This is a genomic window from Prevotella sp. P6B1 (assembly GCF_000702825.1).
Taxonomy (GTDB): Bacteria; Bacteroidota; Bacteroidia; order Bacteroidales; family Bacteroidaceae; genus Prevotella.
Genome location: NZ_JNKF01000011.1, coordinates 1 through 57,671, shown reverse-complemented (window position 1 = coordinate 57,671; position 57,671 = coordinate 1). Strand labels below are relative to the sequence as shown.

General features: G+C 42.6%; 41 protein-coding genes (1 of these 41 running past the window's edge). 26 read left to right on the top strand and 15 right to left on the bottom strand.

Annotated features, from left to right (window positions below):
- On the top strand, positions 1–2,186 hold the 3' portion of the coding sequence (locus T495_RS0104210; RefSeq protein WP_033147748.1) for a putative porin. The gene continues 151 nt to the left of window position 1, outside the view; only the last 2,186 of its 2,337 coding nucleotides appear in the window; its start codon lies off the left edge, out of view; the stop codon is at positions 2,184–2,186.
- Here T495_RS0104210 and menA read toward each other — a convergent pair.
- Positions 2,183–3,097, bottom strand: coding sequence for a 1,4-dihydroxy-2-naphthoate octaprenyltransferase (gene menA, locus T495_RS0104205; RefSeq protein WP_028903873.1), 915 nt, complete (start codon positions 3,095–3,097; stop codon positions 2,183–2,185). The two genes, T495_RS0104210 and menA, sit on opposite strands and share 4 nt — an antisense overlap.
- A gap of 68 nt (positions 3,098–3,165) precedes the next feature.
- On the opposite strand from menA, the gene T495_RS0104200 reads away from it, so the two are divergent.
- On the top strand, positions 3,166–3,822 hold the full coding sequence (locus tag T495_RS0104200) for an HD domain-containing protein (protein ID WP_028903874.1): 657 nt from the start codon (positions 3,166–3,168) through the stop codon (positions 3,820–3,822).
- 130 nt (positions 3,823–3,952) lie between these two features.
- Here the strand turns inward: T495_RS0104200 and T495_RS0104195 are convergent, their stop codons facing one another.
- Together T495_RS0104195 and uxaC are read right to left on the bottom strand one after the other, a co-directional pair.
- A complete protein-coding gene (locus T495_RS0104195) occupies positions 3,953–4,849 on the bottom strand; it encodes an RluA family pseudouridine synthase (protein WP_028903875.1) in 897 nt (298 codons plus the stop codon).
- 71 nt (positions 4,850–4,920) lie between these two features.
- Positions 4,921–6,327: a glucuronate isomerase gene (gene uxaC / locus T495_RS0104190; protein WP_028903876.1), complete on the bottom strand. Its 1,407-nt coding sequence runs from the start codon at positions 6,325–6,327 to the stop codon at positions 4,921–4,923.
- Between the two features lie 98 nt (positions 6,328–6,425).
- Between uxaC and T495_RS0104185 the strand changes: the two genes are divergently transcribed.
- Positions 6,426–7,463: an asparaginase gene (locus T495_RS0104185; RefSeq protein WP_033147747.1), complete on the top strand. Its 1,038-nt coding sequence runs from the start codon at positions 6,426–6,428 to the stop codon at positions 7,461–7,463.
- 11 nt (positions 7,464–7,474) lie between these two features.
- Here T495_RS0104185 and nrdG read toward each other — a convergent pair whose 3' ends face one another.
- The gene (gene nrdG / locus T495_RS0104180) at positions 7,475–7,942 is read right to left on the bottom strand and encodes an anaerobic ribonucleoside-triphosphate reductase activating protein (RefSeq protein WP_028903878.1); all 468 of its coding nucleotides are present in this window, start codon (positions 7,940–7,942) and stop codon (positions 7,475–7,477) included.
- The gene (gene nrdD, locus T495_RS0104175; RefSeq protein WP_028903879.1) at positions 7,936–10,041 is read right to left on the bottom strand and encodes an anaerobic ribonucleoside-triphosphate reductase; all 2,106 of its coding nucleotides are present in this window, start codon (positions 10,039–10,041) and stop codon (positions 7,936–7,938) included. The genes nrdG and nrdD overlap by 7 nt, the downstream gene beginning before the upstream one ends.
- Positions 10,042–10,581: 540 nt before the next feature.
- On the opposite strand from nrdD, the gene rbr reads away from it, so the two are divergent.
- Positions 10,582–11,124 carry a rubrerythrin gene (rbr, locus tag T495_RS0104170; protein WP_033147746.1) on the top strand — a complete coding sequence of 181 codons (543 nt, stop codon included), beginning with the start codon at positions 10,582–10,584 and terminating at the stop codon, positions 11,122–11,124.
- Positions 11,125–11,206: 82 nt separating this feature from the next.
- On the opposite strand, the gene wecB is transcribed toward rbr, so the two are convergent.
- Positions 11,207–12,268: a non-hydrolyzing UDP-N-acetylglucosamine 2-epimerase gene (wecB, locus tag T495_RS0104165; protein WP_028903882.1), complete on the bottom strand. Its 1,062-nt coding sequence runs from the start codon at positions 12,266–12,268 to the stop codon at positions 11,207–11,209.
- 326 nt (positions 12,269–12,594) lie between these two features.
- Between wecB and T495_RS0104160 the strand changes: the two genes are divergently transcribed.
- Positions 12,595–13,194 carry a riboflavin synthase gene (locus T495_RS0104160; RefSeq protein ID WP_028903883.1) on the top strand — a complete coding sequence of 200 codons (600 nt, stop codon included), beginning with the start codon at positions 12,595–12,597 and terminating at the stop codon, positions 13,192–13,194.
- A gap of 9 nt (positions 13,195–13,203) precedes the next feature.
- On the opposite strand, the gene T495_RS0104155 is transcribed toward T495_RS0104160, so the two are convergent.
- Entirely contained in the window at positions 13,204–13,842 is a 639-nt protein-coding gene (locus T495_RS0104155) for an HAD family hydrolase (protein ID WP_033147745.1), read from the bottom strand.
- Positions 13,843–13,885: 43 nt separating this feature from the next.
- Positions 13,886–16,495: a 4-alpha-glucanotransferase gene (locus tag T495_RS0104150; RefSeq protein ID WP_033147744.1), complete on the bottom strand. Its 2,610-nt coding sequence runs from the start codon at positions 16,493–16,495 to the stop codon at positions 13,886–13,888.
- Between the two features lie 92 nt (positions 16,496–16,587).
- Here T495_RS0104150 and mltG point away from each other — a divergent pair, with 92 nt between their 5' ends.
- The 7 genes from mltG (at position 16,588) to T495_RS0104115 (ending at position 24,951) form a co-directional block, all read left to right on the top strand.
- A complete protein-coding gene (mltG, locus tag T495_RS0104145; protein WP_028903886.1) occupies positions 16,588–17,619 on the top strand; it encodes an endolytic transglycosylase MltG in 1,032 nt (343 codons plus the stop codon).
- 27 nt (positions 17,620–17,646) lie between these two features.
- Positions 17,647–19,476 (top strand): glutamine--tRNA ligase/YqeY domain fusion protein, encoded by a 1,830-nt coding sequence (locus T495_RS0104140; RefSeq protein WP_231495050.1) that lies wholly within the window; start codon positions 17,647–17,649, stop codon positions 19,474–19,476.
- Positions 19,477–19,487: 11 nt separating this feature from the next.
- On the top strand, positions 19,488–20,906 hold the full coding sequence (locus T495_RS0104135) for a lipopolysaccharide assembly protein LapB (RefSeq protein WP_033147743.1): 1,419 nt from the start codon (positions 19,488–19,490) through the stop codon (positions 20,904–20,906).
- Between the two features lies 1 nt (position 20,907).
- The gene (locus tag T495_RS0104130) at positions 20,908–21,531 is read left to right on the top strand and encodes a DedA family protein (RefSeq protein ID WP_028903889.1); all 624 of its coding nucleotides are present in this window, start codon (positions 20,908–20,910) and stop codon (positions 21,529–21,531) included.
- A gap of 95 nt (positions 21,532–21,626) precedes the next feature.
- Positions 21,627–22,694: a mannose-1-phosphate guanylyltransferase gene (locus T495_RS0104125; RefSeq protein ID WP_028903890.1), complete on the top strand. Its 1,068-nt coding sequence runs from the start codon at positions 21,627–21,629 to the stop codon at positions 22,692–22,694.
- Between the two features lie 6 nt (positions 22,695–22,700).
- Positions 22,701–23,792, top strand: coding sequence for a GDP-mannose 4,6-dehydratase (gene gmd, locus T495_RS0104120; RefSeq protein ID WP_028903891.1), 1,092 nt, complete (start codon positions 22,701–22,703; stop codon positions 23,790–23,792).
- The gene (locus tag T495_RS0104115; protein WP_033147742.1) at positions 23,782–24,951 is read left to right on the top strand and encodes a GDP-L-fucose synthase; all 1,170 of its coding nucleotides are present in this window, start codon (positions 23,782–23,784) and stop codon (positions 24,949–24,951) included. The genes gmd and T495_RS0104115 overlap by 11 nt, the downstream gene beginning before the upstream one ends.
- A 63-nt stretch (positions 24,952–25,014) precedes the next feature.
- Here the strand turns inward: T495_RS0104115 and T495_RS0104110 are convergent, their stop codons facing one another.
- Positions 25,015–26,505: a xylulokinase gene (locus T495_RS0104110; RefSeq protein ID WP_033148043.1), complete on the bottom strand. Its 1,491-nt coding sequence runs from the start codon at positions 26,503–26,505 to the stop codon at positions 25,015–25,017.
- Positions 26,506–26,694: 189 nt separating this feature from the next.
- On the opposite strand from T495_RS0104110, the gene T495_RS0104105 reads away from it, so the two are divergent.
- From T495_RS0104105 to T495_RS0104055, 11 genes are all read left to right on the top strand, one after another.
- The gene (locus T495_RS0104105; protein ID WP_013063705.1) at positions 26,695–27,060 is read left to right on the top strand and encodes a response regulator transcription factor; all 366 of its coding nucleotides are present in this window, start codon (positions 26,695–26,697) and stop codon (positions 27,058–27,060) included.
- Between the two features lie 10 nt (positions 27,061–27,070).
- Positions 27,071–28,276, top strand: coding sequence for a sugar transferase (locus T495_RS0104100; protein WP_033147741.1), 1,206 nt, complete (start codon positions 27,071–27,073; stop codon positions 28,274–28,276).
- A gap of 16 nt (positions 28,277–28,292) precedes the next feature.
- Positions 28,293–29,246 (top strand): TolC family protein, encoded by a 954-nt coding sequence (locus tag T495_RS0104095; RefSeq protein WP_028903895.1) that lies wholly within the window; start codon positions 28,293–28,295, stop codon positions 29,244–29,246.
- A 124-nt stretch (positions 29,247–29,370) separates the two neighbouring features.
- Entirely contained in the window at positions 29,371–31,443 is a 2,073-nt protein-coding gene (locus T495_RS0104090) for a hypothetical protein (RefSeq protein WP_231480240.1), read from the top strand.
- A complete protein-coding gene (locus tag T495_RS0104085; RefSeq protein WP_033147740.1) occupies positions 31,443–32,975 on the top strand; it encodes an O-antigen ligase in 1,533 nt (510 codons plus the stop codon). Before T495_RS0104090 ends, T495_RS0104085 begins: the two co-directional genes overlap by 1 nt.
- Positions 32,959–33,846 carry a glycosyltransferase family 2 protein gene (locus tag T495_RS0104080; RefSeq protein ID WP_033147739.1) on the top strand — a complete coding sequence of 296 codons (888 nt, stop codon included), beginning with the start codon at positions 32,959–32,961 and terminating at the stop codon, positions 33,844–33,846. Before T495_RS0104085 ends, T495_RS0104080 begins: the two co-directional genes overlap by 17 nt.
- A gap of 3 nt (positions 33,847–33,849) precedes the next feature.
- A complete protein-coding gene (locus T495_RS0104075) occupies positions 33,850–35,001 on the top strand; it encodes a glycosyltransferase family 2 protein (protein WP_028903899.1) in 1,152 nt (383 codons plus the stop codon).
- A 15-nt stretch (positions 35,002–35,016) separates the two neighbouring features.
- A complete protein-coding gene (locus tag T495_RS0104070; RefSeq protein ID WP_028903900.1) occupies positions 35,017–36,189 on the top strand; it encodes a glycosyltransferase family 2 protein in 1,173 nt (390 codons plus the stop codon).
- A gap of 85 nt (positions 36,190–36,274) precedes the next feature.
- A complete protein-coding gene (locus T495_RS0104065; protein WP_028903901.1) occupies positions 36,275–37,126 on the top strand; it encodes an ABC transporter permease in 852 nt (283 codons plus the stop codon).
- A gap of 12 nt (positions 37,127–37,138) precedes the next feature.
- A complete protein-coding gene (locus T495_RS0104060) occupies positions 37,139–38,419 on the top strand; it encodes an ABC transporter ATP-binding protein (protein ID WP_033147738.1) in 1,281 nt (426 codons plus the stop codon).
- A complete protein-coding gene (locus T495_RS0104055; RefSeq protein ID WP_155950113.1) occupies positions 38,416–39,144 on the top strand; it encodes a hypothetical protein in 729 nt (242 codons plus the stop codon). Before T495_RS0104060 ends, T495_RS0104055 begins: the two co-directional genes overlap by 4 nt.
- A gap of 17 nt (positions 39,145–39,161) precedes the next feature.
- Here the strand turns inward: T495_RS0104055 and T495_RS0104050 are convergent, their stop codons facing one another.
- Together T495_RS0104050 and T495_RS0104045 are read right to left on the bottom strand one after the other, a co-directional pair.
- Positions 39,162–40,067 carry a glycosyltransferase family A protein gene (locus tag T495_RS0104050; protein WP_051651845.1) on the bottom strand — a complete coding sequence of 302 codons (906 nt, stop codon included), beginning with the start codon at positions 40,065–40,067 and terminating at the stop codon, positions 39,162–39,164.
- 2 nt (positions 40,068–40,069) lie between these two features.
- Complete coding sequence (locus T495_RS0104045) at positions 40,070–41,149, bottom strand: acyltransferase family protein (protein ID WP_197020341.1); 1,080 nt, start codon at positions 41,147–41,149, stop codon at positions 40,070–40,072.
- Between the two features lie 297 nt (positions 41,150–41,446).
- Between T495_RS0104045 and T495_RS0104040 the strand changes: the two genes are divergently transcribed.
- Entirely contained in the window at positions 41,447–42,238 is a 792-nt protein-coding gene (locus T495_RS0104040) for a glycosyltransferase family 2 protein (protein WP_033147736.1), read from the top strand.
- Between the two features lie 5 nt (positions 42,239–42,243).
- Positions 42,244–43,224 carry a glycosyltransferase gene (locus tag T495_RS0104035; RefSeq protein WP_028903904.1) on the top strand — a complete coding sequence of 327 codons (981 nt, stop codon included), beginning with the start codon at positions 42,244–42,246 and terminating at the stop codon, positions 43,222–43,224.
- On the opposite strand, the gene T495_RS0104030 is transcribed toward T495_RS0104035, so the two are convergent.
- The 3 genes from T495_RS0104030 to T495_RS0104020 all read right to left on the bottom strand — a co-directional run bounded on the left by T495_RS0104030 (position 43,213) and on the right by T495_RS0104020 (position 47,570).
- Positions 43,213–44,277 carry a hypothetical protein gene (locus tag T495_RS0104030; RefSeq protein WP_033147735.1) on the bottom strand — a complete coding sequence of 355 codons (1,065 nt, stop codon included), beginning with the start codon at positions 44,275–44,277 and terminating at the stop codon, positions 43,213–43,215. The genes T495_RS0104035 and T495_RS0104030 overlap by 12 nt on opposite strands.
- Positions 44,274–45,515 carry a sialate O-acetylesterase gene (locus T495_RS0104025; RefSeq protein ID WP_081832013.1) on the bottom strand — a complete coding sequence of 414 codons (1,242 nt, stop codon included), beginning with the start codon at positions 45,513–45,515 and terminating at the stop codon, positions 44,274–44,276. Before T495_RS0104025 ends, T495_RS0104030 begins: the two co-directional genes overlap by 4 nt.
- 135 nt (positions 45,516–45,650) lie before the next feature.
- Positions 45,651–47,570, bottom strand: coding sequence for a DUF4842 domain-containing protein (locus T495_RS0104020; protein WP_155993434.1), 1,920 nt, complete (start codon positions 47,568–47,570; stop codon positions 45,651–45,653).
- Between the two features lie 375 nt (positions 47,571–47,945).
- Here T495_RS0104020 and T495_RS0104015 point away from each other — a divergent pair, with 375 nt between their 5' ends.
- Positions 47,946–49,925 carry a BACON domain-containing protein gene (locus tag T495_RS0104015; protein WP_033147732.1) on the top strand — a complete coding sequence of 660 codons (1,980 nt, stop codon included), beginning with the start codon at positions 47,946–47,948 and terminating at the stop codon, positions 49,923–49,925.
- 57 nt (positions 49,926–49,982) lie between these two features.
- Here the strand turns inward: T495_RS0104015 and T495_RS0104010 are convergent, their stop codons facing one another.
- Positions 49,983–57,629 (bottom strand): leucine-rich repeat domain-containing protein, encoded by a 7,647-nt coding sequence (locus T495_RS0104010; RefSeq protein WP_231495049.1) that lies wholly within the window; start codon positions 57,627–57,629, stop codon positions 49,983–49,985.
- Positions 57,630–57,671: the final 42 nt, after the last annotated feature.

The window sequence follows — 57,671 nt, the reverse complement described above, 5'->3', positions numbered from 1 at the left end:
CGACCCAGAATAAAGTAATCCCCAAGGGACTCTATTCATGGACTATCGATAGGAGATTCGGCGATGTAATTCCTACAGAGCCAGACACCCTGTCCCATCTGTTTATGAACACCACTTTCAACACCGGCATGTATGGCGACTACAACACCACGGGCAACAACTACAGTGCCCGCATGAGTCGTATATTCATTGACCGTCCATATGGCGAGTATCATATATTCACAGAGCCCTACAGTTTTGTCAAGAAGCAGCCCGATGCATTTCTTTTTATGAATACTCTATCGCCATATACCAATATACTCTATGACAATTGTGGCGACAAGACCAATGGCGAAGACCATATAGATGCAAAATTCGCCGTCAACGCCAATAAACGTCTGAATTTCGGCTTCGACCTTGATTATGCCTATGCTCGTGGTTACTACAGCAACCAGAGTATCGCGCATTTTAACGGAACCATCTTCTCCTCTTATCTGGGCGATCGTTATCAGATGCATTTCTTCTTCAACGCCGCTCACCAGAAGACTGCCGAAAACGGAGGTATCACTTCTGACGACTATGTGACCCATCCTGAATCATTCACCGACAACTACACAGAAAGCGAGATTCCTACCGTACTTTCTAAGAACTGGAACCGCAACGACCATCAACACATCTACCTATCCCATCGCTATAATCTGGGATTCTATCGCATGGTCAAGATGAGTGATGAAGAAATAAAGGCACGACAGTTTGCCAAGGAATCACAAAAAGAGCATGAAGCTGACATAGAAAAACAACATCAGGACATAAAAGAAAGCCGTAGGAACAAGGAGCAGCCCAAGCCTACAGGTCGCCCTGAAGGAGCAAAGGTGATGGGCAAAGAACCTCAGCAAGACCAACTCACCATAGCCGCAGATACCACACGTATCAAAGTTGACGGACAAGCCGCTATCGATAGTCTGAATCATCTTCAAGCCATCCAGGACTCTATCGATGCGACCATGAAGAGAGAGTATGTACCAGTGACAAGTTTCATTCACACACTCGACATCGACAACTACAACCACATCTATCAGGCATACAACACCCCTGCGGACTATTATAAGGACACCTATTATAATCAGGGTCTGAAATACGGCAATGACTCCATCTACGACCAGACCAAGCATTTCCGTATCAAGAACACCCTTGGACTGGCACTTCTTGAGGGATTCAATAAATATATGAAGGCAGGCTTAAAGGGATTTGTCACCTATGATTATTGCACCTATTCCATGCCTGATATCGAAAATGGCAACCTATTCTGGAATAATTGGAACGAATACGATCTGAGCATAGGCGCCCAACTCAGCAAGACTCAAGGCAAGACTCTGCACTTCAACGCGACTGTAGAGACATGGATAGCCGGAGCCGACAAAGGCGACTACACCATCGACTTCAGCACCGATCTGAATTTCCCATTGTTCGGCGATACCGTTCAACTGGCAGCATCAGCCTATTTATACCATTGCTACCCAGTGTTCTTCCAGTCAAAGTATCATTCAAAACACCTCTGGTGGGACTTGAATCTTGATCAGGAGACACGTAGTCGCATTGAGGGCACATTCAGTTACCAGAAAACCGATACGAAGTTACGTGTAGCTATCGATAACATCAAGAACTACACCTACTATGGCATGAGTTACGACTTGACAGCAGACGGAGGACGCAAGAATATGACGGCATCCGTACTTCAGGAGAGCAAAAGCCTGAATATACTCACAGCCCAGATTCATCAGAACTTCCGCATAGGCGCATTAAACTGGGAGAATATTCTCACATATCAGAATTCAAGCAATCAGGATGTACTGCCATTACCCGATTGGAACATCTTCTCAAACCTCTATCTGAAGTTTAAGATTGCCAAGGTTCTTGGAGTTGAATTGGGTGCTGATGCCACCTTCTTCTCAAAGTATTACGCCCCCGACTTCTGCGCGGCCATCAACCAGTTTGCTGTTCAGAAGAACGAGGAAAGTCGCATCAAGTTAGGTGGCTATCCGTTTGTAGACGTTTATGCCAACATGACGTTAAAGGGTGTCAGATTTTTCTTAGTGATGAGCAATGTAGTAAATGGTGGAGGCAATCACATGAAATTCCTCACGCCACACTACCCCGTCAATGGTTCAGTACTTCACTTCGGCGTTTCCTGGCCATTCTTCAACTAAAGAAGAATCACTCCTAAGCTAACGCAGACACCATAGATAAAGATATTACGCGCTGTTTCTCCTAAGCAGAGATTCAGCGCTTTTCCTTGGTATATACGCTTCATCTTCAAATAGGTATAGAAATGAAGCATCAGGTATATAAAAGGGAATAAGAATGCCAACACGTGTCCGTTCATTAGGAAAGTACCGCCCAAGATGACAGCCCCGACACCAACGCCAACATACAGCTGCAAACCAGCCTCAGCTCCCAAACGCACAATAATCGTTTGTTTACCCGCTTCACGGTCATTATCCCTATCACGGAAATTATTTACTATCAAGAGCGCATCAATGACCAAGCCACAGGCTATCGAAGCCAGAAAGACCTGCCAACTGACAGTATGCAACTGAACATAATATGTACAGCAAACCGGCACTATACCAAAGAATACCAGCACCAGGATATCACCCAATCCCTGATAAGAAAACCAAGTGGTATAAAGAAAGGCGAAAACCACGCACAACATACCGATAAGCACCATTTCCCAACCACCAAAGTAAACGAGCGGTAAGCCAATCACACACGCCAAACAGGTAGTCAGAGCAATAGCTTTCTTCATAGAATCAAGTTTCACCCATCCTTGTGCACAGGCTCTACGCGGCCCCAAACGCGTTTCGGCGTCATCGGTACCATTGACAAAATCATAGAAGTCATTGATGAAGTTCGCATCAATCTGCATTGCGAAAGCAAAAAGCAGACATAGTATGGCAGCTGTCCAACTGAAAATGCCTTCACCATACAAAGCCGAATCAGCATAGGCTAAAGCCACACCAATCATTACAGGAACAGCCGCTCCAGACAACGTTTTAGGACGAGCCGCCAGCAACCACGCTTGAGCCGAATCTATCACAATTTTCTTATCTTCTGCCATTATTTTCCAATTTTTCTTGCAAAAGTAACTACTTTTTTGTAAATTTGCAAAGAAAAATAAAACTTTTTATGACAAACAATACACCAAGTCTGGACCTTGTGGAGTTTATCGAAACACAGATTCTCCCTAAATATGCAGAATTTGACCGTGCACATAATCTGGAGCACGTAACAAGGGTTATACGTAATTCTCTCGAGCTGATCAGAGCAACAGGAGCAGACATCGACATGGTTTACACCATTGCAGCCTACCACGACTTGGGAATGTGCGGACATCGTGCCGACCACCATATCCGAGGTGGCAAGATATTAGCCTCAGATGCACGACTGAAGAAGTGGTTTTCCCCCGAACAGATCAAGATTATGAAGGAGGCCGTTGAAGATCATCGCGCCTCAGCCAGCCGAAGTCCCAGATCTATTTATGGAAAAATTGTAGCTGAAGCCGACAGGGATATCGATCCAGAAAGAATCATCCGCCGTTGCATCCAGTTCGGAATGGCCAACTATCCGGAAAAGACAGAAGAAGAACACTGGATTCGTTTTAAAGAACATATGGCCAACAAATACTCCAAGGAAGGATACATCAAACTATGGATTCCCAATTCACCGAATGCCAAACGTCTCAGCGAACTGCAGAATATCATCGAACAGCCTCAGCAATTACGCGAAGCCTTCGACCGGATTTTTGCCGAAGAGATTGCTACCCCAGATACAAATAGTAAATGATAGCCAGAGCAACTGCCACTGCTATCAGAACAGCAGACTTGATGAGACAAGAAGCCGCCTTCTTAATCACCAAGAAAGCAACTATGATAGCAACGAGTACAAATATGTAATAACCGATATTTCCCATATTCTACTTAAATAATTTCTTGAATGGTGTAGGCACAGGCGTTTCGAATTCCATGGGCTCACCTGTTATAGGATGATGGAAACATAGCAACCAAGCATGCAGACACAAACGGTGGATAGGATCATCACCATTACCATATTTGGTATCACCACAAACAGGATGTCCCATATCAGAAGAGTGTACACGAATCTGGTTCTTCCGTCCTGTTTCAAGTTTAAACTCCACCAACGTATGCTCGGTTGTGCGGTCGAGCACATGATAATGGGTTACGGCATATTTTCCACCATTATCAGTAGGTGAAGAATAAGTAACGTATGCCTTGTTATCTTTCAACCAGTTAGCAATTGTACCTTCATCGTTCTCCATCTCACCAGAGCATACTGCCACATAGCGACGATCATACACGATATCATGCCAGTTATGTTCCAGTATCTGCTCTGTCTCCATGTCTTTTGCATACACCATCAGGCCACTCGTATCGCGATCCAGACGATGAACCACATGAGCCGTACATTTCTGGCGTGACTTCTTGAAATAATCATCGAGTACAGTCTTCACATTCAACGTTGAATGACCAGCTGCCATTGAAAGGATACCCTCGGCCTTCTCAATGACTATCAGCCACTTATCCTCATAGACAATCTTAACGTAACGGCTCTTAAACGACTGCTGGTTACGTTTGGTCTTACTAATGGCCACCTTCATGCCGGGCTCCAACTGGAAGTCAAACTGGCTCACGGTCTTACCATTCACCTTGATACCTCTACCCTGCAGAGTCGCCTTAATCTTCGTACGACTTTGCTGAACATTGGCCAACAGCCATTCTAACAATGGCATCGACTCGTTGACTACGAAGTGCTCGTAGTCACCCTCACGATTATATCCTGCGTTATATCTCATATTGGCGGCAAAGATACAAAAAAAACCGCAGATATTCGAATCTGCGGCATTTTTTTTATTAATCGAATGGATTAATAGAACTTGAAGTATCTTCTGGCATTGTTGTAACTGATGTCCTCTACCATACGTCCGAGGATTTCCATATCACAAGGCAACAAGCCTTTCTCAACATCGTTTCCAAGGATATTACAGAGAATACGACGGAAGTACTCATGGCGTGGATAGCTCAAGAAAGAGCGACTATCAGTCAGCATTCCAACGAAGCGGCTCAGCAGTCCAAGTACAGAAAGCGCATTCATCTGACGTACCATTCCATCCATCTGGTCATTGAACCACCAACCAGAACCGAACTGGATTTTGCCTGGCTCACCACCCTGGAAGTTACCCAGCATTGTAGCAATCACCTCGTTAGCACAAGGATTCAATGTATATAATATGGTACGCGTGAGCTTATCCTTCATATTCAGTTTGTTGAGGAAGGTCGACATAGCCTTGGCTGTATTGAACTCTCCGATAGAATCGAAACCTGTATCAGGACCAAGCGCGTTATACATCTTAGTATTGTTATCACGGATAGCACCATAGTGGAACTGCTGTGTCCAGTCTGCATCAGCATCCATCTCTGCCATAACCGTCAGGAAACAGTTCTTAAACTGACGGATCTCCAAATTAGAAAGCTGCTGACCACGCATAGCCTTCTCGAAGATGGTCTCGATCTCAGAATCTGTATATTCCTCATCGTAGAACTCCTCGATACCATGATCCGAGAGTTTACAACCATTCTCAGCAAAGAAGTCGTGACGCTTCTGCAGGGCATCAACCATATCAGCAAACTTCACGATATTAACACCACTCACCTCGCTCAACTGCTCTACATACTTCGAGAACTCAGGCTTCTCAATGTTCATGGCCTTGTCAGGGCGCCATGCTGGAATCATCATAGGATCATCCTTTGCCTTTGTCTTGGCATACTCAATATGGTTATGCAGATCGTCGACGGGATCATCGGTTGTACAAACACACTCTACGTTATAGTGTTTCATCAGACCACGAGCAGAGAATTCTGGCTGCTGCAGTTTCTCGTTACATTCGTCAAAGATTTCGCGAGCTGTCTTGGGAGAAAGCTGCTTAGTGATACCGAAAGCGGTCTTCAACTCAAGATGAGTCCAATGATAAAGAGGATTACGGAAAGTGTATGGAACGGTCTCTGCCCACTTCTCAAACTTCTCCCAGTCGCTGGTATCCTTACCAGTACAGTACTTCTCATCGATACCATTAGTACGCATGGCACGCCACTTATAGTGGTCGCCACCCAGCCACAACTCGGTGATACTCTTGAACTTGTGGTCTTTAGCCACCATCTCAGGAATCAAATGACAATGATAGTCGATAATGGGCATCTTAGCCGCATGATTGTGATACAAGTCCTGCGCCACCTGGGTCTCCAGAACGAAGTTATCATCATTGAATTGCTTCATAAAACTGTATGTTTATAGGTTCTTCTTAAATTTTTCTGCAAAGTTAATTAAAATCTCGAATAAAAGCACTATCTTTGCAAAAAAATAAAACGTAAACGATGACGTACCGAAGCAAAGTTCTCCTGATATACACAGGAGGCACCATTGGCATGAACCGGAACCCACGAACAGGGGCACTGGAGCCATTTGATTTCGAGCACCTATTATATAATGTGCCCGAGTTGAAGCAGTTTGATATTGCAATTGAGACCTACCAGTTTGACCCTCCGATTGATTCGAGTGACATGTCTCCCCGTATGTGGACCGACATCTCGCATTGTATTGCAGATCATTATGACCAATACGACGGTTTTGTTGTGCTGCATGGCACAGACACCATGGCTTATACAGCCTCTGCCCTATCCTACATGCTCGAGAATCTGACAAAACCTGTCATTTTCACAGGTTCCCAACTTCCTATCGGGCAGTTGAGGACAGATGGCAAAGAGAACCTGATTACGGCCGTCGAGATTGCAGCCGCCAAAGACCGTGAAGGTCATGCGCTGGTACCCGAGGTAGGCATCTATTTTGGTGGGCATCTGCTTCGTGGCAACCGAACCACCAAACAGAGTGCAGAAGAATTCAATGCGTTCGAATCATTCAACTACCCACACCTGGTTGAGGCAGGCGTCAATATCACCTATCATCAGGACCGTATACTAAAACCAGATTGGGAAAAACCAATGGTTCCCCACTTCCGATTAGACAACAACGTGATTATATTCTCGCTCTTTCCCGGTATCCGCGAAGACTTGATCCGCCACATTATCCACACCCCAAATCTGAAGGCCATCGTCATGCGCACTTTCGGTAGTGGTAATGCGCCTCAACGTCCCTGGCTACTGAAAGCTCTTCGCGAAGGAACGCGCAATGGAAAAGTAATCGTCAACATCAGCCAGTGTATGCAGGGAGCCGTAGAGATGAGCCGCTACGATTGTGGATATCATCTGCAGGAAGCTGGAGTCATCAGTGGACGCGATTCTACCGTAGAAGCAGCTGTTACCAAACTGATGTTCCTACAGGCACATTATCCTGACGATCCGGAAACAGTTCGGAAGTATATGCAACAGAGTATAAGAGGAGAGATATCATATTAACGATATCTCTCCTACTTTTTCCAGAAACGGAATGTAATGTCCTCCATTCCTCCATCCGCTTTGATCCGATACAATCGCTGATTAGTCTTCGGATTTTTCAAGGGGCCTAAATGTTTGATAAAAGGACCGATCTTGATATAATCGAAATCACATTTATTGATGGCAGATGATATAACGGTTTTTCCACTATACCAGGCAATCTTAAACTCAGGGTGCGCCTCGCGAATATACAATGCCAGCTGATTGACCGACTTCGGATCGCCATCTCCACCCATAAACGAGATACAGGTTATATCAGTACCGAACTTACCAACAAGAGTGTCGATGGCCTCTGTATCAAGAGGCAATCCGATATCCTCCCAAAGATAATAGCTATGACACCCAGGACAGCGACACGGGCAATTACTGATGTTAATTGCCAGTGTCACTTCGTCCGGTATCTCCTGAAAAACTATGCCGGTATTAACGTATTTCAGCATAGTTTATTCTCCCCTGCATAGTAGCGACGAGCAGCCTCTTCCTGACGAGCCTGTGAGAAGTTGCTAACACGCTTCAAGTAGCCGATAATGCGGGTCATATAGTCTACATTCTTAGAATGGCAATGTGGACATTCTTTCAGATAGCGTTTGTCAATGTAACCACAATCGTTGCAGACTGTATTGGGAATATTGAATGTAAAATAGTTACAGCCTTCCTTAGCAGCCACCTTCAACAAATGCAGATATTGTTCCTTTGACAAATGCTCATCCAAATTCATATGCAAAGCCGAACCACCAGTCAGATGTTCAATATATGGAGCACCATGGAGTTTGAACTTGTCAATGATGGTGAGCGAGTCATCCTCAACTACATAGAAGTAGCTGTTGTAACAGTCACGTGGCACAAAATAGCCGTCCTCACGATCCCACTTAGCATGCTTCACACCAACATTCTCGGCAGGAATCATCTCGCAGTTGAACATAACATCCTTAGAGCGATACTGACGATTATATTTCTCTACCAAGCCAAGGATACCCTGTACAAAGTGCAGATACTCGTCATTCGGTGTAATCTTCAGCCCCATAAACTCAGCAGCCTCAACCAAACCGTTGATACCGATAGTCAGATACTGACGGGCAATGTTGATGTAGCCTGCATCGAACAATGGCAACATACCCTGCTGCTGAAGATCTTTCAGATTCTCATTGTAAGCCAACTGAACCTTATGACAGAGATCAATCACACCACTCAGATACTCCAGATAGTCAAGCTTATGATTCACTGCATACTGAATACAGCGGTTCAGATTGATGGTAAGCACACTTTTAGAACCTGTGCTGACACCACCCGCTCCAAGGGTATAGCTGAAACCATTGTCGGTAATCTCATTACGGAGACGGCAACAACTTGACAACGAATCAGCATTATCGCTCATATAAGTAAAGAACGAGTGACCTTCAGAATACATTTCGGCCGTAAACTCCCCCCACTCTTTATCCTTACATTCACCATTTTCATCAACCAACAAGGCCATGGTTTCTACAGGGAAAGTCAACAGAGTCTTGGTACGTTCCTGGTTAAACCACTTCATAAAACGCTTCTGGAGCCAAGAAAGACCATCCCAATCGGGCTTGGAACCATCGGGGAAGTAGAACTCGCCAAAGATGCTCTCGAAATAGTAACGATCGTAGTAAGCAATATTCCAGAATACAGCCTGATAGTTACGAGCACCTGTTGGCTGATTCAAGGTATAGACAATCTGCTCAAAGTAATCGGTAATGATCTTGTCGATGGTACGTTTCTTCAAACTGAGGTCAGCCTGATCATTAGCACGCTTGTAGTAATCCAATCCATACTCCTTTCCCATGAAATAGTTCATATACATGAGGAACTCCGGCGTAGCACATGCACCACTCAGCATAGAACTAACCATAAAGACCATATTCACAAAGCCTCCAGCGAACGATTTCATGTTGGTTGGTGCAGTTGAATTTCCACCAATAGCTATAGTACCACCAATCAACCAAGGATACATGGTGATAGAAGCACAGTAGTTGGCCAACGATGTTTCGTCGTTCTTATATATAAAATGGTGTGTCAGCTTGTCGATATACTCATCAGCCAACTGTTTACCATACATTTTCTTAATTCGGTCGGTCAGGAGTCGGCGATTCAAACGGATAAAGTTAGATTTAGGCAGTTCACCGATCAAAGTAGCAATATTCTTATGTTCAACATTGGCATTAGCATCGTACTTTGAACCTGTAGCAGCATTAACCGACTCACAATACTCTGAAAGGAAAACCATCTTTTCAAGGGTTTCACGATCCTCTGAGTGGAGCTGTCTATATAGAATGAACGACTTAGCCACCTTATAATATCCTTCGCGCATCAATGCTTCCTCCACTTGGTTCTGGATATCCTCTACAGTGATATTGTCGTGCATATCAAGGTGATTTAAGATTTTAGACACGATGGCCAGGTCAGCAGGTTCCTGTACACTTTCAAATGCCTTCACGATGGCATTCATGATTTTGTCGAGTGAGAACAAGTCTTTCGAACCGTCTCGCTTAGTGATGGTAAAGTTTTTAATTTCCATTTTGTTGCCAATACTTATTAAGTTTAAAATTTCAATTCTTTCTGTAAGTTTTCCTTTTTGGGAAACTTTTTTTGTTTTTAATTCGGAAAAGTTTTCCAAAAAGAAAAACCGAATTCGGATGCAAAGATATAAAATTATCACAAAAAAGCATTCTTGGCAGAAATAAAAGATGTATAAAAGAAAGTTAAAAAAGAAATACCACACTGCAATAATCACGCACAACACACTGAAAAACAAGCATATCTGAATCAAACAAAACAAACACAACGCGCCTGAAAGTGTTTATAAAAGTAAAATCAAGCCGAACATTCAGTCTCCACATTTTGACACGCCAAGAAGAAATAAGATTTTCTTTTTGGAAAACTTTTCCATTTTTGGAAATCAAAAAGTTTCCACTTTTCTACCAACATGAGTTATTATTCGCCCTCTCATTGTATACCTTAATAATATATAAAAGTAGCCCAAAATTTGGTTTACTTCGAATAATTATATTATCTTTGCAGAGAATACATTTTTTCACTCAACTAAACAAATACAATTATGAAAGAATTAAAAGGAACAAAAACTGAAAAGAATCTGCAGGAAGCATTCGCAGGTGAGTCAATGGCACGCAACAAATACAGTTATTGGGCATCAAAGGCCAAGAAGGATGGCTTTGTACAGATAGCCGCCATTTTTGAGGAGACCGCCAACAACGAGAAGGAGCATGCCAAGATGTGGTTCAAGCTTCTGGAAGGTGGAGCCATCAAGAGCACCCCAGAGAATCTTGAAGCAGCAGCAACCGGCGAGAACTACGAATGGACCGACATGTATGCCCGTATGGCCAAGGAGGCCCGCGAGGAAGGATTCAACGAGATTGCTGCCAAATTTGAGCTTGTAGCCAAAGTAGAGGCAGAGCACGAGGCTCGTTATCGCCAATTACTCGACAATGTCAAGAAGGAACGCGTATTTTCAAAGGACAACGACGTTATCTGGCAGTGCAGCAACTGTGGTCACATCGTCATCGGCAAGAAAGCCCCACAAGTATGTCCAGTATGCGATCATCCACAGGCTTACTTCCAAGTAAAAGCCGAGAATTATTAATAGAATATTTTTCTAAGTACTTTGCAATTGAAAAGTACTTAGATTACAATTGTTCTCTAAGTACTTTTCAAAATATGCCTATTTAAGATAAAATAATCTGCACTATGCGCTCTGCTGTTCTACCATCCCAACGGTCAGGCAGAGCGCATTTTTTCCACTCTCCACTCACCATTTTCTTTACCGTTTCTCTCAGTTTGTCAGCATCCTCACCTACCAACACATTAGAACCTACATTCACCGTTTCCTGATGTTCCGTATAATTGTTGAGAGTGATACAAGGCACGCTGTTAAAGGTTGCCTCTTCCGACACATTACCTGAATCCGTAATAATACCAAGCGCATGAGCCGTGAGCCAGCCGAACTCCAGATAGCTTAACGGCTCAACGATCTCGATTGCCAGTCCCATATTCTCTACGACCTTACGAGCATTACCTCGCAACGGTGCAATAATACGTATACCATTAGCCGATTCAACCAAAGCCCGCAGCATACGCTCCAGATTATCCACATCAGCAATAAGCGCCTTGCGGTTCAGGGTAAACACCAGATATTTCTGCTCCTCTAACGAGGGGATTGAGACCGGCTTCTTCAGTCTGTCGTAATTATAGCGGAGGGTATCCATCAAGATATTACCCACCATATAAGTCTGCGAATTCTCCGACTGTTCACGTGTGGCCACACCAGTACTCTTCACACCAGCAGTAAACAGATAGTCTGACAATGCATCGATCACAAGTCGGTTAATCTCCTTGGGCATGTTGATATTAAACGAGCGGGTTCCTGCTACCAGATGTGCCAAACGTATGCCACGCTTCTTGGTCACAATAGCTGCAGCCATGGTCGAAGCCAGATCATCTACCACGATTACCACATCAACAGGATGCTCATCAAGAAATGCATCGAAACGAGCCATCACCTGACTGGTAATCTCATTCAGACTCGTCGAATCCACACCTAAATAATATTGAGGGCGAGGCATCTGCAGGTCGTCAAACAGCGAAGGCTCCAATGTAGGATCATCTTCACGTCCGGCATAAACCAACAAACAAGTTGCCTCAGGATATCTATCGATAGCCCTTACCAAGGGCGATACTTTCACAAAATTCGGGCGTGCGCCCGCAATGATACAAACAGTCTTTGCCATACTCCTTCTTTTTTTTGAGTGCAAAGATAAAGAAAATCTTCATATTTACCAAGAAAAATGCCAAAAGGTTTGGATAACTCATAAAATAGTTGTATCTTTGCAGCAGAAACAGTGGGTCGTGCCTGATAGATCGGGATACTCTACATTAACAAAACAAAATCGGGATCGTTTCCCTTGCCAATGGCGGGCCACGATTATCCTCCACGAGGAGAGCAGCAATGCCGGTGGATTACAACAGCAGGGAGCCCCCACATCGTGTGAAACAGGAGTTTTCACCAAATCATCGGCACGTACCCTTTTCTTTTTATATTAAACATTATATTGATATGTTTTCCGGAATCATCGAAGAATTTGCTACCGTAACAGCTATCCGTAAGGATCGCGAAAATATTGATTTCACATTGAAGTGTTCATTTGTCGATGAATTGAAGATCGACCAGAGTGTCGCTCACAATGGCGTATGTCTGACCGTTGTTGCTATTGAGAATGGCACCTATACCGTCACAGCCATGAAAGAGACACTGGACCGCACCAACCTTGGATTACTTCAGGTTGGCGACAAAGTGAATGTAGAACGCTCAATGATGATGAATGGCCGTTTGGATGGCCATATTGTTCAGGGCCATGTAGACGAGACGGCACGATGCATTGCCATAGAAGACGCCAATGGTTCCACCTATTTCACCTTCGAATACCCCGAGAATAGAGAGATGGCATTAAAAGGCTACTTCACCGTGGACAAAGGCAGCGTTACCGTGAATGGTGTCAGCCTGACGGTTTGCAACCCCACAACCAATACTTTCCAGGTAGCTATCATCCCATACACTTTTGAGCACACAAACTTCTGCGACATTCGTGTCGGTTCTGTGGTCAATATCGAATTCGACATCCTTGGCAAGTATATTGCCAGATTACAACAACTTTAAATTGGTATCCTACAATAATTCTGATGGAGCGGAGACGAAAGTCTTCGCTCCATGTTGTATCAGGAACTCACGATCACGGAATCCCCACAACACAGAAATACAAGGCATACCAGCATTTGCTGCTGTCTGGATATCCACATCACTGTCACCTACATATACAGCACCGTCCTTTTCTACTCCAAGCTGTTTCAAGGCTGCGAATACCGTATCGGGAGCCGGTTTCTTCCGGATTCCCTCTGCTTCATGTTCACCTATAGCCACCTCTATGGTATCAGGAAAGAAATGGCGACAAAGTTCCACCGTCGCTGGCATCATTTTATTGCTCACTACAGCCAAACGACAGCCACGAGCTTTCAAAGTGGTCAACATCTCCGGTATACCAGAATAAGGACATGTTGTATCCTGTGAATGATGCATATAATGCTCACGAAACGTTGCAAAAGTAGCCTCAAAATCCGGATGACTCGCACCACCAGGAACAGCTCGTTCCATGAGCAATCTAACACCATTACCAACAAACCGACGTACATCCTCAATGGAATGCTCCGGCATACCATGCTGACGTAGAGCATAATTGCACGATGCCGCTAAATCTGTAAGAGTATCAAGTAAAGTTCCATCAAGATCAAATATATAAGTGTTGTACATCAAAGTTCAAGCCTTTATAAAATAAAACATCAAATAATAAACATTAGCGTTTTGAACGCTGAATCATGGTTTTCACCTTATTATTATATTTCTCCGCCTTCAAGAGGTCTTCGATAGGCAAATGCATGCGATATTTCCAGCGGTTAAACGAATCGCTGGGCACGTTGATACGTTCCTCGCGAGGATTCTTTCCGCGTAATTCACTATCCATCGACAGCCAATCCTGTAACGACAGCATACACAGCATCGAAGGACAATACAGATGACGAGCAATAATCTCCTCTGCCAGATGGGCTGGCAACTGTTCTGGTGCACGTCCCTGCTTCTGAAGCATTGATACAAAAAAACGTTGCGTACGTTCCGGACTCTCAGTCCACCAAAGCCGCAAAGGCGACATATCATGTGTCGAAATGGTAGCTACCGAACGATAGGGATTAGCATCCAGATGCGCAAATTCATAGCCGCTTTGCTTGGGCATAGACTGGATTTCAAGCGTCAGAATACGCAACTGATCGAGTACGGGAGCCACACAATCCGGCAGCATCCCCAAATCTTCTCCACAACAAAGCATACGGGTTTCACCGAACACGTCAGTCAACTTATGCAACGCCTCTGCCCCCCAGAAAAAATTATGACGCTGATAATAATAATGATGATAGAGGCGCATGAACGCATCCTTCTCTTCGGAAGAAAGCGCATCAAATACCGGCTCACCGATAACGCCCATACGCGGATGATACATCTCAGCCTGCTGAGGATCCTCCAAGAACAGGACATCACTAATCAATCGGTAAAGCCCATCACGAATCCAAAGGCTATTCTCATCGGTGCGTCCCTCGAAAGCACACTGTACCTTTTTCTGAGAATCATACTCTGTCTTCAAATCATAGAGACCATAGCTCTTGGCTACAAGGAAATGCTCCTTGACGTAAGGAACATGCATGCCAAAAAGACGCTCAAGCACTCTTTCATTAATAAAAGGACGAGTATAGAGCTCTTTACGGAAAGGCAATCCGAAATACTCGATTTCACCTATTGTCATAGGCAACGAAGGCGAGAAATGCCCCAATAACCCGTAGATAGCATCAGCCGGAATCTCCCAAATTCTAAAGAAGCCCAAGATATGGTCTATACGGATGGCATCGAAATACTGCTCCATCCATTGGAGTCGACGACGGAACCACTCTATCACCTCACCCTTCCAGTTGTAGGTAGGAAATCCCCAGTTCTGCCCCTGATGAGAGAATGCATCAGGAGGAGCGCCAGTCTGGGTATCAAGGTGAAAGTAATCCGGATGGATAGCTGTTTCCACACTTTTACCATTTACGCCGATAGGCACATCTCCTTTCAAGAAGACACCTTTTGAACGAGCATAGTCAGCCGCGGCTTTCAGCTGTAAGTGAAGATGGTATTGCGTAAAGTAAACCACACCCAATGGCGCATCCAACCACTTGGCGTAAGGCACCAACCAATCCTGGTTTTCGGCAAACCAAGCTTTGAATTCCTTGGACTCAAGCGTCTGTTGTCCTTTCTCATCAAAGAGTTCCTGAATATAAGCCCGCTTAACACGATCCACCGCCTCATAATCGCTATAACCAAGCGCATTAAGTTCCTGGCGCTGACGATGATACGTAGTCATCCTTGTTTTATTCTTCAGCACCCCAACAGCCTCTACATCCAGATAATGAGGATGCAGAGCAAAAGCCGAAACGATATTATACGGATACGAATCACTCCAGTTTTTTGAACATGTTGTATCGTTAACCGGCAACAATTGGATAGCCTTCATACCCGTAGCCACACACCAGTCAACGAATCGGTAGAGATCGCCGAAATCTCCCACACCATACGACTGCTTACTACGCAACGAGAATACTGGCACAACCACTCCAGCTGCACGCCATATATGCTCTTTCATTCGCAAGTTCTCACCATAAGCCACCAGTACAGTACCATCAGGCACCATAGTCTGGTCAGCAGGCAGCAAACCCGCAGTCGTACGATTATCGCCTTCTTCCCAAGCCACAAGTGCATGGGTTTCATTGTCAATCACTACGTATTTATATTCTATGGGTAGCAACACCGCATCGACATTCACAGAAAGCAGCCACTCGAAACGACCTATAGGTTCCATCTTCAGGTATCGGGCCACATTCCAACTACCGAGAGCCGGATGAGAGCCAATTACAGCCACCGACTGTCCCTTTTGAAGCTGAGGGGCAGAAACACGGAACACCACGGTCTTACGATAAAGTGGTACACGGAGAGGTTCTACCTGATCAGAATCAGCCAATCCAGTAGTCGTATGATAAGCTTTACTATACAGATGATACTGCAATGGCACATCGCGCCACAAATCAGCCATCACATAATCCTTCGACGAATCAAAATAATATACACGAGGAATGGCATCCCATTCACGACGCAACACATGTCCTTCAGCATCTTCCACCTGATAATGATATGAGAACGAGGCTATTGGGTGTTTTCGGGATTCCAGAACGGTTGTTTCAAGCAACCATTCCATGCCATCAGCAGTCGTCATCATCAGCCGTTCAGACTTTTCAGTCTGGTCGATACTCCGATAACAGATCACCACATATAGGTTTTGCCCCCATTGAGTGCCATATTGTATAGAAAACTTGAGTTTCATAAGCTATATTTTAGGGCAAAGATACAAAAAAATGAGAAATTAGCGATAAGAGTGAAGAGATTTTTGTAACTTTGCAGCGTTTTTTCAAGATTATGAAGATGAATTGGATAAAAAAATGGCGCTATCTGGTTCCTGTCATTATATGTGTACTAGGAATCATTGCCATCGGTTTTTACTATTTTGTGGGGAGTTTTTCAAAACTCGACACCACCGAATACGTGTATATTGACGACAACGACAATCTCGATTCGGTATGTGTAAAGCTTGAGCCGATAGCATCTGATCATGGTCTGATTGCTTTGAAGATGCTGGCACGCCACGGCGGTTATTGCGCTCATATCAGAAGTGGACGCTACGCTATTAAGCCTGGCGATAGCACTATCCGGTTATTCCGCAACCTGAAGAACGGGCATCAGGAGCCTGTGCGTCTGACCATTCCAGAAAGCAGAACGATGGACCGCCTTGCTGGCGTTCTATCCAAAAAACTGATGATGGACAGTGTTGCTGTGGCCATCTTGCTGAGCGACTCATCATTCTGTGCACAGCAAGGCTACGATACTGCAACTATTGCCTGCCTGTTCGTACCTAACACTTACGAAGTCTATTGGAATATCTCCATAGAGAATCTGATGAAGCGCATGAAAAAGGAACACGAGAATTTCTGGAATGTTCAGCGCACCATCAAAGCTGAGGCACTGGGTCTGAGTACAGAAGAGGTATGTACCCTGGCCAGCATCATTGACGAGGAGACGGCGAATAATGCTGAAAAGCCCATGATTGCCGGCATGTATCTTAATCGTCTGAAAGCAGACATGCCACTTCAGGCCGATCCCACCATCAAGTATGCCTTAAAAGATTTCGCAATCAAGCGCATCTACCACAACATGTTACAATTCGACAGTCCTTACAATACATACAAAAATACCGGCCTTCCTCCTGGTCCTATTAAGATTGCGTCCATCGCAGGTATCGATGCCGTATTGAATCGTACTGCCCACGACTATCTGTACATGTGCGCCAAAGAGGATTTCTCGGGCACCCATAACTTTGCCAAGACCTATCAGGAGCACTTAAAGAATGCAGCCAAGTATTCAAAAGCATTAAACGAAAGAGGAATTAAGTAAGTTGATTATTGATATTGAAAGTTATATATGGAAGAGATTATTAAAAACGAAAGCGAGGAGAAGAAGGCTGCGAGTAAGCGAGAGCAGCGTCAAACTTGTTTGAACGATGCCGAGCGTGAGCAGGCTCGACCAGAGGTCAAGTCAGTTAGCTTCATTGAACAGAAAGTAATCAATGATCTGGCAGAAGGTAAGAACGGCGGCAGAATGCAAACCCGTTTCCCACCTGAGCCCAATGGCTATTTGCACATCGGACACGCCAAAGCAATTGCCATCGATTTTGGACTGGCCAAGAAATATGGCGGTCAGTGCAATCTGCGCTTCGACGACACCAATCCAATCAAAGAGGACACAGAATATATTGAAAGTATTGAGAACGATATCAAGTGGCTTGGTTTCAAGTGGGCAAATGTCTACTATGCCAGCGACTATTTCCAGGAGCTTTGGGACTTTGCTGTTTGGCTTATCGAACAGGGACGTGCCTATGTCGACGAGCAGAGCGCCGAGGTGATTGCCCAGCAAAAGGGAACAACCACCAGCCCTGGTACCAACAGTCCCTTCCGCGACCGTCCTGTAGAAGAGAATCTCAAACTGTTTGAGTTCATGAATAGCGGCAAATGCGAGCCTGGCACATTGGTACTTCGTGCCAAGATCGACATGGCTCACCCCAACATGCTATTCCGCGATCCACTCATCTATCGTGTACTCAACATCCCCCACATCCGCACTGGCAACAAATGGAATGCTTACCCCATGTACGACTTCACCCATGGCCAGAGCGATTACCTGGAGGGCGTTACCCACTCATGGTGTACGCTCGAGTTTGTAGAGCATCGCCCCCTTTACGATCTGTTCGTAACATGGATGAAGGAGTGGAAGGGCGAGACCGACAACATCGAGGACAACCGTCCCCGCCAGACCGAATTCAATAAGCTGAACCTCAATTACACGCTGATGTCAAAGCGTAATCTGCTGGCATTGGTTCAGAATAACATGGTAAGCGGTTGGGACGACCCCCGCATGCCAACAATATGCGGATTCCGTCGCCGTGGTTATAGCCCTGAAAGCATTATCAAGTTCATCGATAAGATTGGCTACACCAAGATTGATGCGCTCAACGATATGGCACTGCTTGAGAGCGCCGTTCGCGACGACCTGAATAGTCGTGCCATCCGTGTAAGTGCTGTACTCGACCCTGTAAAGGTAGTGATCACCAACTATCCTGAGGATCAGATTGAACAGCTCACAGCCATCAATAACCCCGAGAACGAAGCCGATGGTACCCACACCGTTGAGTTCACTCGCGAGCTCTGGATTGAACGCGATGACTTTATGAAGGAAGCCGAGAAGAAATTTATGCGCTTGGCCCCTGGCAAGGAAGTCCGCCTGAAGAACGCCTACATTATTAAATGTAATGAGGAGCACCCCTGCGACGAGGACGAGAACGGCAACGTTACCACCATCTATTGCACATACGACCCAGAATCACGCAGTGGTCTGCCCGGTTCTAACCGCAAGATTAAGGGAAAGACCCTTCACTGGGTAAGTTGCAAGCACGCTGTCGAGGCTGAGGTTCGTCTTTACGACCGTTTGTGGAAAGTAGAGAACCCACGCGATGAGATGGCAGCCATCCGCGAAGAAAAGAATTGCGATGCAGTCACAGCGATGAAGGAGATTATCAATCCCGATTCCCTGCACATCATCAAGAAGTGCTATATTGAGCCATATGCTGCTGGCATGAAACCGCTGACCTATCTGCAGTTCCAGCGCATTGGTTACTTTACACCTGATTCTGAATCTACAGCCGAGAAGCCCATCTTCAACAAGACGGTGGGACTCAAGGATACCTGGAAAAAATAAATTAAGAAACAGTGACAGACAATCATGAATATTTCTCGAGCGAGGATTTCAAGGAGATCCTACGCCAATACGAGGAGTCAGTCAAGTCGGGCGAACGCATCTACATGGATGCCGACGACTTGGCTGACATCGCCGATTATTACCACTATAACAATCGACCAGCCGAAGCCGAGCAAGCTATTTCTCTCGCCATGGAGATTAATCCAGACGCCGTTGGTCCCATTCTATACAAAGCCCGTGAGGCTTTGAATGCCAAAGACTACGAGACTGCCGAGCAATATGCAGAAAAAGTCCAATCTTTAGATCCACTCGAAGCAGTTTATCTACAGGCAGAGATTCTGGTTTCGAAGGAAGACACAGACAGTGCTGACAAGTTGCTGACACAGTATTTCCAAGACGTTCCAGATGAGGACAGAAACGATTTCTGCAAAGGCGTTGTTAGCCTGTATCTCGACTACGAACAGTTCCATAACGCCTTCGAATGGCTAGCTCTAATCACCGATTTCAAATCGGTTGAGTTCAAAGAGACATTGGCTCGTACGCTTTTCGGGATAGGAAAATTTTCGGAAAGCGAGAAAATTTTTAATGAGTTACTCGATAATGACCCCTACTCTGCCACTTATTGGAATGCCTTGGCTGGCGTCCAGTATATAAATGAAGACTATGGAGCAGCTCTGACAAGTTGCGATTTTGCCATCGCTATTGACCCGAATGAGGTCGATGCCTTACATACGAAAGGTAACATTCTGTTCAGTCTAAAGAATTATGAAGAGGCTATCGAATGTCTTCAAAAATATATTGAAAAAAGACCTGATGACGCCACTGCTTACTTGCAGCTTGCAGCTTGTCAGAATAATAAGGGGCAGCTCAATGAAGCCTTACAAAATCTACAAAAAGCAGCCAGTATATGTGCTACAGACTCTTTCTTTCTACCAGAAATATATCAGGATATGGCATTAGTCTATAACACATTAGGCCAGATGGACCAGGCCCTCTGGTGCCTGGACATGACAGACAAGCTTGACTGCAATCACTTTCAGTTTGCCGTAATCAAGGGACATATTCTCTTAGCAAACAAGTTGGACGAAAAAGCCAGACAAGTATTCGACGACGTTTTGAAAGCATCAGACGATGATCCCAATATCCAACTCCGAATCATCATCTCTTATCAGGACAACAACAAATTGGAATATGCATACAAGGCATATAAAGAGCTTTTCAAGGCGATGGGCAACGACTATAAGGAAGGTTATTCCTATATGGCATTATGTTGCCGAGATTTAAACAAGAACGATGAGGCTCTCTATTATCTCAAGAAAGCTTGTGACTGCAATCCCGAAGAAGCTAAAGATGTATTAGGAAATCTCTTCCCCGAAGATCTGTCCCCCAAAGATTATTACGATTATACACTAGATCACCCACTGGATTGATATGAATTTCATCAACAACATTCTCAACACATTAGGTTGGTATCCAACCATTTTCATTCTGATGTTATTAGAAAGCACAGTTGTTCCCGTACCATCAGAGTTTGTTGTCACCCCTGCCGCATACCATGCAGCAAGCGGCTCACTGAACGTATTCCTGGTCATTCTATTTGCGACATTAGGTGCAGATGTAGGTGCAAGTATCAACTATTTTGTAGCATTATATGTGGGACGTCCTGTCATTTACAAGTTTGCCAACAGCAAATGGGGCAAGATGTGTCTTTTGAATCAGGAGAAAGTCGAAAAAAGTGAGAAATACTTTGACGACCACGGCATTGCAGCAACGTTAACAGGCCGTTTCGTTCCAGTTATCCGCCACTTGATCTCTATCCCAGCCGGACTGGCAAGAATGCACTACGGTAAATTTCTGTTATTCACCACAATTGGCGCTGGCGGCTGGCATAGTGTTTTAGCCTTAATGGGCTGGTACCTGCATGCTATTGTTCCCGAGGAGCAGTTGAACGACAAGATCAGCGAATACGCCGAATATATCAAGTTCGCCATCATAGGATTAATTATTGTGGCTGTCATTTATTTCGTCATCAAACGAAAACTTAAGCAGAAATAAGAAAAGAACATGTAAATAGCAAATATTTACTTAATTATTCTTTATTTTCCATTATTATTTGTATTTTTGCGCAAGATTATCAGCAAACAACGATTATGGCAAGAACAAATAACCATTTAGTCATCATGGCGGGCGGCGTAGGAAGCCGCTTCTGGCCAATGAGTACTACCGAGAACCCTAAGCAGTTTATTGATGTCCTCGGCGTTGGCAAGTCATTACTCCAATTAACAGTAGAAAGATTCGGCAATCTGGTTAAGCCAGAGAATATCTGGGTAGTTACCAACCAGAAATATCAGGATATCGTAAAAAAGCAATTGCCTGATATGCCAGCAGGAAACATCCTCTGCGAGCCATGTCGCAGGAACACAGCACCATGCATCGCCTATGTCAGCTGGCGCATCAAGTCAAAAGACCCCAAAGCCAACATTGTAGTCACACCAAGCGACCACATTGTAACCGACAAGACAGAATTTCAGCGTGTCATCAAAGAATGCATGCAATTCACCAGCGAGACTGATGCCATTGTGACATTAGGTATGAAGCCTAACCGCCCCGAGACTGGTTATGGCTACATACAAGCCGATCTCAGCACCAGCTCTCTCCGCAACAAAGAGATTTTCAGAGTCGATTCGTTCCGCGAGAAGCCCAATCTCGAGACAGCTCTTGGCTACATTAAGAAGAATAATTACTTCTGGAATGCTGGCATCTTTATCTGGAATGTCAATACGATTGTCAATGCATTCCGTATCTACCAGCCTTCGATGGCAAAACTATTCGAATCGTTACTCCCCATATACGGAACAGACAAAGAACAGGAAGAAATCAACCGTTTGTTCCCTGAATGCGAAAACATCTCTGTCGACTATGCCATCATGGAAAAGGCCGAAGAGATTTTTGTTTGTCCTTCAGACTTTGGTTGGAGCGATTTGGGAACCTGGGGCTCTCTTCACGAGCAAACCAAGAAAGACCTTTATGGCAACGCCTGCATTGGCGAGAATATCAATCTCATTGAGAGTCACAACTGTATTGTGCATACCGTACAGGAAAAGAAGGTGGTCATCCAAGGTCTTGATGGCTATATCGTAGCCGAGAACGACGACACCTTACTCATTTGCAAACTATCAGAGGAACAGCGCATCAAGCAATTCTCTGGAAATAATTAAAACTATATGGATAAAAAAGTTGCCCTTATTACAGGTATTACCGGTCAGGATGGATCATATCTGGCCGAGTTTTTGATTGAAAAAGGTTATGAAGTTCACGGACTGATGCGCCGTTCTTCATCATTCAATACTGGAAGAATTGAGCATCTCTATCTCGACGAGTGGGTTCGCGACATGAAGAAATCACGCCTCATCAATCTCCACTGGGCCGACATGACCGATTCATCATCACTGATTCGCGTCATTTCTAAAATCCGACCAACAGAGATTTACAATTTGGCAGCCCAGAGTCACGTCAAAGTATCATTCGACGTTCCAGAATATACAGCCGATACCGATGCTAATGGTGTACTCCGCTTGTTGGAGGCTGTTCGCATCGCTGGTCTGGCCGACACCTGTCGTATCTACCAGGCATCAACATCAGAGCTTTATGGTAAGGTACAGGAAGTTCCCCAGTCTGAGACGACCCCATTCTATCCTCGTTCACCATACGCTGTAGCCAAGCTCTATGGTTTCTGGATTATGAAGAACTATCGTGAGTCTTACAACATGTTCTGCTGTAATGGTATCCTCTTCAACCACGAGAGTGAGCGTCGTGGCGAAACTTTCGTCACCCGAAAGATTACACTGGCAGCAGCCCGTATCGCTCAAGGCTATCAGGATAAGCTATATTTAGGAAATCTGAATTCACTGCGTGACTGGGGATATGCCAAGGACTATATCGAGTGTATGTGGCTCATTCTCCAACAGCCCGAGCCCGACGACTTCGTGATTGCAACTGGCGAGTATCATACCGTTCGAGAGTTTGCCACTCTTGCCTTTAAGGAGGTAGGCATCGAACTCGAGTGGCGCGGTGACGGTGTCGATGAGAAGGGTTACGACAAGGCTACCGGCAAAGCCTTAGTCGAGGTCGATCCTAAATACTTCCGCCCTGCCGAAGTAGATCAGCTGCTGGGCAACCCCGCAAAGGCTAAAGCCAAGTTAGGCTGGAATCCCCAGAAGACCTCATTTGAGGAATTGGTCAAGATTATGGTTCAGCACGACATGAAGTTCGTTAAGAAATTGTTTTTAAAAGCCCAAATGGACGATGCTCAGTAAAGATAGTAAGATATACGTAGCGGGTCACCATGGACTTGTGGGTTCCGCTATTTGGAATAATTTGCTCCAGCGAGGCTATACCAACCTGGTGGGTCGCACACACAAAGAACTCGACCTCACAGATCAAGTAGCTGTTAAACAGTTCTTCGACGAAGAACGCCCTGACGCAGTCGTTTTGGCAGCAGCTTTTGTAGGTGGTATCATGGCCAACTCACTCTACCGCGCTGATTTCATCATGATGAACATGAAGATTCAGTGCAACGTCATTTCCGAAGCATACGCTCACGGTGTCAAGAAATTACTCTTCTTAGGTTCGACCTGCATCTACCCCAAGAATGCCCCCCAACCTATGAAGGAAGATTGCCTGTTGACCTCGCCCTTGGAGTATACCAACGAGGAATATGCCATTGCCAAGATTGCTGGCCTGAAGATGTGTGAATCATACAATCTGCAATACGGCACCAACTATATTGCCGTAATGCCGACCAACCTATATGGTCCCAACGACAATTTTCATTTAGAAAACAGCCACGTCATGCCGGCTATGATGCGCAAGATCTACCTTGCCAAGCTTATCCATGATGGCGCTTGGGATAAGATAGCCATCGACTTGAATAAACGCCCGGTCGAAGGTGTCAACGGCGAAGCTTCTCAGCAAGAAATCTTGATAGTCTTAGCAAAATATGGCATTGAGAACAATAAGGTTACATTGTGGGGTACTGGCACGCCTCTTCGCGAATTCTTATGGAGTGAAGATATGGCCGATGCATCCGTACACGTCCTGTTAAATGTCAACTTTAGTGACATTATCGGCATCGAGAAATATTCATCTGTTCACTATGGTGCATCTACAGATGGTGCTGTCGACCGCAACCACTCTGCAGGTCGTGGTGGAGCTATTCCTGCACTCGGCGAAATTCGCAATTGCCACATTAATGTAGGTACTGGAAAAGAACTTACAATTCGCGAACTTTCACAATTGGTTGTAAAAGCAGTTGGTTTTGAAGGAGAAGTAGAGTTCGACACTTCTAAACCCGATGGTACAATGCGTAAACTCATCGATGTTTCTAAGCTTCACTCTCTCGGCTGGACCCACAAAGTAGAGATTGAAGATGGCGTATGCAAGCTTTTCAATTGGTACAAGGATAGTTTAAATTAATTCTATCATTTATACCGCATACAAAAAAAACAAACCCTCGCCGTTAAGCGAGGGTTTATTTTATTACAAATTTTTCTTTAACGTAGCTTTCCAAGCTTCATAAGCCGCCTGATATTCTGCACGGTGTGCAACATCCGGCTCAATCACCTCCAGCTTATCCAAAGAGGCAAAAGCCTCAGCAGCATTCGCATAGATACCGGCACCCAAGCCAGCACCCTTGGCAGCACCTACAGAGCCGTCTGTATCATACAGTTCGATGGTAGCTCCACTTACGCCAGCCAGTGTATTGCGGAACAAGGGACTCAAGAACATATTGGCTTTACCTGCATGAATCTTCTTGATATCCATACCCATCTGCTGCATAATTTCCATACCATAGCAGAATGAGAAAACGATACCCTCCTGAGCAGCACGAACCAAATGAGCTTTATTGTGCTTATTGAAGTTGAGCCCATTGATAGAGCAACCTATCTCCTGATTCTCCAACACGCGCTCAGCACCGTTTCCGAAAGGAATAACAGTAACACCCTCACTACCAATAGGCACGCTGGCAGCCAGCTCATTCATCTCTGCATAACCGATTTCTGGAGTGATGTTACGATGAGTCCAAGCATTCAGGATACCAGTACCATTAATACACAGCAACACACCCAATCGAGTCTGATCTGCAGTATGATTCACATGAGCAAAAGTATTGACACGACTCTGCTGATCATAGTTTACATCACCAAGCACACCATATACCACACCTGAGGTTCCTGCAGTAGCAGCAATCTCGCCAGGATTCAACACATTCAACGACAGTGCATTGTTAGGTTGGTCACCACCTCTATAAGTGATTGGCGTACCGGCCTTCAAACCCATTTCAGCTGCAGCCTCCGCACTGACAACGCTCTGCTGCGCAAAAGTTGGAACAATGTCAGCTATCAACGAGTTATCGAATCCATAATAATCCATCAGGAAATCAGCCACACGGTTGTTCTTGAAATCCCAGAACATACCCTCTGACAATCCGCTAACTGTCGTATTAGCAACACCGCTCAATCGCATAGCGATATAATCACCAGGCAGCATGATCTTGTAAATCCTATTGTACAACTCTGGCTCATTCTCCTTCACCCAAGCCAACTTGGCTGCTGTGAAGTTACCAGGTGAATTGAGCAGATGGCTCAGACACTGGTCTGCACCCAGCTCTTTAAAAGCCTTTTCTCCATAAGGAACAGCACGTGAGTCGCACCAGATAATAGCGGGACGCAAGGCTTTGAGATCCTTATCCACGCAAACCAAGCCATGCATTTGGTATGAAATACCAATTGCCTTGATTTCATCAGCCGTGGCCCCTGAATCCTTCATAATCTTCTGCAGGCTCAACTTGGCATTATCCCACCACATCTGAGGATCTTGTTCTGCCCAGCCAGCCTTCACAGCCATAATAGGAGCTTCCTTTTCTGGATAGAAAGCAGTTGCAACACACTTGCCATTATCGGCGTTAACCAATGATGCCTTCACTGACGAGCTACCGACATCAAAACCTAATAGATATCTATTTGCCATAATACTATATGTTTGAATCACTTCTAATTATAATACGTTTCAACTGCAAATTTCCCTAAAAAATCTCAATCAAACAACTTTTTTCCATAAAAAAGTGATTTTTTTACGTAATTTTGAGCTGAATTTAATTTTTTTGTTTACCTTTGCACAATAGAATAACGTAATTACCAGAATTAATATAATTCATATATGAAGAAAAAAATACTAATACTTGACGACAAAGAGACTATCGCAAAGGTTCTCTCTATCTATTTGATGAGCGACTATGATGTACAATGGCTGCCCGATGGTTTACAGGGAGTAAAATGGTTGCAGGCGGGAAATACCCCCGATCTCATCATTTCTGATATTCGTATGCCTGGAATGCGTGGCGATGACTTTTTGGAGTGGATCAAGCAGAACGAGTTATTCAAGCAGATTCCTGTCATTATGCTATCCAGCGAAGACTCCACCAGTGAGCGTATCCGCTTGTTGGAGATTGGTGCAGAGGACTATATCGTCAAGCCCTTTAACCCCATGGAGTTAAAGATACGAGTAAAAAAGATTATTCCCTAAATAGAATAATATGATAGGTGTTGTATATCTTGGCAGCAATCCCAAAACCGAGGAGCGGTTAAAATACATCCCCGGCCGATTGGTGCAATACACAAGGAATTACAAAGATGCGGCCTCGGCGTGCTCTACGCATGTCCGTAATGAGCATTTTATCGTCTTTTATGAACAAGGCGAGCAAAGTGAAGACATTAATGCTATCACCTATTTAAAGAAAAAGAACAAGCACATCTATATTATTCTACTCACCAAGGAACTTACACCAGAAAACCGTTCAAAATATCAAAGAAGTGGTATCAACGACACTCTCGATACCAACGCGTCTATTACCGAGTTCAATAAGAAGATTCAGTTCATCTCAGACCGTGAAAACATGCTATTCGACGATCAGCAGCCCAAATATCGTATGCTGCGCTTTAAGATACCAATGTGGAAGAGAGTATTCGATGTCTTTTTTGCACTGACAGCGCTTATTCTCTTGTCTCCCATCTTTATCCTCACAGCGATTGCCATTCGTTTGGAGAGCAAAGGTCCTGTTATCTTCAAGTCTAAACGTGTAGGTGCCAATTACACCATCTTCAATTTTCTGAAGTTCCGCTCTATGTATCAAGATGCGGAGGAACGCCTCAAGGAAGTAGCCAAAGAGGCTGGTAATCAGTATGTTGAGACGACAAAGAAGGAAGAAAAACCCGTCAAGAAAATCAGCAAACTGGATTTGGAAGCCGATATGATGATGAGCATTGGCGACGACACCGATATGATGATCAGTGATGATGAAGTAATGCTGGTGGGTGACGATTTCGTTATTTCAGAAACCGACTATAGCCGAGAGAAGAAAGAAGAGATTGAGAATGCGTTTGTCAAGATTGAGAACGACCCACGCGTCACGAAAGTTGGAAGATTTATTCGTAAGTTCAGCATCGACGAGCTGCCTCAGCTCCTCAATATCCTCAAGGGCGACATGTCAGTCGTTGGAAACCGCCCTCTCCCACTCTACGAAGCTGAGAAGTTGACCATCGACACCAGTATCGACCGCTTTATGGCCCCTGCAGGTTTAACCGGTCTCTGGCAGGTTGAAGAGCGCGGCAAGGGCGGCATGATGTCAGCCGAGGAGCGTAAGCAACTCGATATCAAGTACGGTCAGACCTACAACTTCTGGTTGGATATGAAGATACTGTTCCGTACCTTCTTTGCCTTCGTACAGAAGGAAAATGTGTAACTAAATCCAGATTGCAATGAACAAATTCAGACGTCTGATATTTATTTTTGCTACAACCTTTGCAAGCACTACAGCCTTTGCTCAATTCAATGAGAGCGGCATTAGCGCCGGTTTCTTTGATTCCAGCAACGAAAAAGACATCAACTTTTCTGAATTTCACCTTCCTCCATTGGCAGTTTTGTTCGAGAACGCAAAGACGAATCCCCAGATATTAACATTAGAAAAGGCTCGTCAATTAGCAGAGATGGAGGTTGCTAAACAAAAACGACACATTTTTTCATACGTAACCGGGCATGCCAGTTATAGTTTTGGTATGGCAGACATGTATGGCAACAATTCTTCAGCCTACAGCCCTGTTATCTATCAATATCAAGGTTCTCAACAATCATATTGGAATATCGGTATTAATTTAGCGATACCTGTTGAAGACATTTTGGATTTAACTGCTGCCGTTAAAAGAAAGAGAATTGATGTTGAGCAAGCTGTTATCAAAAAAGATATTGCATATGATGAGCTTAAGCTACAGATTGCTACCCTATTTATAAAAATCACGAATAACTTAATAACATTGAAGACCATGGGAGAAGCTGCAGCAGCTTACCAAGGTGCAGGCGCACTTGATCGTGAAGATTTTGAGAATGGCAATATGGATATCTCATCTTACGCAGCAACTAAAAGATTTGAGAGTGGTGAAGTTGCTAATTATCAACAGTTGCAAACAACTATAACAACAGATATCATCACGCTTGAAATTTTGACACATACGCCCATTATAACGAATGCTACTACAGAGATAACGCTTGATAAGAGTATTCATAAAACGCCTAAAGAACTAGCCAAAGAAAATAAGGCGAACGAGAAACGAATCAAGGCTTTAGAGAAAGAAGAAAATGACAAAATTAAAAAATTAGAAAAGGCAGAGGCAAAAGCAGAAAAAGCAGCAGCCAAAGCAGCCAAAAGGCAAAAGTAACAATTAAAGATTTGAAACGATGGATCTATTTCGATATATTGTTAGATTTCTATTTAAGATTAGATGGTACCTCGTCATCCTGCCCATGATAGCATTGGTGGTGGCTTGGTTTTCTACCCGAAACATGGAACGTATTTTCAATACAAATACGACCATTTACACTGGTATGATTACAGCATACAATATCGAAGGTGGTTCTGGTACTGCTGGTGGAAATCCGCAAACCAACATGACCAACCTCATATTACTCATCACTACAGATGCAACCATCCATGAGGTATCCCTACGCCTATTTGCACGCTGTATGATGTATGGTAATCTGAATAAAGATAACAACTACATATCTGCAGAACATTTCCGCCAACTTTATAATAGTGTTCCTGCAGAAGTTAAAGCGCTCATTAACCATAATAGTGAAAATGCGACGTATGCAAACTTGAAGGCATACGAGCGCCCTTCTGCTGACAACTATATTTTTGGTTTAACCAATTATCATCCCTATTTTGGCATTAACAGTATTACTGGTAGATTAAAAGTTGTACAACTTTCCAGAAGTGATATTATCGACATCGGTTATTCTGCTAATGATGCAGGTATTGCCTATAACACCTTAGATATATTAAATGACGTCTTTGCACGTCAATATGCTTTACTTCGCTATGGAGAGACAAACAATGTTATCAAGTTCTTCGAACGTGAGGTAGCCCGCTTGTACCGCATTTTGACAAATGCAGAGGACGATCTGATCCGCTATAACGTAGAGAAGCGTATCATCAACTATGCTGAACAAACAAAATTATTGTCTGGAATGGATGCGACTCAAAAAACGACAGACAATAATTTGATGATCACCAAAACGACCACACGCGCACTGATGAACTATTTGGAGCGTCAGTTAGGTGATCGTGCAAAGGTTATTAAAGCCAATAAGGATTTCACTAATCAAGTGACTGATATTTCACGCATCCAGTCACGTATTTCAAATCTCCGTCTCATGAGCAGTGAGGGAGGAGGAAGTGAGGTTGAAACCCAGCAAGAACTTGCTAAAGCACAAAGAATGCTTCAAGAAGCCTCAAATAACGTAAGAGGGCTTGTAAAGGATATCGAAGCAGGAAACTACAACACAGAGACTGGTACCAAAGCGAGCGGCATGATTGACAAATGGCTTAACGAAGTATTAAAATTAGAAGAAGCGAAAGCCCATGAAAGCGCTCAAGATGTCATGCGTGAAAAGATAGACAAGGAATTTCTTTTCTATGCGCCTATTGGAGCTACGATTTCCCGTAAAGATCGCCACATAGCCTTTATTGAGGGGAACTATATGTCAATGCTCGGCGCATTAAATTCCGCTCGTTTGCGCCAGAAGAACTTACAAATGACGACAGCAACACTCCGTGTATTAAACCCACCCATGTTCCCCATGAACGCCCAACCAACCAACCGTATGATGGTTCTATTGGGTGCATTTATGGTTACGTTCATGTTGACAGCTATGTATTTCTTCATCATAGAACTGTTAGACAGAACACTTCGCGACCGTATGCGTACAGAGCGTATCACCAAGATACCAGTTATGGGTTGTTTCCCTAAGGAGAGTAATTTACGTTATCGCCGCTTCAATAAGACCATTGCCGACATGGCACTACGTCAGTTAAGCAAAGCGCTCTTGCCTCAATTCGAAGAAGGCAAACAAAATGTGCTTAACCTCATATCTACTGATGCCGCCAATGGTAAGAGTTATATTGCCCAAGAGCTCGAAAACTATTGGATATCAATAGGTTTGCAGGTACGTCGTATCACTTACGATGAGGACTTCTTGGCAGAAGACAGCCGTTTCATCATGGCAAAAGATATCAAAGATATATGCCCAGATATTTTGCCTAACGAAATTGCTATTGTCGAGTATCCCAATTTGGACGACAACTCTATTCCATCAGCTCTACTCAATATGGGCACCATCAATCTGATGGTAACGAGAGCCAACCGTACTTGGAAAGATGTAGACCAAAAGGCGCTCAAAGAATTGAATGAACGTTTAGTGAACAAGAATTCTCTCTTTATGTACTTGACAGAATGTCAACGCTATGCGGTTGAAGAATTTGTTGGACAGTTACCACCATACACATCGTTCAACAATTTCATCTATCGCATGTCACAAATGGGTCTGACTGCAGTTGAAAATAGTCATGCAAAATAATGGTAAACAAAGTTTATTCCAATAGAATATCCGAATACGCCCATGAAAACGGAGGAAGAGTCTTAATACTCTTTCTCCTGTTTTTGCTTAGTTTGTACTCATTTAAGAATTCTGGAGTAAACGGCATGGCTATGGTACTGGCAGTCCCAATATCCATAGTCGTAGTATATTTAGCATTCAGTTATAGGATGTTCTCATTTTGGGCGCTGTTTGTCATCAACTATTATGTCATGTTTCTTGGCAAAGAGGGTATGCTGCCTTTACCAGCCTCCTTACCAAATGAACTACTTGAATTAGTACTTATCGCTATTGCCATCATCGATTTGCGTGAAACAAATTTTGGGAACTGTGCCAATTTCATGACTCTTGCAGTTTTAGGTTGGTGTGCATTCTGTACGCTTGAAGTCCTCAATGACACATGTGGCTTAGGTATGAATGTAAACGCCTGGTTTACAGGAATCCGATTAATGGCATTTCAATTACTTTACGCAGTCATTGTGTTTGCCTTATATATTAATACCCCACAACGAATATATCAACTATACAAAGCATGGGCCTTTTGTGCATTATTTGCTATTTTTTGGTGTTGGAAACAAATAAATATCGGTTGGGACGCAGCAGAGATGAATTGGCTATTTGCACAAAATCATGCAAAACAACACATAGTTAATGGTATAGTCAGATATTTTGGAACTTTTACTGATGCAGCTAATTTCGGCATTCATATGGCATGCGCCTCCGTATCGTTCTTTGTTATTGCAATTACAAATAAAGTAAGAAAGCATAAAATTTTCTTTGGTGTAGTAGGACTCCTAACAACATGGGGTATGTTTCAATCTGGAACACGAACAGCCATTTTCTGTATGATGGCGGGATTTATGGTATTCCTCATACTATCAAAATCAGTAAAAATCATCGTTCCTGTTTCTATCATCTTCGGTTTGTTTATTGGCATGCTGATGTTCACAGACATTGGCCAAGGAAACAACCAAATTCGACGCATGAGATCTGCATTTAACCCAGAAGACGCTTCCGCAAATGTACGAGACGTCAACAAAGCCGCCATCTCAAAATACATGAAAGATGCGCCATGGGGCATCGGTATTGGTATTTTTGAGAGAGATATTCCCGCATGGAACAAATTCAAGATTGTATCTCAGATTCCGCCTGACTCTGAATATGTATTTATATGGGTAAGAACAGGATGGATTGGAGTTTCATGGTTTGCTATTTGCAATCTTATCATCTTAATAGCAGGAAGCTCTACCGTGTTCTTTAAAATCAAGAATCGTTCACTCATGGGCATAGGAGCAGCTTGGTGTGCATCATTCGCAGCGCTCCATCTTGGTGGCTACGCCAATCAGATCTTGATGCAGTTCCCCAATATTGTGATTTTCTATGGTGGTATGTCCACTGTATTCCTCTTACCCCAAATAGAGAAAGACTTTGAACTATTCGAAGCAAAAGAATTAGAAGAAGAAGCAGAAAAGAGACGATTAAAATTAGAGAAGAAGCGTGCAAAACGAGTATAGATTATCTATCATCACTATCAATTATAACGGGTTAAAAGACACCTGTGAACTAATTGATTCAATCCCCTTCAGCGACGATATGGAGGTGATTGTGGTAGATAATGCCTCCAAAGAAGACGAAGCGAGTGTCATTTCCTCACGCTATCCCCACGTAAAGGTCATTCGCAGCGAAAAGAATCTTGGCTTCGCTGGTGGCAACAATCTGGGCATCAAAGAGGCCAAAGGAAAATACATCTTACTTATCAACAACGACACCTTCTTTAAAGACTTCAATATAGAACCACTCATCAACAGATTGGAATCATCTGATAAGATTGGTGTAGTCTGTCCTAAGCTTCGTTTTTCATGGGGCACGAATCCTATTCAGTTTACAGGCTATACGCCATTATCACCAATCACAGTGAGGAACCAAGCCATTGGCTTCGGTGAAGAAGATCGTGGGCAATACGATACACCTCATAAAACACCTTATGCACATGGTGCCGCCATGTTAATTAAGCGCGAAGCCATCGCTAAGACCGGACTCATGCCAGAGTGTTTCTTCTTATACTACGAAGAACTTGACTGGTCGATGATGTTCACTCGCGCTGGCTACGAAATCTGGTACGATCCTGCCTGCACGGTTTATCACAAGGAAAGTCAGACAACAGGACAGAACAGTCCACTACGCACCTACTACATCACTCGTAACAGGCTGCTATTTGTAAAACGCAACTATCAAGGTATCAACAAATACCTATCTTATATATACTTGATTGGCCTCGTTGCCATTCGAGATATCATCAAATACCTCTCCCAAGGCAGATTTGATTTAGTCAAAGCCGTCTGCAAAGGACTAGTCACTTTTCACTCATCATTATTCACTAAATAATTTATGGATTTCTGGATTCTATTAAATATTATCGATTGGTTTCTATTTATTATTGTAGGTGGAACGGTACTCTACCTTGGCGTATTCTCTATTGCCTCTCTATTTACCAGAGATACGGTGAATACCAATATCAAAAATCAGAACCGCTTTGCTATCATCATTCCTTCACATAAACAAGACCATGTGATTGAACAGGCTGTAGTATCGATACTAAGTCAGGACTATCCACAACGCCTATTTGACGTCGTAGTGGTTTCCGACCACCAATCAGAGATCACCAACATGCGATTGGCTCAATACCCCATCACCCTGCTTACACCAGATTTTGCAGAAAGTTCGAAAGCAAAATCACTACAATATGCAATCATTAAGCTACCAGAATTCAAAATTTACGATATAGCATTAGTGTTAGATGCTGACAACATCGTTGAACAAGATTTCCTGACCAAGGTGAATGATGCCTTTGAGACAGCAGCCACTAAAGCCATACAAATGCACCGCATCTCTCGAAACAGAGATACGGCTGCCGCACGTATGGGGTCTATCTTCGAAGAAATCAACAATAACATCTTCCGTAAAGGTCATATCAATTTAGGCATTTCTGCCGCCTTGGCTGGTTCTGGAACAGCATATGATTTCAACTGGTTCAAGGCTAATGTCATGAAAACCAGAACATCAGGTGAAGATAAAGAGTTAGAGGCACTCTTACTGAAACAAGGTTATTTTATAGACTATTTTGATAACATCTTGCTTTATGGTGAAAAGAAAAGAACCACCAGCAAGATGAATGAACAGCATGGGCGTTGGACATTACAGCAGTTTCAAAACCTTCTTAAAAATATCAGATACCTTCCTGGAGCGATATTCAGGAAGCAATACGATTGGGCCGACAAACTGATTCAGTGGATGTTGATGCCACGTACAAGTATGATGGGAATCATCATGTTAATGAGCATAGTTCTTCCATTCATTTATCTGACATTAGTCATCAAATGGTGGATATTAGGCTCTTTGGCACTATTCTTCTTTGCACTGGCCACTCCTGATTATCTGGTAGATGAAATGTGGGATCGCACGTTCCTGCGCTCTCCATTTATAACACTTTGGGGCATCATCACCACCAAACTATTTAACAAGAAAAAAGAAACAAATTAAAGTACTGTATATATTATGATTTGGCAGATACTACACATTCTCGACATTACACTTTGGGTGATTATCTTAGGTTCTGTAGCCTATGTCGTCTTCTTCGCAATCATATCCCTCTTTTACGAGAAAGAGGACCGCATAGCCATTCATGCTGCAGCCCTCAGTAACAGAATGACAAAATTTCTCGTTCTCTACCCTGCATATAACGAGGACCGCGTCATCATCAATGCCGTAGAGCATTTTTTAGAACAGGATTATCCTGCCGACCTTTATACGGTTGCCGTAATCTCAGACCATATGCAACCTGAGACTAACGAATATTTGCGTACGCTCCCTATTACATTGCTTACACCGACTTTTGAAAAGAGTTCGAAAGCAAAGGCTATGCAGTATGCCATCAATGAGATACCAGAGACATTTGATAATGTCGTTGTACTCGATGCAGACAACGTAGTGCGTCCAGAATTTCTGTCACAACTGAATATCTTGTGTTCTGTATATGATGCTATCCAGTGTCATCGCTGCGCCAAGAATGCCAACAACGACGTAGCCGTACTTGATGGTGCCAGCGAAGAAATCAACAACACTTTATTCCGTAAGGCTCATAATCGCCTTGGGTTGTCTTCTGCCCTTATTGGTTCTGGCATGTGCTTCAATTACGAACTATTTAAAAAGAATGTTTTCCAGCTCTCAACAGCAGGCGAAGACCGTGAAATGGAAGCCCTCCTACTCCATCAGGAAGTTTTCATCAAATATGCACCAGATATTCATGTATTCGACGAGAAAGTCAGCAATCAGGATAATTTCCAGAAACAGCGTATGCGCTGGATGACCGCACAGGTTCAGAGTCTGATGAGTAACCTGCCTAAGATTCCTGGAGCTTTAGTTCATGGAAAGGTCAACTTTGTTGACAAAACCATTCAGCAAGCATTGATTCCAAGATCCATTTTGATTGTACTATTAACAGTCATTTCTATTTTTATGACAATTGCCATGCCATCATGGTGCGAGAAATGGTGGATTACGCTGGCCATCTTAGGACTATCATTATTCGTAGCAATTCCCAGTGAGATTCGTTTCCGTTCATTCTCAAAAGTCCTGACTATTCCAGGACTCGTCCTTCGCATGCTCAAAAACGTTCTTCACATGGACAGAAAGAATACCGACTTCATCCACACCGAGCATACGACATAAAGAAACAAATAAAATATGTAAATTCCTTTGTAATATCATATAATAATTGTATATTTGCAGATAACAATGAATAAATGACTAATGTATGAATAAAGACTGGGATATCATTATAACAAATAAAATTAATCTCCTGAGCATAGACTTAGGTGAAGTATGGCGCTATCGTGATCTGTTGGCGATGTATGTCAAACGCGACATCATTACATTCTACAAACAAACTATTCTGGGGCCACTCTGGTTTGTCATCCAGCCCCTCTTCACCACCATCATGTTTATGTTTGTATTTGGCGGTATTGCTGGTATTTCCACAGATGGTATTCCTCAGGCGGTCTTTTATTTAGCAGGCCTTGTATGCTGGAACTACTTTCAGGATTGTCTAAGTAAATGTTCCGATACATTCAATGCAAACCAAGCCATTTTCGGAAAGGTCTATTTCCCGAGATTGGTAGTGCCACTCTCTATTGTCATCTCCAATCTTATCAAGATGGCCATCCAATTCACATTGTTCCTGGCTGTTTATATCTATTATTTTGCGACTGGCATAGATTTTCATATCAATCTGGCTATCCTCCTTGTTCCTTTACTCGTTGTGATGCTTGGTGGCTTGGGCCTTGGATTTGGTATGATTATCTCTTCAATGACCACTAAATATCGCGATTTACGATTTATGATCACCTTCGGTGTTCAGTTGTGGATGTATGCAACACCTGTCATTTATCCTCTTTCTGTCATGAAGGAAACCTATCCGAAATATATCTGGGTATTGGTAGCCAACCCGTTAACAGCAATTTTAGAAACCTTCAAATATGCTTTTACGGGCGTCGGCGAATTTAATTGGTTCTATTTAAGCTATAGTATTGCGTTTACAGCAACAATACTTCTACTCGGAATAATCATTTTCAACCGAGTACAGCGTAACTTTATGGACGTAATCTAAAACCATCGATTTATGAGCAAGACTGTCATAGAATTCAACAACGTAGGCAAGCAATATATTCTCGGCACCATCGGTACCGGCACATTAAGTCAGGACCTCAACCGTTGGTGGGCAAATATTCGTGGAAAAGAAGATCCGTATCTGAAGATTGGAGAAACGAATGACCGTACCCAAAAAGGCGACAGCCGTTTTGTGTGGGCATTACGCGATATCAACTTCAAAGTAGAACAAGGTGATGTGGTTGGCATTGTTGGTAAGAATGGTGCCGGAAAATCTACACTCCTCAAGATCTTATCACGAGTCACCTCTCCTACCACTGGCGATATTAAGATCAAAGGACGTATAGCCTCGCTACTTGAAGTTGGAACCGGCTTCCATCCAGAGATGACTGGTCGTGAGAATATCTTCATGAACGGTTCCATCATGGGTATGACCAAAGCAGAGATCAAAAGGAAATTCGACGAGATTGTCGACTTTGCAGGTGTCGCCAAATACGTAGACACACCAGTAAAACGATATTCATCAGGTATGATGGTGCGTTTAGGCTTTGCCATCGCCGCACACTTGGAACCTGAGATATTAGTCGTTGACGAAGTTCTTGCTGTTGGTGATGCAGAATTCCAGAAGAAAGCCATCGGCAAGATGCAAGATGTCAGCAAAGGCGAAGGCCGCACAGTACTTTTCGTAAGCCACAATATGGCAGCAGTCCGCAGCCTCTGCACACGTGGTGTCATGCTTAAAAACGGTACTATAGATTATATAGGCAGTATACCCGATACACTTGATCATTATTTAAAGGATGATGACGGAGATCACGATGAGTTAATTGTCAATAATATAAAATGGAAAAAGAACACTATCAAGATCAACAATATTGAAATTAACAATAGTAAAGAATCATATTCGTTAATAAAGAATGGTCAGGAGTATCTTGACATCCTTATTGAAGGTTCATCTGAGGAAGACATGGTCTACGACATCATGATGGTCTTGAAGAGCAAAGAAGGCATTCCTTTTGCGACCTATGCTAAAGGTCATTATATGGGGGACATTCAACACGCCTCAAAAGGTCATTTTACTATTCACAAGCAAGTCAAATTACCCGAGATACTGACAAAAGGTATTATCAACGTAGATCTTTATATTCACCATCCTATGGTAGAATATTATTTCAAAGCACCAAATTGCTGCGTTCTCGAATGCGAAGGATTCCAAAAAGGATTTGGAAGGACGATGAATCAAGATAGTTGCGGTTTCATGGGATTAGAAGACTCAAATTCCGCACCATTATGATTTTACTATTAACAGGTTGTATTAATCCAAACGGAATGACAATGACCGCTCTTTCTAATCAAGAAGAGCGTAAAAAACAATATGTAGAAGCTATTCATTTCTATCTCTCAAATACAAGTTTTCCAATCGTATTTTCAGAAAACTCCGGGACCGACATAAGCCTGCATTTTAAGAAAGAAATCAAATCAGGCCGCTTAGAATATTTGTCCTTTCCTGGTAATCAAAACAAAGAAAAAGGTAAAGGCTACGGAGAATGCGAAATAATACAATACGCATTGAACAATTCAAAGATTATACATTTTGCAAAAGACAAACGCATTGCAAAAATAACAGGCAGACTCATTATTAGAAATATCAAAAGTATAGTGCGGCTTCATAGTCTCCTATTCCCCAAAAATACCGTTTTCTGTGCAATCAATTCCGATTTGTCTTTCCCTGACAGTCGATTTGTCATTGCACCAGAATGTTTCTATCATACATTTTTAAAATCAAAAGAAATCATTGACGACATACAAGGATATTATTTTGAGCATGCACTACGCGACACAATAAGAAAAGAGAAACAAATTCCCTATTCCCCATTCCTTCTGATGCCGCAAATTGAAGGGATGTCAGGTTCTAACGGTGAAATATATAAAAAAGAAAAACTATCTATTTCTTTCGCCATCAAATATTTAAAATACACATATGCACAACGCCGCTGCTTCAACAGACAATATCGTTGAGGTATTATACTCCATCATTATAACTTATAACCAACAGACTTCCATATATAATACATTATCTGTCCAAAGATGTAAAAGTGACTCAACCCAGCCTTCCGCATAATGCGATATTCTTCACAGAACAACTTAGTATCCTTCCACAAATGTCTAGTGAAATTATAGACACGATAATCATATTTGGGCAATTCAAAAGGAATATGATTGTCTAAAAAGAATTTCTTCCAACCTGCATACACCTTCAGTTCATCCATTGAAGCTTGATAACCGACGCCACGACTTACGGAATTCTGACGAGTGGTTACACAATACAATTGTCGATCATCTACAATAATTGTTTTTGCATAATGCCCAACCAGATATGAATACCTAACATCATTTCTAATAATCGTTTCATCAAACGTTATATGATAATGCTCTATAAGTTTCCTCTTAACCATCTTACACCATGGCTCGGTAAATAGATATCGCAAAAGCATTTCTCCTTTTTGGGGATCTTGATGATAATCTTCAAAAAAATCATGCAGATGGTCAACTCTCTTACTTGGTTCATACGTTTCCGAATCTACACTATTAGCATTAAAATATACGATATCCGCATCATTACTTTGATATTCATTAAGGAAATCATTAAAACCGGGGTAGAAGAAATCATCAGAGTCTGCAAATAATATCCATTCCCCTTTTGCCATTGGTAGAGCACAGTTTCTTGCATGTCCAGCCCCATGAGATTGCTCATTCATTACTATAGTAAGTCCCACTCTATCATTACAAGGGAAATGATTGAAATCAACAACATCAGTATCACTATGGTCATCCACCACAATTATCTCCAAATCATCACGTATTGGAATTGACTTAACAAGTCTTTCTAACAATTTCGGTGTATTCTTGTGAGGAATAATAACTGTAAAATTTGTTTTCATATTTATGACCTTTTGATTTTATTCATAATTACTTTCCAAGCCGCATTTAACAACAGCGGAAGAACAATTCCTATTGTGCAATACAGAATCCACCAGTATGCATGAGACATACTGACATCCTTAATAACCGGATGTTCTGCAACATGAGAAACATTTAATCCGTATAATAGTACAATGCAAAAACTAACAAGTCTGAACGAAAGGAAATGAAGAGCAAGAATGTCAAGTGTATGATTACCTATATAGTACAATATACGTCTTACAATTTGCAATCGTCTCTCAATAGCACTTGATATATATATCGTAAATAGTGTACCAGATAGAGCAGAAATTGAAAAAGTCACCACTTTATTATAGCCACATCCCATCGATATACCATCTCTGAAATATAAATATGACAAGAACAGTATAAAGCAACAAAGTATTGCTCCATATTTATTATGCCAATAACTTTTATAACGCATTAACAGATATCCCGATATATAGAAGAATGCTCCTAATGTCCCCATTGAAATATCTCTCCAAAACTCTATTTCCGGAGCAATCCTTCTAATAACAACCGTTAATAAAAGAGATAGCAGGCATAGCAATTCATATTTTTTTCTTGGCACCTTCTTCAACAATATTGAAAACATAGCCATTAATACAGAAGTAATAAATAATGCACGAATAAACCAAAAACCTCCTAATAGTTCTTCATAGTCGTGCATGGTAAACATTATTAAATAGAGTTTCTGAAATACATCTGATAAAGTATAAAAAGAAGAACCACCCTCATAACCATAATAAGGATTATAAACTCCCACTAACATCAATAAATTATGAAGAAGCAAGAAGAAGACTGACCATTTCACAAAAGGAACATACAATCCTTTTATCCTCTTTTTCAAGAATTGAATTACAGCTTCCGAACCCGTCATTTCTTTGTAAAAAATGCCAGAACAAAAGAAGAATAGTGGCATATGGAAAAGATAGATAAACTTAAAAAGAAATTGAGGGCATCCAGAATGACCTATTACCATAAGAATGATACCTATAGCTTTTGCTATAGTTATACCATTATTATGATCTTTCTTTGCCATATTGCTTATCATCACATACCTCGTAGCGCCATTTATTTTGCAAAAATATAAAAAAATAACGAAACTATTTAATTATTTTCAAAAAAAATATCTTTGCAAAAAGATATCAGCGAAATTACGCATACAATCTGCTGAGCTAACTCGATTTATCAAATGAGTTAATTCATTTGATCGATTGAATTAATTCACGGTTTTAAAGCATGCTGATAGTGATTTTACTGCATAAGCTCAAAATATATATAATAATGACCAATATTTTCAAAAAAATAACTATCTTTGCAAAAAAAATATAGTCAAATGAGATATTCTGTTATCACGATCAATTACAACGACAGACTGGGATTGAAACAGACGATAGAAAGTGTTACATGCCAGACAAATAAAGACCTTGAGTTCATCGTCATTGATGGCGGGTCAACTGATGGTAGTGTGGATGTCATCAAAGAACATACGAACAGTATCAACTATTGGGTTTCAGAAAAGGACAAAGGTGTTTATAATGCTATGAACAAAGGTGTAACTCAGGCTCATGGTGATTATCTCATTTTCATGAATTCCGGCGATTGTTTCCATTCCCCGGATGTTTTGGACTCTTTCAAAGAATACAAAGAGGATATCATCTGCGGAAAGGTACTGAAGGGGAACGCCCCAAAGCCAAGTGGTCCCAGAAAATCAACAATCACATTAGTCGATCTGATAAGAGGTAGCCTACCCCATCAGGCTATGTTCATTAAAAGGGAACTTTTGATAGCTCATCCATACGATGAGAACTATAAGATCATGTCTGACTGGAAGTTTTGTCTCGAAACCATCATCTTCGGTAATTGTACCTTTAGGGCTTGCGACATCATCGTGGCCGACTATGACACCAGTGGCATCAGCACCAATTCAAACGGTCTGCTTCCTAAAGAAAGAAACATGATTCTTCAAGAAATGTTTCCACCACGAGTTATTACCGATTACGAGCGATTAGCCCCCGTTGATGACGAGCTTCTTGACCAGTCATTACTCCTGACCCAGACTGTTGTAGCCAGGAAATGGGCAAAGAGATTTTTGAACCTTATTTTGCGATTCACTCAAAAGAAGTAAAGAATATGGATGTCAGCGTCATTATACCTGTATATAATACTGAGAAATATTTAGCGGCCTGCATTGAAAGTATTCTATGTCAAGTCCATGTATCGTTTGAAATCATTCTCGTTGATGACGGATCTACAGATTCTTCGGCAAGCATCTGTGACCGTTATGCGCAAGAGTACAATAACATTACGGTATTTCACATACAAAACTCTGGACCTGCAACAGCCAAGAACGTTGGTCTTAAGCGAGCCAAAGGCAACTATATTGCCCTTACTGACAGCGACGACAAGATGGAGCCATTCATGCTCCATAAGATGGTTAGTGCTGGTTACGAACATGATGCAGACATCATCTGTTGCAACTATAAACAGATTGATGAACAGGGCCGTATATCGCATTTGAATAGTACCAACCAACAATATGTTCTTAATCACGAAGAAGGACTCATCCATTTCTTTTCGAAAGATAAGATCTATTCTCAGTGTTGGACTAAGCTTTACAAGCGCCAGATGCTCACTGACAACCATATCGAGAATGATTCTGGTCTGCGTACTGACGAGGACTTTATTTTTAATATCCGCGCTTTTATTCATGCAAAGACAACGGTTATCGTGGATGAGCCTCTTTATGAATATACACACCGTAGCAGTTCACTTGCTCACGCTTACTACAAAAAGAACATCAGTCAGTATATCGATAACAGAATACAGAGGGTACAAGTTACACAAGATGCTGTACAGAACGAGACTGATACGGTCAGAGAATGGAGTATCGTACATATCATCATGTACTACAATGAGCTTCTTGGGAAAGTTTCACAATACCCCAAGTATTATTCCGACAAACGTATCCATGATATTCTCCGTTTTATCAAAAAGAACAAAAGTACTCTCAATCAGCACTATCATTTATGCGGATTCAGTAAGGCTGGCAAGTATCTGATTACTTACCTTCCCAACTATCTCTATATGAGATATAGGAAATTAAAGAACTGAAGACACCATTTGAAGATATGTGTCGTACAATTGTTCTGTTACAACAGCTGTTGAATATTCGTTCAGTTGCCGTTGCATATTTTGTCGGGCCACACCAGCCTTTTCCATTTGCAATGCTTCTTTGACACACGGCCCCACATCACTCAGGTCATCAACAGAAAAAGCAGGATAATCCCAATGACGCAACAAAGGACCAACGTTTCCACAATCAGGACCAACAACCATTTTTCCAAAAAGCATCGGCATCAAAGCATTACCTGAATTTAGGATTTTTACACGCTGGATAAGAACCACATCTGCAGCCCCATAATAATACGGCAAATCACAATCCTTAACAGCGCGCCAAGTTCTACCTGTACAATAAATGCGATAAAAATGTTCATAAAACCATTTTTTTAAGCGCTTGTGAGGCATACGGAATCTGCGCCACCATACATTCATGAAACTTGGCGCAAGTATAACAACTTTTTTGTCGGCCAGCTGCCGACTCAGATTGAGAATCAACTGTTGTTCCTCTTTTGCCCGGAATGTGCCAAAACACAAAACATAAGTACGGTTCTCAGGCAGGTTCAAGAACTTTAATGACTCTTCTCTTGATGGGAATTGGTGATAAACTGTATCATAGAGATGATGCGGTATTAGAATATGCATAGCATCAGGATATCGTTTCTCAAAGAGTGCTTTACTATATTCACCAAGGTGGATTATCACATCACAATGGGCATATACAATCTGCATAGAACCACCTTGATCAGCAAATTGGTTATAATGCGGTTCCAAATCATGACATGTTGCAACTATCTTCACACCAGCTGCCTTCATATGCTCAATATGATGCAAAAGATCTGTCTCCGTATGAGTATCATTCCCCATAAAAGTCTGAGGCCAATGAAAATGAACAATATCATAAGAACATATATTGTCCTGCCAGAAAGGTTCCCTTCCCCACCCGATCTCACAGTCAGGATGAGACTTTTGTATTCCTTCAATCAGTGTATATATATATGGATTCCCCGCATGCCAAGGATCCTCATGTACCATAAAAACCTTCATCGGCTCAAAAACTTTTCAAACATTAAACACCAATTAGATACATATTTCTCCGAATCCCGCAGGTTTCCTCTTGGACCGACGTTTCGTCCGCCTTTCAAGAATTCACCATTGATACCATAACGTAATTTAGCATTTTGGGGAGACTCTGCGCAATGGATGATAACCGAGTTCTGATCGATTGTGACATCAGAAACAATATCCACCCCATCACGACGGACGACATTAAAGCCATAGTTATCGACTTTCTTAACCTGAGTGGTATCAAAACATAATGGTGGACAAGGCACATTGAAATCAATGCGGATATCATTACCCTCCACCTCATACGTCATCGGAACCAAACCCTTATTACGTTTTTGATTCCGAATAATACCTAAGGCTGACTTTGCAGCAAGCCTACCTATATTTTGCTGACCAACAGCATCAATGTGGAGCGATTCATTCACAAAATCATAAGGATAGGTAGGACCACTCACCCATACCAGCGAATCATCACGTATCAATTCCATCTGGGCAGTAGGCGCCTTAGGTTCTGTGGCATCATAATTATTAGCTTTGTAGCGAAGACCTTTGGTAATGGTAGAAGCCTGATAGCAGATGATGCGTATATCCTCTTTCTGATGCGTCACCTGTTTGATATCAGTATTCAGATCGTTATACATACGATGGAAATACTCCTTATAGTCGTAATCAGGATATTCCACAATGTCCGATTCACCCTGCATCCAGCAAACTGCAGGAACGATAAACTCCCATCCCCTATCCTGCGCCTTGTCGTATGCAGTCGCAATCTCCCTGATAAACTTATTATATGGTTCTACAGGTTTCATCAACTGCTGGATTGTATTCATACCATGACCTCCAGGAAAGATACATATAACCGTGTCTTCACCCAGTTGCAGAGCCAGTTCTTCTGCCATACTATAAACAGAGAGTTCAAAAGCCTTCTTATCGTAATGAAGTACACGTTTCAACCATTGTTTAAACTGGCTGCTGTGATCGAAATAGCCAAAGGTATAGTCCAACTTCTCAGTTACGATTCTTCCATTATATTTTATTCTAAGTGAATCAAAATTAGTTATTCTAGTTGCTTCTTCTCCTAAAGCATAGCTCTGACCATACACAGGAATACAAACCACGACCTTATGGCCATAGTTTTTCGAGCATGCCTTATCAATGAAATAATAAGAAAGCCCTAAGACACCTATCAGATATACAATCCAAAATAATCTTTTCATTGAGATCAACTGTCACGATATGACTTCAAAACTTTGCAAATATAGTCATTTTTAATCATAAGTCCAAACAATTTACAAAAAAAATCGTGTGAGGCAATATTCCTCACACGATTCCTATTATCAATTTAGAAAATATTACTTTGTATAAACCTTCCCGTTTACAGGCTGGGTATACCAATTTGTTTCGACTACAGTTTTATCCAGATTTGGATTTTTATTATACCACTCATTAAATTTCTTATAGGCATCCTTGATACAAACCTTCTCAAGCGGATACTTAAAGTCGTATGGCAACATGATGCCGTGAGGATCCTCGCCTCTCTTCGACAACTTCACTTCCATACCAGTAGTCTTGTCGTAGAGATATGGCTGAGTAGCCTCATCCAGGAAACTGAATGATTCACTGACTTCCTTCGTCACTACGATGGGCTCTATATAATCAGCTGAACTCTCCGTATTAATAAACTGACTCGTACTCTTACCGAAGAGAGAGTGAATCTCTGTATTATCGTTGATAACACCTGCTTTGATATTCTTCACAAACAGTTTATCATTTGCACCGCATGCCACAATAGCATATTGTACATGAGTATTGTCCAGACGCTTTGCCTTAATAACGACATCATTCATATCGTAATCGCCTAACTGTCTGTCCTCGAAGCAATAGGTATAAGTATTATACTCAAACTCTATTACTGTCTCAGGATCGGTAACACTACCTTCAACCTCCATAAGGATATCATTGTAGTCACTATCAGTACCCGACTCCCAGCAGAGAAGGATTCTGTCTTCCATTTTGAACCATGTGGCACGAGGCTGACCTTCTTTAAGACCAGAACTTTCAAAATTATAATTCTTATCGCTATTAATCTTTGTATTCAAACGACCATCAAAATACAGTTCGCCCTGCTTTCTTGGCTTTTTCTCCTTTACACCATTCACAGTCTTTTCTTCAGCATAATCGGTCTTGGCACGCACCATAAATCCAATCTTATAACCAGCAGGGAACTGGAATGTACCCTGTTTTCCTACCTCAGGAGCACCATCGCCAAAATAGAGACATGCATAAGCAGAACGCTTTTCGAGCACGTCATCCTCTTCATCGCCGAAATGCTTGTTAAACGGAATCAGTTTATATTTTGGCAGATTCTGTAAGAAAGCTACTTTATTTGCAGCTGCATTCAAATCAGCCTCCTTAAAATAATAATAGTACAAATCTGAATTATACACCTCATTACCATAAACTTTGGCACGGTCACACTTGTAAATCGGGCAAACTACAATTGGCTTATTCTCACCCGTTGTCGTACGATAAGCATTGTCATCACTATAACCAGTAGCAAGTACCTTACTATAATTCTTATGACTTCTGCCATTGGGGAAGTAGGCGAAAATCAAATCTCGCAGTCTCTCTGCATAACCATCCGTATAAGCAGGAGCATCCATTTTCAAACCTGCATAATTATCGATAGAATACAATCTCTCATCGGTAACACCATCAACCAAATAGCCCTCACGCTGTGCAGCATAAGACGATTCATTTGAGGCAATCTTGAACTCACCTGTTGGGAATTGGAACACATCAACGGCACGAGTCTGCGCAGGCTGACTTAATGCAACCGAGTTTCCTTCTATCTTTTCATAATAACAACCTTTATCTGTATAGAAAGCAGCATACAAGCCTTCAATCTTACCAGGAGCATCATAATTGATACTCAATGAAGACTGACCGTTGGTTGCTGTTTCATTCAGAATGGTCATTGAGTTGAATGAATCACCATCTTCATCAGTCTGAGCAACCAAAGCCATAATAGCGACCTTCTTCACAGCAGAGTTTGCACTGACATTAACAGAGCCTTTTTTAGTTGTAATCCAATCCTGCTCAGTAGAATATGAAGCACCAAAAATCTTTTTAAAGTTTGCTTGGATATCTTCATCCGTTACTCCCTGTGTTGGTTTAGTCCCTGTATTGGGATCTTGCTCAGGAACATCAAAGCCCTTGGCGCAGCTGGATAATATAATACCCACGACTGCAATAGAAACAAATTTTTTCATACGCGTCAAAATTAAATCGATTCTTATTGTTTTGTGCTGCAAAGATACGCATTTTTTAGTCAAATACGAAAAAATCTCCTATTAATCTTCTACCTTTAACATTTATTACAATAGTCAGTTATTAAGATTATTCATGCTATTTCGACCTACAAACGCATCATGAGCAACATACAACTACAATAGTTCATAAGAAAAATATAGGTGATAAATATGAATTTCAGCGCTTTTTTGATGATATAATTTGGACTTAAGGAAAAAAATACCTAAATTTGCACGCACGAATAATAAAACCAGTAATAAATGAAGAAAGGCTATTTAATTAAGATTAGTATTGCATTTGCATTATGCAGCATGAGCCAAGTGTCTTGTATAAAAATGCCCGAAGGGAATATTAAATCAGAAGTCGAGATCCCTAAAGGTGCAGTTGATTACTTTAAGAATACCATGAACTTCGGTTTTGAAGCCAGTGAAATTGAGATGTCCTTCAGTGCCAACTTGAAGTGGTCGATGAATATTGCAAGTACCCAAAATGGAACACGGTGGCTCACCATCAGTCCAACCGAAGGTAGTTCTGGTAGTAAAAAGGTCAAGTTTACAGTCACTGACAACCCTACATACGAAGACCGTAGTGTGATTGTCCAGTTCGTTTGTGGCGATACCATCCGCAACATCAGAGTAACCCAAAAGCGCCTTGAAGCCATCACGTTAACCACCGACGTCTTTAAGGTAGCAAATGATGGCGCTATCATCAATGTAGAGGTAAACCACTCCAAGGATTACACTTATACAATCCCAGAAAACTATAAAGACTGGATACATCCGAGGGAAAATGGCACGCGTGGTTTATTAGACCAGTCTATCTTATCCTTTTCCATCGACCCCAGTGAAGAATACGATAAGCGCGAAGGTAAGATATACTTTCATGCCGGAAATGAGGAAGAAGTGGTGACTATCTACCAGGCTGGTGAAGGCAAGTTAGTATTGTCGGAAAATGAACTCAATCTCACTGGAGCTGAACAGGACTTTACTGTTGACATCAGCAGTAACTTTGATTTCAGCATACAGATGCCCGATGTAGAATGGCTGAAGGAAGATATAAGTGCAACACGTGGCATGTCGTCGCACCAACTGAAATTCAAGGTTACCCAAAATGATGATTACAATGAGCGCACAGCTAAGATTAAATTCTTCGACAACAACAGCACTGTGTATGATGAAGTTGTAGTTAACCAGCACTCATTAGGCCCCATCATCACCTTAAACACTTCTGAATATACCGTTGATAGCCAAAAGCAGGATCTTGATATTGAGGTGAAGAGTAATTTCGATTATAACATCGACTTCCAAGGCGCTTCATGGGTCAAGCAGCGTTCCAATAAATCACGTGGTGTAACAAGCAGACTACTCAGCCTGTCGATTGATGAGAATAAGACCTACGATGCCCGAACAGCCAATATCAAGTTATATGATAAAAATAGCAATGCATCCGAAATAGTGACGATTACTCAAGAAGCCAAGAAGGGAATCGAAATACCTACCAAGGAATTCAAGATCGACGAACTTGGCGGTACGATTACGCTTACCGTCAATGCAAACACAGACTACCAGTTGACCATTCCCGACGAGTATAAGGACTGGATCCAAGAGGTTGCCACAACCCGTGGACTTGCCTCTCATGAGCATCAGCTAACCATTGCACCACTTGGCGAGGGCACTGATAGAGAAGGTTCTGTCACCATCTCTAATGATAAGCTGGATTATAGTGCTTCTGTTACCATTAAGCAGAACAACACCTTCTACTTCGAGACCAACAACATTGAAGTACTGATTGGTAAAGAGAAGAAAGTGACCGTGAAGAACCTGACCAAACAGGATATTCAATGGAGTACGGACAAACCTGCCATTGCTACAGTCAACAACGGCACCGTAAAGGGTATCAGCAAAGGAAATGCAACGATTACTGTCAAGACAGCCGATGGCAAGCATGTCGCTAAGTGCAAGGTAAAGGTATGTGAGATAACAGACATGGTGAGCGTAAAAAGTGGAGGAACCGCCATCTTTGACGGCAATCTGGTCAAGCAGGGCAGCAGGCTTACATGGAAATTCACCAATAATAGTCCTGTAACAGTCAAGTTAAAGAGACTACAGCTTTTTGGCAGTGCCGACGGTGAGATTGGTAACGAGTCAACGATCAAAGAGGAGGAACAAGAGGTTACTGCTGGTAATTATCGTATTTTAGGAACGACATTAGAACCTGGATCAAGTTTTCACCTGCCAGTCAAATGTATTATCACCTTTGTATATAATAATACAGAATATACAAAGGAGGCCATTTACGAGAAGCCCAACATCTAACAAACAGAACATAAAAAAATCATGGAGACTGGTTGGTCTCCATGATTTTTTTGTTGCTTACTTTACCATGAACTTCTTTCCGTTCACGATGTAAACACCCGATGGCAGTCCTTTCAGTGTGGTTACTTTCGACTTCACCTTACGTCCCTGCATATCGTAAACGTCGAATGGTGTACCTTCTGAAATGACGATACCATTGATAGCTGTTGTTCCAATTGGCAGGATGTTCTGGAAGTCACCCCAAACAGGTGCGTTTCTATACTTTTCCACACAACCGGCAGGAACATAGAGTACACAGGTACTCTTGTCAACACCTTCGAATACAGAGCTACCTACAGTTCTTGTCAGCATGTCACGAGCTGCAGCCGATGACAAGTCGAGAGGTACTGTCCAGTAAACCGTTATCGACTTCAGGTTTGTACATCCTGCGAAGGCCGACTCACCGATAGACTCAATCGTACTCGGGATAGTGATATCGGTCAATTCTGTATTGTCTTCGAATGTGCTTGCAGCAATCTTCGTTACCGTGTAGTCCTCACCATTCATTTCCACCTTTTCAGGTATTTCGAATTCACCTTTCACGTCAGAACCATCAACGATAGCCATGGTATGCTCAGTATCTTCACCGTCAGGTGTCGTATCGACATAGTCAGCGATGTTACCATCATCCGTTTCATCCGAGATAGACGCTACAATACCGAGGATTGTCGTAAACTCACCCCAAGCCGTATCATTCTTATAGGTGGTCACTACATCCTTTGGAACATTAATGGTAATGTCTGGCGATGGGAACGCATCGCTACCGATAACAGCAGGCGTCAGACTCTTACAGGTAACAGATACCAGATGTGTACATCCATCAAAGGCTTCATCACCAATCAGCTTCAGCGTTGATGGGAACTCAACCTTCTCTAAGTTACTACAATTCTGGAAAGCCTTAGCACCAATATTCTCAATATTTTCTGAGATAGTCAGTTCCTCAATAATCGTCTTACCTTTAAATACCGACTCTGCAATCGCTGTTACAGTATATTCACCCTTACCGATCTTGAATGTTCCACTGACTGTCAGGCTCTTGCCAACACTGCCAGCCTTAGTCAAGATGGCCTTCTTGTCGCCTGTAGAGTAGATATAAGTCCAGCCATCGATGGTCTGTTCCTTCTTTTCTCCTACATAGATATTCAGGAAGTTCCAGCCCTTCGCACGATATGCCTCCGCCTTAGCCGATGGGATAAACAGTATGGGCGTGTTAATGGCGAATACATTCTTGTTCAGGATATCAATAGGATTCTCAATCTTACTCTGTATCCATACCAGCTTGCTGCAAGCGCTGAATACATCAGCATCAATGGTCTCTACCCCAGCAGGAATAACCAGACTGGTGATAGCGGTCTTGCCCGCAAAGGCCGACTTACCAATAATGGCAACAGTATAAGCGTCGCTACCTAGTGCAACCGAAGCAGGAATCACCACATCATTCGACGAAGCAGCGTACTTTCTCAGGATAGCCTTCTTCTGATTATCTATCTTGAAGCAGTCGTAAGTCACGTCAGCCACTGTGCAGACGTCAACCAATTCACCCTCTGCCACGTATGCGAAGTTGTTCCAGCCACTCTTATTATAATTAGCTTTCTTACCCTTCGGTACAAATAATGTAGCAGTTTGTGGGAACCTATCAGCGTCATTAGCAACAGGATTCTCGATGCTGCTCGACACATGTGTGATGTTATTACAGCCATCGAAGGCCTTTGCATCAATAGAGCTCAGCTTAGCAGGCAGCCATACCATCTTCAGGTTACTGCAACCCTGGAAAGCATTGGCACCGATGGTGGTGATATTTTCGGCAATCTTGAGCTTCGTCATCTTAGCCTTATTGGGGTTATTCTTGAATGCCGACTCTGCGATTGTCGTCACAATATAGGTTTCACCATCAATCTTAACCGTACCATCGATAGTCACCTCAGCCGTATTAACCGAAGATCCTGTCAAGGTAGCCGTACCAACGCCTACTAAGTAATCGTAAGTCATACCACCCACAGTTCCAGTCTTCTTTTCACCCTGAGCCCAGTTATTTCGACCGAAATAATTCCACTTATTCCGATACTCAGCCAGTGTCAAGCCATCCTTATCATAAGGCACATATACCGTTGCTGTACTATAGATGGACTCTGGGAATACATTCTTATTAAAGGCAAACAAGTCTTCCTTCTTCACCCTACTGGTGATAACAGTCAGCTTCGAGCACTGATCGAAGGCCTTCTCCTCAATCATTCTCAAGCTTTCGGGGAATATAATCTTCTCCAGCTTCTTACTGTTCTTGAATGCATTCTGGCAGATGGTACGCATTTGATAGACCGTGGTATCACCTTCCAACAATATTGTTGCAGGAATCTCAATGATGGCTTCATTCCCAGCCTTTGTCAGGATGGCAACTTTCTCATCTTCACCAACAGTCAGACAGTCGAATGCCAAGCCATTTTGTGTTGTAGCACCTTCGAAGTATCCCTCTCTTCTTACAGGGAATAGCTTCCAAACATCATTCTGCTCATAACGGCTTAATGCACCATCAGGCACATACAGTGTCGCTGTATAAGCAGAGAACACATTCTTATTAATCGGTAGTGGCGTATCGCCTGTACTACAGATATAAGCGATGGCATTACATCCATCGAAGGCCTTCTCACCAATATTCTTCAGGGTAGCAGGCAGCCATATCTGATTCAGGTTGCTACAGCCTTGGAAGGCATTTGCAGCGATAGCGGTTACCTTACACTCCAAGTCCTTGGCATCCTTGTCCTCACCTATCTTAATAGTAATAGCTCCAGGTATGGTCAAATCATTACCCAACTGGTCAGCCGAGCCTTTAATCAAGACAGCTGTTTGATCGCCAGTTGCACAGATAAACGACATACCATCTTGTTCAGCTTTCACTCTCTCGCCAACAAAGATCTGTGCGAACTTCCATTCAGTATCCACGTACTTTGCACGATCGGGTACATATAAGATAGCGTCAGGCAACGACAGTGCAATACTGTTGATGATTTCAGTAGAATCAATTTTGCTGACTACCTCTGCCAGATTGGTGCAGCCTTCGAATGCTGTAGGATCAATAGCCGTCAGTGTTGCCGGCAGTTCTACCAACTTCACCTCAGTGTTACCACTGAAGGCTTTACTTGCGATAGCAACTACATGGTAATACGTCAGAGTTTCATCCTCTCCCATCGCGATTGAATCTGGGATAAGAATCTCTCCATCCTCCCAGGCCTTTGCGAGTGCCGTTGTATCTGTTGCATCTACCAAGATAGCCTCTTGGACTTCTGTCAGGCAAGCGAAACGCAAACCTTGCCATTCCAGTTCAACTCTACTTCCCGCATAGATATGGGCACACTCCCATCCGGCCTGCTCGTACAAGTCCTGAGTATTTTCAGGAACGTAAACAGTCGCATTCGGCAGAGAGAGTTTATTGTTTTGGATAAAATCATTATCCCTATTATGGCTCACAACTTCTGCAATGTTGTCACAACCATCAAAGGCTTTCTCGCCAATCGACTTCAACGTAGATGGCAGTTCCAGTTTTCTCAGGTTAGTACAGCCCTTGAAGGCATTGGCACCGATGGTCGTGACATTCTCAGCAATAACCACACTCTTGATGTCAGTTTTTTCTACGAAGACATCCCTTTCGATGGCAACCACATCACACCGGTTCCCATCCAGAGTAATAGTACTTGGGATATTGATGTCACCACCTGTAAGTTCTGTGTCAACTCCAATCAGGATAGCCTTATTGTCCCCTGTAGAATAAGCATAATATAAACCATTAGCATTACCTAATTTTCTATCACCTTTTACTTTATGTGAGAAAGTCCATCCATCATATTTAGATAGATTACTATCTTCAGGAACAAACAATATTGCCTGAGCGACGGATTGCGTTGAACCACTAACCACCTCGTCGTTCTCAACCTTACTGATAACGGCAGTCAGATTGCTACAACCATCGAAGATATTATCACCGATTGTTGTCAGAGATGCTGGCAATTCCATCTGTGTAAGAGCTCTACAGTTCTGGAATGCTTTTTCTTTAATTTCATTGATGCCATTAGGAAGAACCAACTTCTCCAGATTCGTATTACCAGCAAAGGCCCTTGCACCAATAGACGTCAGCGTTTGCGGAAGTGCAATCTGCTTCAGAGCGCTACAGCCGTTAAAGGCATCGTCACCGATAGTCTTCAGCTTGTCCGATAGCGTCAGGACTGACAGATTTCTATTTCCGCTAAAGGCACCATCACCTATCGTCGTCAGATTTGATGGCAACTTAAATTCCTTCAATCCGCTATTCTTAAACGCATTCTTCTCTATCTTCACAATGCTTTCGGGCAATTCTCTCCAATCCTCCAGATTTAGTCCCTTGCCACTGAATGCCGACTCACCAATGATAGTTACCTTATACTGCGCCTTATCAAACGTGATATAGTTCGGAATCGGCTCACTGGTGTTCGATGCTAATAATACAGCAGTTCTATCATTATTCTTCTGCTTCAGATAGATATAGGTCTTGTCATTATTTGGCGTTGTCTCACCCATATAATAACCATCATATACTCTGGCGAAATCTCCCCAACCAGTTACACCCTTAACCGATGTACCAGTAGGAACAAACAGGAAGGCACTATACTGTGAGAACACATCCTTATTGATAGTGAGTGTAGTCTCAGTACATACTCGTGTCAATTTACAACCGTTGAAAGCCTTGCTGCCAATCGTTTTAAGCGATGCCGGCAACCATATCTTCTGCAGATTTTCACAATTCTGGAAAGCATTGGCTCCAATCGTCTCCAACTTAGATGGCAACTTGAGCTCTGACAGATTAGTACAGTCCTTAAATGCTCCGGCTGCGATTGTCTTGATACCATCTGATATATATAAGGTATCAACAGCAGCTCTATCAAAATGAGTATCTGATGTCAGAGCAATCTCAGTTACACTATAACTATCCTCATCTGCTTCATCCAGTTTGAAAGTGTTAGGAATAATGAGCTTGTTCGGGTTTTTACTTGGAGAAATAATCTCAATCACTTTTGCAATAGTCTTCTGAACCGTGTGATAGCGGAATCTCAGACTATAGCCGTAATCCTTAATTACCTCTTCCCATTTGCCTTCCTCATATTTACCAAATTTGTACCAAGCGCCATATTGTTCTTCATTCTGAGTCTTATAAACTTCAATGCTCTTTGCCGGAATATTCACCTGAGCAGCTATATAGGTTTGGGCATCGAATACATTCTCTGAAATCTTGAACAGATCCTTTCCTTCAATATCAGAAACAATCTCTTTGATAGCACCACATCCAGCAAAGGCATTATCACCTATGCCGATCAGACTTGAAGGCAACTCCAAATTAGCCAAGTTTTTACAATTCTGGAACGCATTCTTTCCGATTGAGAGAACTGTATACGTCTCATCCTGGTCTGTGACAGTTTCTTTTATCAGCGCCTCAGTAATGCTTGTAGCTGCTTTCGTGAGGATGGCCGAATGCGTGTAAGTCTCAGGCTGCCCCTCTACTCGCTCATTCTTCACTTTATAGCAAGCGAAAGTCATATCACCTGGAATATCTGTCTCATACTCTCCCTCAACAATGTTTGCGATTTTGCTTATCCAACCACCTGTATAGTTCATCTTCTCCCCTACTGGAACAAACAGCGTGGCTGTATTGTTAACTTTGAGTGAGAAAACATTCTCGTTAACAGGCAATGGAGAAGCGACATCGCTACAAATATGAGTAATGTTCGTACAACCAGTGAATGCCTTTTCACCAATAGATGTCAACGATGCAGGAAGCCATACTTTCTGCAAAGCGCTTAAGCCTTCGAATGCATTTTCATTAATCGTTTTAACACCATTCTGAAGTTTCAACTTCTTAATCTTCGATTTATCAACATTCTTGAAGACGTTGCTACCAATCGCCTCTATGGTGTAAGGCTTGCTATTATAATATACCTGATCGGGAATCACGAATAGGCCTTCCTCATCAACCTTGAGTTCTGTAACATTAGTCAACGTGGCTGTATATTCACCTGTCAGGAAATCGAAAGTCAACGTATTATATTCACCTTCCGCAGGAGCATTCTTTCTTTCTCCCTGAATGTAGCAATCCGCATAAGCTGACCAACCAGTCTGATTCTGATACTTCTCCTTTGTACCTTCTGGAATAAATATCTCGATCTTCGTGTCAAAAGAAGCTGGAAATACATTCTCCTTCAGTTCTGGCAGCATATCATTTACTACAATTAGGTCACTATGAATAGTCTTTATTTTCTTACTATTGACAAATGCACCCGTACCAATTTCGGTAAGCGTCTTTGGCAACCATAGTTCTTCCAGTTCTGTACAACTACTGAATGCATCTTCTTTAATGAATTCAACTAAGTCAGGAATAATCAGTTTGGTGATTTTCTTATTTTCAGCACTATAAGCACTACTAAAGGCATCCTTAGCAATAGTCGTCACATTCTTACCATCGACATGGTCATCGATTTCTACAGTAGTTTTTAAAACTTCAGCCTTAATCAGTGTTGCATAATGCTCATCTTCTGCATATTCATAAGTCAAACCATTATCCGGATTCTTTATCTCTTTTCGCAGGCCCTTATGCATCTTGAAGCGAGTCCAGTTATGCGGATAATCAAATTCATATTTATCATAAACAGAATATGGCACATAAAGAGCCATTGACATTTCAGGAAACGCATTATCTCCGATAAACATCTGGGCAGGATCAGAGACTTTGCATGAAATATTTGTCAAACTTGTACAGCTTGCAAAGGCTTCCTTACCAATCGATTCAACATACTCTGGAATAGTGATATTCTTCAGGTTGCTGCTACTGCTGAAGGCGGACTTGTCGATCTCTGTCACAGCGTAGCTCACATCATCCAAGGTTACAGATGAAGGAATAACAACATCCTCACTACTGGTCTTTGACTTCGTCAGAATGGCGCTTCGAGTCTTATCCTCACCTGCTCCGTTCTCGATGCAGATAAAGGTCATATCCTTGTATTCCGAAGTTGACGGAGTGAACTCATTTACGAAATGGCCCTCATATACCTTGGCAAAGTACTGCCAGCCCGTCTTGCCTTCATAATCACCACGCTTGCCCGCAGGAACAAACAGCAACGCACTGCTGTTCTCTGGAACAAACTCACTCGATGTACTTGGAAGCGTCATAGCATCGATACTTACATGGGTCAGCTTGCTGCAGCCGTCGAAGGCCTGCTTGCCGATCTCAGTCAGGTTAGCAGGAAGCCATACCTTCTTCAGACTACTACAGCTCTGGAAAGCACTCGTGCCGATAGTCTCAACACCTGATGGCAGATGAAGCTCCTCCAACTTAGATAAACCACTGAAAGCACTCGCGCCAATTGTAGAGAGTTTCGAATTTGAAGAGAATGTAACTGTCTGAAGACCACTAAGACCCTGGAATGCATTGTCACCGATACTGGTAATGGCATCAGAAAGTACAAGCTTCTCAATCTTTGACTTATCTCCATTATCCTTGAATACATTCTCGCCTACGGCGGTCACGGTATACTCACCATTATCGATTGTTATCTTCTCTGGAATTGATATCGTCTTGTCATCTGGAACGGGAGCGTTGACCTTAATCAGGGTCGCTGTACCGTAACCTGTCAGGTACTCAAATACCATCGACGGATATTTTTCATCTGAGCCGTTCAGCTTTTCTCCGGT

Bases quoted from the DNA above. Each gene is read 5' to 3' on its own strand.
- menA (WP_028903873.1), bottom strand. From the start codon at position 3,097: ATGGCAGAAGATAAGAAAATTGTGATAGATTCGGCTCAAGCGTGGTTG.
- T495_RS0104200 (WP_028903874.1), top strand. From the start codon at position 3,166: ATGACAAACAATACACCAAGTCTGGACCTTGTGGAGTTTATCGAAACA.
- T495_RS0104195 (WP_028903875.1), bottom strand. From the start codon at position 4,849: ATGAGATATAACGCAGGATATAATCGTGAGGGTGACTACGAGCACTTC.
- uxaC (WP_028903876.1), bottom strand. From the start codon at position 6,327: ATGAAGCAATTCAATGATGATAACTTCGTTCTGGAGACCCAGGTGGCG.
- T495_RS0104185 (WP_033147747.1), top strand. From the start codon at position 6,426: ATGACGTACCGAAGCAAAGTTCTCCTGATATACACAGGAGGCACCATT.
- nrdG (WP_028903878.1), bottom strand. From the start codon at position 7,942: ATGCTGAAATACGTTAATACCGGCATAGTTTTTCAGGAGATACCGGAC.
- nrdD (WP_028903879.1), bottom strand. From the start codon at position 10,041: ATGGAAATTAAAAACTTTACCATCACTAAGCGAGACGGTTCGAAAGAC.
- rbr (WP_033147746.1), top strand. From the start codon at position 10,582: ATGAAAGAATTAAAAGGAACAAAAACTGAAAAGAATCTGCAGGAAGCA.
- wecB (WP_028903882.1), bottom strand. From the start codon at position 12,268: ATGGCAAAGACTGTTTGTATCATTGCGGGCGCACGCCCGAATTTTGTG.
- T495_RS0104160 (WP_028903883.1), top strand. From the start codon at position 12,595: ATGTTTTCCGGAATCATCGAAGAATTTGCTACCGTAACAGCTATCCGT.
- T495_RS0104155 (WP_033147745.1), bottom strand. From the start codon at position 13,842: ATGTACAACACTTATATATTTGATCTTGATGGAACTTTACTTGATACT.
- T495_RS0104150 (WP_033147744.1), bottom strand. From the start codon at position 16,495: ATGAAACTCAAGTTTTCTATACAATATGGCACTCAATGGGGGCAAAAC.
- mltG (WP_028903886.1), top strand. From the start codon at position 16,588: ATGAAGATGAATTGGATAAAAAAATGGCGCTATCTGGTTCCTGTCATT.
- T495_RS0104140 (WP_231495050.1), top strand. From the start codon at position 17,647: ATGGAAGAGATTATTAAAAACGAAAGCGAGGAGAAGAAGGCTGCGAGT.
- T495_RS0104130 (WP_028903889.1), top strand. From the start codon at position 20,908: ATGAATTTCATCAACAACATTCTCAACACATTAGGTTGGTATCCAACC.
- T495_RS0104125 (WP_028903890.1), top strand. From the start codon at position 21,627: ATGGCAAGAACAAATAACCATTTAGTCATCATGGCGGGCGGCGTAGGA.
- gmd (WP_028903891.1), top strand. From the start codon at position 22,701: ATGGATAAAAAAGTTGCCCTTATTACAGGTATTACCGGTCAGGATGGA.
- T495_RS0104115 (WP_033147742.1), top strand. From the start codon at position 23,782: ATGCTCAGTAAAGATAGTAAGATATACGTAGCGGGTCACCATGGACTT.
- T495_RS0104110 (WP_033148043.1), bottom strand. From the start codon at position 26,505: ATGGCAAATAGATATCTATTAGGTTTTGATGTCGGTAGCTCGTCAGTG.
- T495_RS0104105 (WP_013063705.1), top strand. From the start codon at position 26,695: ATGAAGAAAAAAATACTAATACTTGACGACAAAGAGACTATCGCAAAG.
- T495_RS0104100 (WP_033147741.1), top strand. From the start codon at position 27,071: ATGATAGGTGTTGTATATCTTGGCAGCAATCCCAAAACCGAGGAGCGG.
- T495_RS0104095 (WP_028903895.1), top strand. From the start codon at position 28,293: ATGAACAAATTCAGACGTCTGATATTTATTTTTGCTACAACCTTTGCA.
- T495_RS0104090 (WP_231480240.1), top strand. From the start codon at position 29,371: ATGGAACGTATTTTCAATACAAATACGACCATTTACACTGGTATGATT.
- T495_RS0104085 (WP_033147740.1), top strand. From the start codon at position 31,443: ATGGTAAACAAAGTTTATTCCAATAGAATATCCGAATACGCCCATGAA.
- T495_RS0104075 (WP_028903899.1), top strand. From the start codon at position 33,850: ATGGATTTCTGGATTCTATTAAATATTATCGATTGGTTTCTATTTATT.
- T495_RS0104070 (WP_028903900.1), top strand. From the start codon at position 35,017: ATGATTTGGCAGATACTACACATTCTCGACATTACACTTTGGGTGATT.
- T495_RS0104065 (WP_028903901.1), top strand. From the start codon at position 36,275: ATGAATAAAGACTGGGATATCATTATAACAAATAAAATTAATCTCCTG.
- T495_RS0104060 (WP_033147738.1), top strand. From the start codon at position 37,139: ATGAGCAAGACTGTCATAGAATTCAACAACGTAGGCAAGCAATATATT.
- T495_RS0104055 (WP_155950113.1), top strand. From the start codon at position 38,416: ATGATTTTACTATTAACAGGTTGTATTAATCCAAACGGAATGACAATG.
- T495_RS0104050 (WP_051651845.1), bottom strand. From the start codon at position 40,067: ATGAAAACAAATTTTACAGTTATTATTCCTCACAAGAATACACCGAAA.
- T495_RS0104045 (WP_197020341.1), bottom strand. From the start codon at position 41,149: ATGGCAAAGAAAGATCATAATAATGGTATAACTATAGCAAAAGCTATA.
- T495_RS0104040 (WP_033147736.1), top strand. From the start codon at position 41,447: ATGAGATATTCTGTTATCACGATCAATTACAACGACAGACTGGGATTG.
- T495_RS0104035 (WP_028903904.1), top strand. From the start codon at position 42,244: ATGGATGTCAGCGTCATTATACCTGTATATAATACTGAGAAATATTTA.
- T495_RS0104030 (WP_033147735.1), bottom strand. From the start codon at position 44,277: ATGAAGGTTTTTATGGTACATGAGGATCCTTGGCATGCGGGGAATCCA.
- T495_RS0104025 (WP_081832013.1), bottom strand. From the start codon at position 45,515: ATGAAAAGATTATTTTGGATTGTATATCTGATAGGTGTCTTAGGGCTT.
- T495_RS0104020 (WP_155993434.1), bottom strand. From the start codon at position 47,570: ATGAAAAAATTTGTTTCTATTGCAGTCGTGGGTATTATATTATCCAGC.
- T495_RS0104015 (WP_033147732.1), top strand. From the start codon at position 47,946: ATGCCCGAAGGGAATATTAAATCAGAAGTCGAGATCCCTAAAGGTGCA.
- T495_RS0104010 (WP_231495049.1), bottom strand. From the start codon at position 57,629: ATGGTATTTGAGTACCTGACAGGTTACGGTACAGCGACCCTGATTAAG.